The sequence below is a fragment of the Dysgonomonas sp. UBA7710 genome (genome assembly GCF_002482385.1).
GTDB lineage: Bacteria > Bacteroidota > Bacteroidia > Bacteroidales > Dysgonomonadaceae > Dysgonomonas.
In genome coordinates this window covers 1-57,671 of sequence record NZ_DLFW01000042.1, presented here as the reverse complement: position 1 = coordinate 57,671, position 57,671 = coordinate 1, and the positions used below count along the sequence as shown (strand labels likewise).

Sequence of the window (57,671 nt, the reverse complement as noted above, 5' to 3'; positions counted from 1 at the left end):
CTTAGTATAGGTACAAACGAAGATAGGGAATCGAACTTAAGCCTTTGCCATCAGTTTCTGGATAATATATTTACAGATATATCTTATTCCGACACTTCTGTTACCATGCCCTATGGCACTACTTACAGAAACGATTTCCTGAACCAGCTTGCTGTTATCTACACAGACAGGGACAGGGATGAAGTCATCCGCTTATTGAAATCCATAGAAAAGGATATGGGAAGAAACGGAGCCGATAAAAAAAACGGCATCGTAAAAATAGATATCGACCTTGTAATATGGAACAATAATGTATTGAAACCGGAAGATTTTACCAGAAGTTATATTGCAGACCTACTGGCCAGTATGGATAAATAATTATCTCCACAACCGGGCCTTTATTTTCTCCAGTAACTTTTCACTGCCATCATTGAACTTACGCGCAAAATAAGGGTATCGTTGTCCGTATTCATCATTGAACTCGATATGGCTCTCCAGAAAATCAATATGACGTCCTTCTATTGTAGCCGGAGGAACAGCGACTTCCCAATCCGTATAGGTAAGACTTGCGGCTGTATTTTGCAAGAACGGCGAGTTCCCGATAATTGTCTGGAAAAAGGCCTCGTCAGGCACTAATGTATGGAGAAAGAAGTCCGTATATCGCTTATCTTCTCTTACAGTCGTCAAAATATATTGTACACATTCACGGGTGAGGGCAAACCATTGCGTACCGGCATACACCCTGAAAGGTGCTTTCCTTTTTATCTTTAGCTTTTTGAGTAATACTTCCGCCAGAAACTTAGGGTGGTAATACTTCAGGTTACGGCGGTCGTAATCGAAGTAATAATATTCATAACGCTCCAGCGGCTTAAATGGAACCGGAACAGGGGCAATATCTATATATTCCTTTCCTTTTTCCAGTTGTTGATAAAGGAACTCCTTCGATCTTACAGGATAATCTACTCCGCTTATCAATACATAATAATCTGCATCGGGAGAATATTCCATACCTCGTTTCATCAGAGCCAGAGTAGCCTCTACCATACTAAATCCACCCCAGTTGATATCGATACGTTCCGGAATGATTTCCACGTTCTTATGTTGCGGAGCGTATTCCTGCACAACCTTTCTGTCCAGATGGATATAAAAAGTGCAATCCGCGCCATTCAGGGCATTTATCAAACGATCTAAATGCCTGAAATTATTATGAGCTAATATAAGATAGCAGACTTTCACTGAAAATAGTTACGAGTTACTACGCCCTAGGGCAGTTACGAGATACAAGTAAACGAGATACGAGATACAAGTTGTTAACTGCTAACTGTTCACTGCTAACTGTTCACTGTCTTATCTTTTCCTCTTGGTACTGTTAGACTTATTCCTTTCATTCAATTGCTGTTGCTGAATTTTCTGAGCCTCTGCCAGACGAGCCATGAAGCCCGATTTCTTTTTCGGTTTTGCTTTATTAGCTTCCAGCTTGGCCAATACTTTATCCTCGTCTATTATATACCGGAATCCGATTGTCAACAGGATAGTTATCAAAAGCGAAAGGAAATAGTAATATGTAAGTCCCGACGGGTAATCATTCAACATGAAAAGGAAAATCAACGGCATCAGATACATCATCCATTTCATTCCCGGCATTTGTTGCTGTCCGGTATTGGTCATTTCCATATTGAACTTTGTATAAATGATATTGGTCACCGTCATCAGGATACAGAACAAACTGATATGCGTACCGATCAATGGAATATGGTTTTTCCATTCTATGATGGCATCATATGTGGAAAGGTCGGTAGCCCAAAGGAAACTTTGCCCGCGAAGCTCTATCGCATTCGGGAAGAATGAGAATAGTGCAATCAATATCGGCATCTGCAACAACAACGGAATACATCCGCTCATCGGGTTTACCCCCGCCTTATTATAGAGTGCCATTGTCGCCTGCTGTTTCTCCATCGCCTGCTCCTGTTTAGGATATTTGGCCCCGATTTCCTCTACCTGAGGACGTAATACGCGCATTTTGGCCGACGACATAAACGACTTGAATGTGAGTGGAGATATTACCAGTTTTACAATTATAGTCAGCAACAGGATAACAATACCCATCGACATCCCCGTACCTCTCAATAAATTAAAGATAGGAATCACGAAATACTGATTCACCCAGCGAAACAGCGTCCAACCCAGCGGAACAAGTTTATCCAGGTCGAGCTGCTTGTTCACATCGTCTATATGGCTGTCATATCCTTTCAGCAAAGTGAACGACATAGGTCCCAGATAATAGGTGAATCCGGCACTTATAGTTCCGGCATTCATGTCTACTGTTGCCGGAGCATATATTGTAGCCTCGCATGTCTTCAGATATTCACTGTTTTCATCCGTTACCAAAACTTTGGAATCAAGAAGGGCGGTTTCGATTTTCTCATCAGCGATCAGGATAGGTGCAAAAAACTGATTCTTGAAAGCAATCCATTTGGCTGGTTCTTTCACTTCCAGTTGTTCGTTTTTATCGCTGCTTAGTTCCTTCACATCACCTCCTACATACTTGTAGTAAATGTGCGAATAACGCTGTTCGTTCTTCACGCTTTTCTCCTGCCGGCGCATCTTCTGCGCCCAGTACAGCTCTATCACATCCGATTTATTCCTATCCAGCATCGGTTGCAATCCAACCAGATTGACATCATATTTCAGCATATAATCATCATCTGCCAGTTTATAGATAAAATCGACATGTTGGTTTGCTGCATATGAAAAACGCATGATAAGAGAGTTATCTCCTTCGGTTTTAATCGGCGTGAATACCAGGTTATTCGTATGCAGCACCTTATTTTGCTTATTGGTCAGCTGAAGCGAAAATTCGGTATCGTTATTGAACAGATACAAAGAATCTCCATTATACCGGGAGTATTCTTTCAGCTGCGCGCTAACCATCTTTCCTCCTTTGGTAGAGAAAACAACTTTCAGCTTGCTGTTTTCCAGCGTTATCAATTGCTCTGCCTGCTGTGAACCCATCTGTACCGAATCCATTGCCGTAAGAGCAGAATCTGCCTCCTGAACGGGAGCCGCAAAGAAATCATCCACCGGATTCTCTTTCTTCACTTCTGTTGCTGTATCTTTCAGGTTGGCCAGTTCTTTTTCCCGTTCCCTGGTCTGCGCATATTCTATCGAGTCTCTCCGATATTGTTCTTTCTGCTTAGCAAGTTCTTCCGCCGAAGGTCTGCTCAGCAACGTAAATCCAATGATTACGGCAGCGATGAGTACAAACCCGATAATCGTATTCTTATCCATTTATAGTTTTTATAAATTTAATATTTGCGATTTTTCCTTTCAATTTCTATTGGGCGTTTTGTATAACCCGGCATAATCAAAATAAATTTTGCTTCTGCTCCCGCTATTTAAAACGTTCAATCTTATTTTTTCTTATTGTCAATTACTGCTTTTATAAAGCTGATGAATAAAGGATTAGGCGACACTACCGTGCTGTTATATTCAGGATGGAACTGTACACCCAGATACCATTTCTTTCCGGGGATTTCCACGACCTCTACCAGCCCCATGTCCGGATTTGTTCCGGTACACTTCATTCCGTTCTTTTCGAAATCTTCCTTGTAATCACCGTTGAATTCGAAACGATGGCGGTGGCGTTCTTCTACCAGCTTCTTTCCATATGCTTTATACACCTGCGAACCTTTTTCCAATTCACATTTATAGGCTCCCAGACGCATTGTCCCCCCCATATTTGTGATATTCTTTTGTTCTTCCATCAGGTCGATAACCTTAAATGGTGTATGAGGATTCATCTCCGTTGAGTTAGCATCCTCCAGTCCCAGCACATTGCGGGCAAATTCGATAACCATACATTGCATACCCAGACAGATACCGAATGTAGGCACATCATGCTCGCGGGCATATTTCAGTGCCTGTATTTTCCCATCCACACCGCGCTGCCCAAATCCCGGAGCAACAACTATGCCATCCATGGAACCGAGCATCTTTTCCACATTGTCTGCGGTCAATTTGTCAGAGAGTATAAAATGTAAATCGAGCTTGCGATCATTGTATATCGCTGCCTGCAACAACGATTCATTGATAGATTTGTACGCATCCGGCAATTCGACATATTTACCGACCAGTGCAATACGAACCGTCTCTTTGGCATGTTTTTTCTTATCAAGGAAATCGCGCCAAGGCTGCATTACCGGTTTATCCCCGATAGGCATACCCAGTTTACGCAACACGATTTCGTCCATGTTCTGCGCCTGCATATTCAATGGCACTTCATATATTGTAGGCACATCCACCGATTGCACAACGGCATCGACCTCCACATTACAGAACAATGCCACCTTTTTCAGAATGTCTTTATTCAACGGGTGTTCGGTACGGAGAACCAACATATCGGGCTGTACTCCTTCCGACTGCAATTGCTTCACGGAATGCTGGGTAGGCTTCGTTTTCACCTCTTTCGCCGCGGCGATATACGGCACATAAGTAAGATGCACGCACAGGCAGTTTTTACCTAACTCCCAACGTAGCTGACGCACGCTTTCGATGAAAGGCAGCGACTCTATGTCGCCCACTGTGCCTCCGATTTCGGTAATTACAAAATCGTAGTCATATCTTGTGCCCAGCATTTTGATGTTGCGCTTTATTTCATCTGTAATGTGGGGCACGATCTGCACCGTTTTCCCCAGGTAATCACCTTTACGTTCTTTATTTATCACATTCTGATAGATACGTCCTGTGGTGATATTGTTGTCCTTATGTGTAGGCTGATTAAGGAAACGCTCGTAGTGACCGAGGTCCAGGTCTGCTTCGTGACCATCGACAGTCACATAGCACTCGCCATGTTCATATGGATTTAGAGTTCCGGGGTCGATGTTGATGTATGGGTCCAGTTTCTGAATTGTCACTTTATAACCCCTTGCCTGTAGTAGTTTACCTAACGAGGAGGCTATAATACCTTTACCTAAGGAAGATATAACTCCTCCTGTTACAAATATATACTTCGTATTAGCCACGACTTTTCGTTTTATATTTTTTTAGACTCTAAAAAGAAAGCACAAAAGTACAAAAAATATTTAGATACATTGTTTAATTTTTATCTAACAGTAACCATTAAGAATCCTATTCACATAAATTAAATATCTTCATCGGGATATTTTTATTACTTTCGTAGCAGTAAAAATCATGATAGACCAAGGTACAATAGACCGTATAATGGACGCTGCTCAGATCGTTGATGTAGTGTCGCAGTTTGTCACCCTCAAACGAAGGGGGATAAACTATGTGGGCTTATGCCCTTTCCATACAGATAAAACACCATCGTTTTACGTTTCTCCTGCCAAAAATATTTGCAAATGCTTTGCCTGCGGCGAAGGGGGCACGGCTGTTCACTTCATAATGAAGCATGAACAACTTTCATACTACGAAGCATTAAAGTATCTGGCCAGGAAATATAATATAGAGATACAGGAACGCGAATTCACCGATGAGCAGAAACAGGCATACAATGAGCGTGAAAGCCTTTTCATTCTCAATGATTATGCCCGCGACTATTTCGTCAACACTCTCCACAACCATATCGAAGGTAAATCCATCGGATTAAGCTACTTCAAAGAGCGTGGTTTCAGGGAAGACATTATTGAGAAATTCCAGCTTGGATATAGTCTCGAGCAAAGGGACGCATTCACGCAGGATGCCTTGAAGAATGGTTATAAAGAAGACTATCTGGTAAAAACGGGACTCACTATAAAAGGGGAGAATAATAATTACCTCATAGACCGTTTCCGCGGCCGTGTCATGTTCCCCGTACATACATTATCGGGAAAAGTAATCGCTTTTGGTGGACGCATCCTCAAAAAAGCGGAGAATACAGGTAAATATGTCAATTCACCCGAAAGCGAGATATACCATAAAGGGAATGAACTATACGGCATTTTCTTCGCTAAGCAGGCCATAACCAAAGCCGACTGCTGCTATCTGGTAGAAGGTTATACCGATGTTATTTCCATGCATCAGGCAGGAATAGAAAACGTTGTCGCATCTTCGGGGACAGCATTGACAAACGGGCAAATACGGCTGATTCACCGCTTCACGGACAATGTCACTGTTATTTATGACGGTGACGCCGCGGGAATAAAAGCGGCATTACGGGGAATAGACCTGCTTCTCGAAGACGGCATGAATATCAAAGTAATACTGCTGCCTGACGGCGAAGACCCGGACTCCTTTGCCAAGAAACAAAATGCGGAATCGCTGACGAACTATATCAAAGCCAACGAAGTCGATTTCATTCGTTTCAAGACAAAGCTATTACTCGAAGAAGCCGGAAATGACCCTATTAAGCGAGCCGCCCTTATTTCCGATATAGTAAACAGTATTTCCATTATACCCGACAATATTATACGAACGGTCTACATCAAGGATTGCAGCATACTGCTGGATGTAGATGAGCGCATTCTGGTACAGGAAGTGACAAAGAAGCGCCTGGCCTATCTGGAAAAAACAGCCCCGCAAAAAATGGAAGAGGAAATGCGGGCTGTCAACAATGACTTGTCGCAACCGATAATCCACAATAAAACGGTAGTAAAGAAAACACCGATAGACAAATTCGAACTGGCTATACTTTACTACATAGTCCGCTTCGGAATGGAAATAATACTGGAAGGAGGCGAAACAAACCCTGTTACCGGCGATATGCCTACTACTGTAATAGACTGGGTAAAATTCGACCTTCAGCGCGACGGCTTCTGGTTTACCAACCCTCTCTATACACTGATGCTGGAAGAAGCGATAGAACGATCGGTAGATGAGACGTTTATTCCTGCCCGCTATTTTTTGGCACACACTGATGCGCAGGTTAGCAAGATAGCGGCCGAACTGGTTAGCGACAGGTATCAGCTAAGCAAACTGCATATCAAGCAATTCGGAGAAAATGCAAAAAAGGAAGACACACCCCTTGCCGAAGAAAAGCATTTGGGAAAAGATGTTCCACGCATAGTCACAGAGTTGAAGAATGCATACATAACCAAGAAGATAAAGGAGATAAAAGATGAAATGGCTGTCAAACAAAAAGAAGGAAACTGGGACACGGCCATAGAACTGATGCAGCAGATAAAAGAATTGGAAGAAGTAAAAAAAGCACTGGCAAAGGCTCTGGGAGAACGGATCATCCTGAGGTGGTAATTAACCGGATAATAACGCAAGCACTATATCGTTACTATATAAAAAAAACGTAAAAGAATTCCTATGAAAACATCCTTGAGGCTACTGATTATTTCAATTATAATACTGATAAGCGGCAATACAAATGCGCAATTCTTCGTAGAAAAACAAAAGTATGTCACCTTTCAGATAAGGGGAGGAATGAATCTCTCCAATGTTTCGGCATGGAAAAACGAATACGGGTTCAAGAGCGGAAAAGTCAGGTTCGGATATAACTTCGGAGGCATTGCCGATATAACTTTAGGCAACGATGTTTATTTACAGACAGGGCTTAGCTTCACCACCAAAGGGGCTAAAGTAAACAGACTGTCCACTACCATGGGAAATATGGAAGCAAAAATGGAGGCAATGTATATCCAGCTGCCTATCTATTTCACATATAAGTTCAACTTCCCAAACAATACCCATTTCGGCTTTGCCATGGGGCCGTATGTAGCTTACGGAGTAGCAGGAAAGACCACGCTGACTACGCTCGACGGCACTCCCGAAAGTAACAAAGGCAATACTTTTGCCGGTGACGGGCTATGGAACAGACCCGATGTAGGACTAGGGATAGAATTACAAGCAGAGCTATCGAGATTCGTTTTCATTATCGGTTCTGATACGGGCTTTACCCGAATATGGAAAAGAGAGATGTTAAATGATAATCTCAAAGTGAGAAACAATAGTGTTTATCTTTCGCTGGGTGTAAAGATATAATGAAGCTATAAGTAGACAAGACACGAGTAGAGAAGAATCTGACTTTCAACTAACTATTAATTATCTATGAGAATCGTCAGTTGAGTTTTAACGTTGGATTATTTTCTGCTACGCGCAATCAGAGATTGCTTGTGTTCGTTTTGGGCAATGCCAAAATGAACATTCTGACGGAACGAAGTGTAGTCGATAATAATTCAACGTTAAAACTCAACTACTAATTCGCATAAATTATGAGTTATGAGTTTTCAGAAGATTTGGTAACTAGCCGGCAATTACCAGATCTTTCTTTTTTATTATAAACGTGTATTTATCATCGATATACAATACAGGGATAAGTTCATCCTCGCGCCATGTCGAACTCCGCCTGTTCAGATCCCTGTTGAGAAATGCCCTTATATATAGACCGGAACCAGTCTCGTCATTATGAATCAGCACTGTCTTTTTTCTGAATGGTTCATTATAGTCATTTACAATATCATCCGGAGATATATCTTTTATTTCGTTTGCGATATAATATTTATTGTGCCTGTGGCTGTCTTTTACAAATGCGGCATAAGTATATCCGTCTTTTTCCCCGATAGGTTTGGCCAGGCAGATCAGGAAAGAGTCCGGTTTGTTGATTGCTGTTTTTTGTATATGCTTCTTTATCGCTTTTAGCAATATGGTACCTACAACAAAGAGCAACAGGTAAGGGATAATATACCACGATACGAGTTTGTCGAGATTAAATAAGTACAGTATGCCGGCCAATCCGACAAACAGGAGGCATACAGGTGCAACCATCAGTATATTTTTCCACCATGGGGTATTGGTAAGATAGCTTTTTTTGAAACTATAGTCTTTTTCCAGTTTTTCGTAATCGTTCGATTTCATATTGTAAATTCTTTATTTTCAGATAATAATTAATTCTATACAAAAATAGCCCTAAGTATAGTTCTGTCTTGATTTTAATCCTTTTTTTTACCGGGTTGTTATATTAAATTAATTTCCTTTCACAACTCTTATTTGTTGCATGACAAAGTTAAGTAGTAAAAAGAATATAATGTTGTATATTCTCGTTTGTCATTGGCTCCGCTTTGCTCTGCCGAACGTTGTTTCTGAGTAAAACGAAGAATCTCGTTCCTTATTACACAAGAGATTTTTCACTTCGTTCAAAATGACAAAGGCGACAATAATTATTATTATCATTTACTTAATATGCTTTGCCTGATTTTCTGTTGCTTAATGCTAACCAAATTGAGAAAAATAAAAACATCCGGTCTAAAAAGGCGTTATAGTATCAGAAAAGAATTAATTTTACACCCGATTATCAAGAATAATGTATTATCCCTTTAAACAGATATAAGCAGCACAAAGCAATGGATAATAACAATAACCCTACATATAATGCAGATGGACTGACCTATTCCAAGTTTAAGAGACTGGTAAAAGGCCTGACGGCAAACCTTACGGCCGAAGAACTGAAAAAACTTCGCTCGGTGGTAAAGAGGGCCATGTCGGAAAACGTCTATCAAAAGGATGAAAAAATAGGTAGTATAACGGATCTTACTGTAAGTACGAGCATCATACTGATGGAAGAACTGGGTCTGAAGAGCGCGTCCATAATCGCGCTGATTCTTTACCGTCCGGTTGTTCATAAAATAATTACAGATGCCGAAGTAAAAAAACTTTTCGGTCAGGATATCGCCGATATCGTTACCGGGCTGAAAAAGGTAAATGCGCTGGAGATGAGTGAATCGGCGATGGCTTCGGACAATTATATAAAATTGCTGATCTCATTAGCCGAAGATATGCGGGTAATCCTTATCAAGATTGCCAGCCGCCTGCATAAAATAAGATGTGCCGAGAAGTACAGCGAACAGTATCGTTTAAAACTTGCCATAGAAGTTTCGTATCTGTATACTCCTTTGGCTCATAAACTGGGGCTGTATAATATAAAGACCGAACTCGAAGACCTCTATCTGAAATATACCGACCGTGAAGCTTATGATTATATCCTCAGCAAATTGAGTGAGAGTAAGGATGCGCGTGATAAATACATCGCGGAATTTATTCAGCCCATAGATGCCAAACTGAAGGAAACAGGGCTGAAATATGACATAAAAGGACGGGTGAAATCCATTTCGTCCATCAATAATAAGCTGAAGAAGCAGAAGATAGACTTCGAATCTATTTACGACCTCTTTGCTATCCGTATCATCCTTAACTCGGAGATGGAAAAGGAAAAGGCCGAATGCTGGCAGGTTTACTCCATTGTGACGGATATGTACACACCTAATCCGAAACGGCTCAAAGACTGGCTATCCATCCCGAAAAGTAATGGTTACGAATCATTACACACCACAGTTATGGGGCCCGAATCACGCTGGGTAGAGGTGCAGATCCGGACTAAGAGAATGGATGAAATAGCCGAGCGCGGACTTGCTGCCCACTGGAAATATAAGGGAGTGAAAAGCCAGTCGAAGATGGATGACTGGCTGACCAGCCTCAGGGAAATGCTGGAGAATAAGAACCTGGATTCGGGGGAGAAACTTGAGAATTTCAAATTGGATCTTTACGATGAGGAGATTTATGTATTCACGCCCAAAGGCGATTTGCATAAACTGCCATATGGGGCTACCATCCTCGATTTTGCCTTTGCCATCCACTCCCGTATAGGTTCTACCTGTGTATCGGGAAAAGTGAATGGAAAGAATGTATCTATCCGCCATAAGCTCAAGAACGGGGACCAGATAGAAATAGTTACTTCTCCTAACCAGTCGCCGAAACAAGACTGGCTAAACTTTGTCACTACCTCCAAAGCGAAAAATAAGATTCGCCAGAGCCTGAAAGAAGAGGCCAACAAACAGGTGGAAATAGCGAAGGAGATGCTCAAGCGACGTGTTAAAAATCGTAAGATAGAAATCAACGAGTCGATAATGATGCGGATGATAAAGAAGCTCGGCTTTAAGACCATCACCGATTTTTATATAAAGATAGCGGAAGAGAGCCTCGATATAAATTCGGTGATAGACCAATATATAGATCTGGAGAAAAAAGAAACCGAACAGCATGATAAGCATGAAGCGGTCAGCGCGGAGAATTATATTCCTCAGAGTCTGGAAATAGCAAAGGAGACATTAAGCAAAGAGGAACTTATACTCGACAAAAACCTTACAGGTGTGGATTATAAGCTGGCCAAATGTTGTAATCCTATTTACGGGGATGACATATTCGGTTTTGTGTCTTCGCAGGGAATAAAAATACACCGCAAGAACTGTCCGAATGCTCACGATATGTTTTCGCGTTTCGCATACAGGGTTATCCCTGCCCGATGGTCGGGAAAATCGGGTTCTACTTATACGGTTACACTTCGCGTGATAGGAAACGATGACATCGGTATTATTAATAACCTGACATCCATAATTTCCAAGGAATCGGGCATCAGCATGCGCTCTATCAGTATAGATTCCAACGATGGACTCTTTCATGGAAGTATATCCGTAATGCTGAATAATACGGATATGCTGAATGGCCTGATAAAGAAACTCAAAACAGTGAAAGGGGTAAAAGAAGTGAGCCGGTTGAGTTGAGGTTTTTGGAAGAGAATGATATACACATTGTAGGGGCGAATCGAAATTCGTCCCTACTTTTTTGAAAGAACTTTATCTATATTATTTAGCTGATGGCTCTTTGACGTATTGATTAAAGCAGTTACGAGTTACTGTGCCCTTCGGGCAGTTACGAGTTACGAGTTACAAGTAAACAAGAAACGAGATACAAGTTGTTAACTGATAACAGATAACTGTTGACTGATATTTCTGTTACCTTTGTTACCTTTTTTAAATAAAGTTACAAGTTGCTCGCATTTTATTTTGTTTCACGCAAAGACGCAAAGGCGCAAAGTTTTTATATCTTACCAGTTGTTGACTGATGACTGTAAAGTCTCTTGTGCGATAGCTTCGGCTAACGGCTAATAGCTATCAGCTAAAAGCTGAAATAGATGTTACCTTTGTTACCTTTTAACAGTCACAGGCTATTTACTGCTCTCAGTTCACTGTCCCGGCAGTAAATCTTTATACAGGTAAGCATTTTTATCCACATGGAAGATATATTTTCCGTCTTCTACGGCTTTTTTCGCATTTTCGTCAGATACATCATAGCCCATTATTTCGGAGATGATGAATATACTGTTCGAACTGTTTATCAGTGAAGTGTCAGGGTCTACATACCGCCTCACAATGGAATCGACAGGGACAGGACTATTGTTGATAGTCACCAGCGGTGTATCGAACAGGTTGTGGTCCATTACCAATACTCCATGCCCTCCGCCTTCTACCAGTTCGGCATGGTCGGAGAAATAATAAAGGACAGACGAGTTGTTTCGCTTCATTATCTGATAGATAGAACGCAGCAGCCTGTCGGTATGATGGATTGAACGGTCATACTCCCTGGTCTTGGTCTTGCTGCCGGGAAGTGCTCTTTCATCCGCATCATCGTAACGTTCGCCATAGGGTACATGGCTGCCGTTGAGATGAATAACGAAGAACTGTTTTTTATCCGGCCTATATGTTTCTTTCAGGTGGTCGAGTAGGGTAAAATCTTCCCTTATAATGGCTTTCTCGTACATCGACTGAGATGCGTTTGCCGACACGAAGCCGATGTAACTGTCACTTTCGCCCAGCTTATCCTGGTTGGAGAGCCATATAGTCTCGTATCCCGCCTTATTGGCCATGTCGATGATATTGAAATTCTCGAAGAATGGCTTTATATCGTTTGGTGTGGAGAACGAAAGGATAATACGCAGGGCGTCACGGGTAATGGACGCGGGCGAATATGCATTGTAGTAATCCAGAACTTTGGGTTGAGCTAAAGCGAGACTATCGAAAAAAGGACTGGTCTTTTCTTTGTAGCCATAAAGCGAATAGTGTGACCGGGAGGCGCTTTCTCCTATGATGAAGAATATCTTTTCCGGGCTATCTTTACTTTCGTCGAAAGTGATTCCGGCAGGCATCCGCTTCTCCAGTTTCAGGAACTGTTTCATCTGGTATCTCTCGTGCTGGTAGGCGATGAACGTGGAGATGTCGATGTAAACAAGCGGAAAGTTGGCTGCGATAACGGCATTGGTCCCGATTACCGGAAATGTCTCTATAAAATTCTCCCATTTCAGGGATTTTACTTTCCAGTAACAGATAGCGGGCATTATTATAATCCAGTAACCGAGTAACAGGATGACGGATATCTTTCGTGGAAATTTGCTTTCTTTCAGTTCCCGCTGCGACATCAGTATAAGGAAAGTGCTTGCAGCCAGACATCCCAAAGCGGCGAATATGGCTTCAGACATTACGCCGAATGCTTCCGAGGCATTTGTCTCCAGTATGGACGCCATTGTACCTATCGACATCTGGTTTGAATAGACAAAGGCGAAATAGGCATCAAATGAGACGATGACGGACAGTATAAGTGACAGCCACAGGGTATATCTGGTCTTAGCCAGAATATTCAGAACAAGTATGAGCGATAATGCATTGATTAAAGCGGGCTTGCTGACTATGTATAGCGCCAGAACGGATATTGTACAGAAGTATGCAAGGCAAAGGATGGTAAACTTGTATTTGTAAAGAAAGTTGCCCGCCTGTTTTATATAATCAATGGATTTCGACATTCTTATCTTGAAAGAGTTGTGTTATAATTAATTAAGCCACGAAGATACAAATTTTCTTTGTTAATTATTTAATGTCTCTTTCAATGCTTTAACGGCTGCCTTTATATCTTTGCTTTCTTTCAGCAAAGTAATGAACTTGCTGCCGATGATCGCCCCACTGGCATTTGCCTGTGCCGCATCCAATGTCGCTTTGTTAGAAATACCGAATCCGATAAGGCGCGGATTACGCAGGTTCATGGAATTGATACGTCGGAAATAATCCTGTTTCTTTTCGTCAAAACTCTTTTGAGCGCCTGTTGTCGCAGCGGATGATACCATGTAGATAAAACTGTCGGTATGTTCGTCTATCAGGCGGATACGTTCTTCCGAAGTTTCAGGTGTGATAAGCATCACTATCTTGATATCGTATTTATCGGCAATGGGTTTAAATTCATTGATATAATCATTGAAAGGGAGATCGGGAATAATAGCCCCGTCTATACCGGTTTCCTTACATTGTTTACAGAAGTTTTCAAATCCGTATTGCATAATGGGGTTCAGGTAGCCCATCATAATAAGGGGGATATCCACCTCTTTGCGGATATCTTTCAACTGGCTGAACAGGACTTTGAGCGTCATGCCATTCTTTAATGCTATCGTTCCGCTATCCTGAATCGTAGGGCCATCGGCCATCGGGTCGGAGAACGGGATGCCGATTTCGATAAGGTCGATTCCGTTGGCTTCCAGTTCGCGGATAACATCGCGGGTGTCGTTCAGATTGGGAAATCCTGCTGTAAAGTATATGGATAATATATCTTTCTGTTTCTTTTCGAATAGTTGTTTGATCCTGTTCATTGTTCTAATGCTTTTATAAATTGCTGTAATCGTGTTATATCTTTCAGTCCCGGCTCTGTTTCGAATTTGCTGTTGAGGTCGATTCCGTAGAACTTCGGGTGTTGTATCTTCTTTATGCTTTCAGCGTCATCGGAAGAAATACCTCCACTGAGGAAGAAATTGCGTTTGCCTGTATATGCATCCAGTATCTGCCAGTCGAATTTTAATCCCGAGCCTCCATGTTGAGGCGTCTTTGTATCGAAGAGGAAATAACTGCACGCATCTTCATATGCTTTTGTCTGGCCGAAGTCGGAGATGTCCGAAACATTGAAAGCCTTAATGACGGGTATCGTTTTATCCAGTTCTTTACAGAAAGCGGCAGATTCGGAGCCATGTAGCTGTACGAGGCCGAGATTGTACTTATTCACCTTCTCCATGATAAAATCAATGTCTGCGTTGACGAATACACCTACACGCTGGATATAAGACGGCAATATATTTACATCGTCAAATGTCAGCCCATCGGCAAACCGTGGCGATTTATCATAGAATATCATTCCCATATAACTGACCGGAAGTTTGGACAAATCCCTTATATTACCGGGATACTTCATCCCACAGACTTTTATCTTCATGCCAGTTGCTTTATAAAGTCTTCGAGAGCCTTGCCCGGATTGCCGGTTTTCATAAAGTTTTCACCCATGAGAAATCCTTTATATCCTGCCTGCCGGAGCTCAATTACTGTCTGGGGTTGTGAAATACCGCTTTCCGATATTTTTACAAACTCACCGGGGATTTTATCTGCCAGATCGAATGATATTTGCACATCAGTGGCGAATGTGCCGAGGTTACGATTATTTACACCTACTACATCTACTTTGTCATTGATATGGCCTAACTCTTGCTCGCTGTGTATTTCGAGTAATACATCGAGTCCTAACTCCTTAGCTTTTGCCGCCAGTTGTTTCGTTTCCTGTACAGTCAATGCCGAAGCAATGAGAAGTATCGCGCTGGCTTCTGCCAGTCTTGCCTGATAAAGCTGATATTCGTCAATCATAAAATCTTTTCTCAACAGAGGAGTTTGGGTTAACTCTCTTGCTTGTACCAGATCGGTGAGATTACCTCCGAAGAAGTCCATGTCGGTGAGTACTGATATGGCACTGGCTCCGTTTTTTGAGTAAAGTGGAATAACATCGGAGATTTCAGCATCCTTAAATATCCAGTCACGCGATGGGGAGCGGCGTTTGAATTCGGCTATGATCCCGGTCGGTGAATCTGCCAATGCAGCTTTGAACGAGTTTATGCGGATATCTGTAATCTTTTTCTCCATTTCACTGATAGAAACCAGCGATTTTTGTCTGGCAACCTCTATCTTTTTGTTGGCGATTATCTTATCTAATATGTTGCTCATTTTATATCTGTTTTGCGGAGTTCAATCTTATCATATTTAAGAATCTTAATAGTAGAAGCTAATACAACTATACATATTCCGAACAAGCCTATCAAGGCATAAGAATACCGTAGATTGGTTACACTGGCGATGTATCCTATCAGCGGAGGCCCCATCAGAAATCCGAGGAAGCTGACACTGGATACGATTGTCAGAGCAATACTTGTCGGTATCTTAGTTCTTTGTCCGGCAATGCTGTATATAGTAGGGACGATTCCGGCAGTTCCGAAACCGATAATCATAAACGCAATAATAGTAGTTATAAAGTGAGGAAAAGCTACTGCGGTGAATAAACCCACAGATATAAGGATTCCTCCTGTTTGTATAACCCTTTTCCTTCCCCACTTCTGGGTTGCTTTATCTATCAGGAAACGACCCGATGCCATGGTTATCATATACGCGGCCAGTCCTATTGGCGCCAGATGATTCGGTGTACCTACCACATCGATGAGGTAGAGCCCGCTCCAGTCAGACATGGCCCCTTCTGCAGCCATCCCGCAAAATGCGACTATGCCTAGCAGGAAAAGGAATGTTTCGGGTTTATTTTTCTTTTTATCCGCTGCCTGCGCCGGGTCTTTTTCTTTCTTCAGGTCTGCCTGCAAGAACGGTCTGTTGATGAGTAGTGTAATAAAGACAAGTAGTCCGATAATGGCAAAATGATAGATAGGCAATAGTTTTAACGAGGCCATCAGCAACCCGACACTGGCTCCGGTGAGTCCGGCAAAACTCCATCCTCCGTGAAAGGATGCCATAATGGGCTTGTTGTAAGTCGTTTCGAGTGTTACAGCCTGCGTATTGACGGATATATTGCAGAAGTTCCCGAAGAATCCGAAAATAATCAGGCTGATAATCAGTGCATATTCACTGGCTGATAACCCGATGAACAGCAGGGCTACTACATATCCTACGAGCGCGACAGGCAATATTTTCTTGCTTCCGACTTTTGAAATAAGGAGGCCCGAAATCGTCATACCGCATATTTGCCCTATTGGTATCATCAGGAGAATTGTACCCCATGCTGCATCTCCCAGTCCTAATGTTGTTTTAATATCGGGGATGCGGCTGGCCCAACTCGAGAAGCATAATCCTGTACAAAAATACAGGCAGAAGATTGCTATCCGTATACGTCCTTTTGATATTGTTTGTTTATTTTCTTCCATTATTTACGAGCGATAAGCTCTATTTTGTTCAACCATTTTTCCCGCTGTTCGGGAGTCGATGTTTTTATTGTTGCCAGATAAGTAGTCCGGATATTTTTTATACCGCAAAATGCGCCGATATCTTTCCTGATCATCTTTCCTCCAATGTCTTTTACAATCCATTTGTAATAGAAGACAGGAGCGTCCATTGTACTGATTATTTCGGAAGTTTTTCCTGTAAACAGCTTTTTGGGAAACGGAGATTTTTCCTGATATTCGAATGTAAATCCCGGGAGGAAAATACGTTCTATAAACCCTTTCAATAGCGCAGGAGGTGACGCCCACCATGTAGGGTAAATCCAGACAATATGTTCTGCCCATTTTAGCTTTTCCCATGCTTCCAGCAAATCAGGCTCTAGCTCTGTCCGTTTACGGTAACCATACATCAGTATAGGGTTAAAGATCATATCCGTAAGGATAATTTCTTTTACTTCATTACCTTCCTCTAAAGCACCCTTTTTGTAGCTTTGGTGCAATCCGAAACAGAAACTTTCCTTGTCGGGATGGCCGTTAATTATCAGTACTTTTTTCATCTTAATAATATGACTGCTTTATTTCTTTATATAAAGAATCGAACTCGGCTAATTCCTCATTGATAAACGCATTTATCATAGCCCTGTACACTTTCTCTATGACCACAGGGCTTAGTCCGGATTCTTCAGCCAGGATTCTCACCCTGGATATTACGGAGCTTACCCTGTCAGATGCAACAACATCCTGTGCCGATTGTTTGAACCGGGCGGCTTGTGATACAAATTTACTACGTTTTGCAATCAATTCGACCAGTTCCGCATCTATTTTATCAATGTTCATCCTCACTTCGTCAAGAGAGCAATGCAGGGCTTCATTTTGTGATTTCATACCAAAACTGTTATGTATTTAACGTCAGGAACTTCAAAAACGTTTCCTTCGTTTTTCCGCTCTCTAACGATTCGCGTGCCTCAGCAATTGCATCCTCGAAAGAAAGTTGCGGATTTATAGTTTGTATTGCTGTTGCCGCATTCGCTATAACGGCATTTATCTGAGCTTTGGTTGCCGTGTTACTGATAACATTGTCGAAAATCGTTGAAGCATCTTCGGGAGTATTACCTCCATCCAGTTCCAGTTCCAGGCAACGGTCAAATCCGACCTGTTCGGGAGTATAGATTTTCTCTTCGAATTTATTGATTATCTTGAAATCCCCCGTTAGTGAGATCTCATCATATCCGTCTAAACCATGTACGATAGAATAATCGACATCGGTCTGTTGATACATGTAGGAATACAACCGCGCCATTTTCAGGTTGAAAACGCCTAATACTGTTCTTTTGGGCTTTATGGGGTTTACGACAGGTCCCAGCATGTTGAAGAATGTCCGTACTCCCAGTGCTTTGCGAACGGGCGCAACCACTTTCAGGGCATTGTTGAACAATGGGGCATGCATATAAGCGATATTGGTTTTATCAAGCGACTCTTCCAGCTTACTGACATCGGCAGTGAATTTAACTCCATGCTGTTCCATCACATTCGATGCGCCACTGACAGAGGTAGCTCCGTAGTTACCGTGTTTGGCTACTTTATATCCTGCTCCGGCTGTAACAAAACAGGCAAGAGTGGATATATTAAAGGTATTTTTGTTGTCGCCGCCCGTACCTACAATGTCTATCGGATTATATGCGGCCAGTGCATCTACATTTGCCCGCAAATCCAGCAGTGCATCGGAAAATCCGAGGAATTCGTCTACACTGATGCTCCGCATAAGGAATACGCTGATAAACGCGGCAATCTGGGATTCATTGTAGTTGCCTGCTGCCATATTAGTCAGTATTTCCTTTGCCTCGGTGCGGTTGAGGTACTGATGTTCAAAAAGCCTGTTGAGTATCTGTTTCATTTTGCTAGCTTTTAGCTTTTAGCTTTTGGCCGTTAGCTTCTTATTATAAGCTAACGGCTATCGGCTAATAGCTTATTTTATACTAATTTTTCCAACATATCCGTTGTTTTGGCAATTTCCTCGTCGCTCAACTCATGGTTAGATAATTCGCCATCGAAATAACGGTCATAAGAAGCCATATCAATAAGCCCATGACCTGACAGATTGAACAGGATTGTTTTTTGCCGGCCTTCTTCTTTTGCTTTCAAGGCTTCCTGAATGGCGGTATAAATGGCATGCGAGGACTCAGGGGCCGGAATTATACCTTCTGATTTCGCGAATAATATGGCGGCCTCGAATGTATCGAGTTGCTTCACATCCACAGCCTCTATGTATCCGTCTTTTTTCAATTGGCTGACGATAGTTCCTGCTCCATGATAGCGAAGTCCTCCGGCATGAATATTAGCGGGTGCAAAATTATGGCCTAAAGTGTACATCGGTAAAAGAGGGGTATATCCGACTTCATCACCAAAGTCGTACTCAAATTTACCACGGGTTAATTTCGGGCATGACGCCGGTTCCGCCGCCACAAGACGAATATCTTTTCCTCCGGTCAGTTTATGACGCAAGAAAGGAAAAGTAATTCCGGAGAAGTTCGATCCGCCTCCAAAACAGCCGATTACTACATCCGGATATTCTCCCGCCATTTCCATTTGCTTTTCTGCCTCCAGACCGATGATGGTCTGGTGAAGCGATACATGATTCAATACACTGCCTAAGGTATATCTGCAGTTCGGAGTATTTAAAGCCAATTCCACCGCTTCGGAGATAGCTGTTCCAAGGCTTCCCTGATAATTAGGGTTTTCTGTAATAATCTTACGTCCCGCTTTGGTACTCATGCTTGGCGATGCTATAACCTCCGCGCCATATGTCTGCATGATCGAACGACGGTAAGGTTTTTGGTGATAGCTTATCTTTACCATATAAACAGCCAGATCCAGACCAAAGTGATTTGCCGCATATGATAAGGCGGCACCCCATTGCCCTGCGCCGGTTTCGGTGGTAATATTGGTTATCCCCTGCTCTTTACAGTAATATGCCTGTGCTATTGCCGAGTTCAGTTTGTGTGAACCTACAGGGCTGACACTTTCATTCTTAAAATAGATATGCGCAGGTGTATCCAAAGCCTTTTCCAATCCATAGGCGCGTACTAAGGGAGTTGGACGATAATTTTTATATAATTCCCTTATTGGTTCCGGGATTTCTATCCAGCGGTCGGTATCGTTTAATTCCTGCCTGGCAAGTTCTGTCGCGAATATTGGTTCTAAGTCACTTACTTCTAACGGTTTTTTTGTCCCCGGGTGAAGAGGTGGAAGCGGCTTGTTTTTCATATCCGCTACAATATTATACCAACTCCTTGGAATGTCATTTTCGCTTAAAAGGATTTTCTTGTTCATGATTTTGTTAGTTAACGAGTTGACGAGTAAACAAGTAGACAAGTTTAAACTCATATCTTGTATCTTGTATCTTGTTTACTTGTATCTATAAATTAGTTATTTAAAAAATTTCTTACTATCGTTTCACCGGTTGGTGTCAGTACCGATTCGGGGTGGAATTGGACTCCATGTATATCATATTCTTTATGACGGAGCGCCATTATCTGTCCGTTATCGTCTACCGCGGTAACTTCGATGCTTTCCGGTAAATCATTATTATCCACTATCCATGAATGATAACGCCCCACTTCCAGGGTTTTATCTAACCCGTTGAACAGGTAATCGGGCCTTATAACTTCTATTCTGGTGGCCACACCATGATACACATCTTCCAGATTAGTCAGTTTCGCACCAAAGGCTTCTCCTATTGCCTGATGTCCCAGACATACTCCCAGAATCGGTTTTTTACCTGCATATTCTTTAATCAGAGGCAGAAGCAATCCGGCTTCGGACGGGATACCCGGCCCCGGAGAAAGGATTATCTTGTCATACTTTGCAATATCTTCCAAAGCAATTTTATCGTTTCTGTGTACATCCACATCAGTAAATCCCAGTTCTTTAACCAAATGAACGAGATTGTATGTGAATGAGTCGTAATTGTCGAAGATGAGGATTGGGCCCCTCCTAGCCTCCCCTAAGGGGAGGGATTGATCAGATGGCTTCATAATATATATTTTTTTTATTTTTCTGTGCTTGCTTTGAATTCCCCCTTCGGGGGATTTAAGGGACCTAATTTCTTAGTTCTACTGCTGCTTTTACAGCTTTTGCTAATGCTCCCAGTTTATTTTTTACTTCCATAACTTCTGTTTCAGGATTCGATTTGGAAACGATTCCCCCGCCTGCCTGATAATAAAGCGTATTGTTCCGGCTGAGGAAAGTACGGATAGTGATGGCCTGATTGAGATCGCCGTTGAATCCGATATATCCGATACAGCCACCATAGACTCCGCGCATTTGCTTTTCTATGTCGCGTATCAGTTGCATGGCTCTTACCTTAGGCGCACCGGATAGTGTTCCTGCGGGAAAAGTGTCTGCAAAAACAGAAATGTTATTCCTGCTCTCGTCTACTATACCGCTTACACGCGAAACCAGATGGATGACATGCGAGTAGAACTGCACATTCTTATAGAAATCCACTTTCACATCGTGGCAATTGCGGCTGAGGTCGTTGCGGGCAAGATCGACAAGCATGACGTGTTCGGCATTTTCCTTTTCGTCTTTGAGTAAATTCTCGGACAGGATGCGGTCTTTCTCATCGTCTCCCGTACGGAAATAAGTACCGGCAATAGGGTCTATATAGGCTTTGCCTTTTGTGATTTTGCAGTGGGTTTCGGGTGAAGAGCCGAAGATGCGGAAAGAACCGAAATCGAAGTAAAATAAATATGGGGAAGGATTGATGGAACGCAAGGAACGGTATACTTTGAAATCGTCACCCGCAAACTTCTGCGTAAAGCACCGTGAAAGGACAATCTGAAACACATCCCCCCGTTTGCAATGGGCAATTCCTTTTCGTATCATTCCCTGATGCTCTTCGTCAGTAATCATCGATTGCTCGCTGCCGATAGCTTCAAAGTTGTAGGACGCGATGTTGTTGTTCATCACAATAGCTTCCAGTTCCTGCATTTTTTCTTCTGTGCCGTCGACTATATTCTCTACTATGGTCAGCTCATTTTTCAGATGATTGATGACGAGGATAAAGCGGTACAGGATATAATAGAACTCCGGAATATCGGCATTGTTCAGTTTTTTATTAACCGGGTCTACCGCTTCGAAGTAACGGATAGCATCGTATGAAGTGTATCCGAAGAATCCGTTTATATTTGTCTTGTTTTCGCCCTGTACATCGAACTGTCCTATAAAATCATGGAACTTATCTGTTAGTTTCTCGCCCTCTGACAATATTTCCTGTTTGGCTGTATTATCAGGGTAGGTATATGTTATTTCATTATTATCTACCTTGAAACGGGCTATCGGACTTATCCCGATAAATGAATAACTGTTTTCTCCTCCGTGATAATCGGAGCTTTCAAGGAGTGCCGATTCTGGGTATACATCTCTTACCTTCAGGTAAATACTTACAGGTGTTTGTAGATCAGCCAGGAGATTTTTGGTTTTGACTTGTATGTTGTATTCCATGTCTTTATTTTTTATAATTTATATACGTCTCCATATCTTTATCTCCGCGCCCTGATAAGCATAGGACAACTATATCATCGGCGTTGAATGTCATTTTATCCAATGCTCCCAAAGCATGTGCTGATTCTATTGCGGGAATGATGCCTTCCAGTTTTGTCAGTTCGAAGGCTGCCTGCATAGCTTCGTCGTCTGTTACGGCTAATACTTCCGAGCGTCCAGTCTGAGCCAAATGGGCATGTATAGGGCCGATGCCCGGATAATCGAGTCCGGCGGAAATGGAATAGGGTTCTTCGATTTGTCCATCTTCCGACTGCATTATCAGAGTTTTACATCCATGTATAATACCTAGCTTTCCTAAATGAATGGTCGCGGCAGACTCACCCGAATCGATACCTTTACCGGCAGCCTCGGCAAGGACGATTTTCACATCCGGTTCATCTATGAAATGGTAGATTGTTCCTGCAGCATTACTTCCCCCGCCAACGCATGCCATTACATAATCGGGCGTTTCGCGGCCTTCCTTTTCAAGCAGTTGCTTGCGGATTTCTTCACTGATAACCGATTGCAGGCGTGCAACCATATCGGGATAAGGATGAGGTCCTATGGTAGAACCGATCACGTAGTATGTGTCTGAGGGGTTGGAGCACCAGTCGCGTATGGCTTCATTTGTTGCGTCTTTGAGAGTCATATTGCCGCTGGTAACGGGAACTACCTTCGCTCCCAGCATCTCCATTTTCTGCACGTTCAGTTTTTGGCGTTCTACATCCGTAGCTCCCATATATACAATGCATTCGAGATTCATCAGTGCACATACTGTAGCAGTAGCCACTCCGTGTTGTCCCGCTCCGGTTTCTGCAATGATGCGGGTTTTGCCCATTCGTTTGGCAATCAGTATTTGTCCTATCGCATTGTTTATTTTATGGGAACCTGTGTGATTAAGATCTTCACGTTTCAGGTATATTTTACAGCCATGTTTTTGGGAGAGTCTTTCTGCCAGAAAAAGAGGGGAGGGACGGCCTGCATAGTCTCTTAACAAATCATTGTATTCTTTCCGGAATGATGGGTCATTAATTACTTCCAGATAAGAGTTTTTTAATGTTTCCACATTGTCATAGAGGATCTCAGGAATGTAAGCACCTCCGAATTCTCCATAAAAGCCGTTTGGGTCAACTGTAAATTTTTCCATTTTATATTGTTTTTATTTTTCTATCATAAAAAAAAGCCTATCGTGAGTACGACAGGCTTTGTATCTTTATAAACTTTCATTTTAATACATACCAAATTGGCTCACGACTTTTTGAGTTGAGAGTGCCACCACCAATATGCATTTGCTGATTGAAAATTCATTCTATCTTCTTTTTATTTTTGCAAAGATATAAAAAAAAAGAAACGAACAAATAATGATTTATATTTTTTATCTTAGCATAATGTTTAATTATAAAAAAATATATCAACCATGCGAAATCTTTCTATTATTCTCTTAACCCTGTTTTCATTAGCACTGACAGCACAAAACAAGACTCTAAAATATAATGACAAAGGCGTTTTCAAAATATTACAATTTACGGACATTCATTATCAAAAAAATAATCCGGCTTCTGCCGTCGCGATTGAGTTGATAAATGAAGTTTTGGATGCCGAGAAGCCGGATTTAGTCGTCTTTACAGGAGATATTATTTATGCCAAACCTGTGATAGCAGGACTTGATGATGTTTTTACTCCTGTTATAGAAAGAAAGATACCGTGGGCATATATTTTTGGTAATCATGATGATGAACATGGAATGTCCCGGGCGGAACTGATGGATTATGCCGTAAGTAAACCTTTCTGTCTGGCCCAAGCCGGAGACAAATCATTGAAGGGTATAGGTAATTATATACTGGAAGTAAAGTCCTCGAATGAAAGTAAGAATAGTGCAATCCTCTATTTCTTCGATTCAGGAGCATATACTCCTATAAAAGGTCTGGGGACTTATGATTGGTTTGCCCCTAATCAGATAGAATGGTATAGTAATCAAAGTGCCGCATATACAAAAGAAAACGGGGGAGTTCCTTATCCTGCACTGTCTTTTTTCCATATTCCGCTGGCTGAATATCCTCAAATGAAGGCTGAAAAATACGATCAGTTAATCGGGAGTAAAGATGAGAAAGAATGCAATGGAAAGCTGAATACCGGAATGTTTGCAGCTATGCGCCAGGCAGGGGATGTGATGGGTACATTCGTAGGGCATGACCATGATAACGATTACATAGGCAATTACTATGATATATATCTTGCTTACGGCCGTTTCTCGGGAGGAAATACGGAATACAATAATCTTGGAAAGAATGGCTGCCGGGTGATAGAGCTAAAGGAAGGCAAGCGGGAATTCTCTACTTATATCCGTCTGTTGGGTGGAGAAATATTGTATCCGGTAGAGTATCCGGCAACCTTTGCTACAAAGAAATAACAGCTACGCTTATAATAACTTAAATGTATAGCCCTGTTCTTTCAGCCATTCGATGCTGCGGGGCAGGGCATATTTCATATTCTTTTCGGCTTTCAATGAATCGTGGAAAACTATTATAGAGCCGTCGCGGGTATATTTCTTTACATTTTCCAATACCCTTTCAGGCGTCATCAGTTTACTGTAATCGCGTGTTACCACATCCCACATAACGATTTTGTAGTATCTGCGCAATGTGAAGAACTGCGGTATCCTCATATGTCCGTGAGGCGGGCGGAACAGATCTGATTCAATATATTCCGATGCCAGCTTCGTATTTTCCAGATATCTCTTCGAGAACGTTCTGATCCCCTGTATATGGTTAAAGGTATGGTTGCCTACACGGTGGCCACGGTCGAGCACCATTTTGTAAATGTCGGGGTGTTTCCTTACATTATCCCCAACACAGAAAAAAGTGGCCTTGATGTTATACTTATCCAACAGGTCGAGCACCCACGGCGTGATTTCGGGTATCGGCCCGTCATCGAACGTGAGATATATTGTCTTTTCACCTTCAACAGTTTTTTTCCAAAATGCCCCGGGGAAGAGCATACGGTATATAAATGGTGGTTGTTCTATAAACATGATAAACGTTCAGATAAAAGGATTTTCGTAAAGCTCCCGAAAATCCTTTTATCTATCTTGTTTTATTTGCTATAATATTTTTGTAAAAGCTCAGGTTTGTATTTCTGCATCATTCCTCCGATACGCTCTATCTTAGTTTCTGCATCTTTGCGAATGGCAGTATCACTTTCGGCCATATACAAACCTCTCATCGAAATGCGCATCAGATAGTCGAGCGGGTGGCTCCTGTCACTGAAGCTGACCCTGTTGCTCATAAACAGTTCGGCATTTGCCATCACTTTTTCCAGATATGCTTCATATCTGGCCTTATCGTAACGTTGGTATGTATCCAATATCTGGATTTCTGTATTTACCAGATCCCTGATCTCGGATGTGCAATTAATCATAAGACTCTGCTTCATGCTGGCATACCATTGCAAGCTGCCATCGACCCGGTACAGGATTTCATCAATTACTTTCTGTGCTTTTTCCGGCTGCCCGAGTTCATAATAAGCATCTGCAAATGAGACCGATTCTCCCCCACGAGGAACTGTATTAGCCGGGATAGCTTCCATACATCTGTCCAATGCCTGCAATGCCTTGTCGTTCTTTCCTTCCATCAACAGGGCTGTAACCAGACGGTCAAACATCAGACGGAATGTGCGGCACATCCTCAGGTTGTTTTCATCCAGATATACTTTCGGATTCTCGATGCCTCCCCATTTGTATTTGTTTACCATATTGTCAAACATCACTTCGGTATTTACTCCTGTGCTGTCTACAATACCCGGAGTGATGCGTGAGGTGATACCTTCCAGCATCGATTGAGTGGTTAACCTTAATGGTGGCTCCCCAATGGTAATGGCATAATAGATAGGACGCTTCCAGTCATCTTTGTTGATATTGTACAGCATGTCTATAATCATCATTTCCTGACGATATATGCCACCCTTATTATCGCCAAGATTGAAGATAAATTCAGGCTTTGGTCTTGTACCCAATGCACTCCAGTCTACTTTCGATTCATCAATTGACATTTTGAAAATGCTGGAAGGGATTATGATTCCATTCTCAACATACGGATTGCGTGGAGCATAGTTATCCTTTGTTTTCAGGATATTCAGCACCTCACTTACTTCCATCGTATCTTTGAAGGCCTGAGTGTCGTAATAATCCGTGTAATTGATTCTTCCGGCCCACGCTGAAGACTCTTTCGTATTCTGCAGATCACGGGCCAACAGGCGCTCTATATCACGTTTGGTGAATACATATGCCGATTGTCCTTTGTCTCCGTGGTAGCGGTCTTCTTCCCATTCTATCGGCAGAGGAGGAGAATCGTATGCCTGACGGCGCATCTGGTCTACATACCAGTCTGTTTGCAGGTAACTGAGGTTACATACGCGCACATCGGTGCGGAATCCTTCTACTTCCTGGGCATACCATAGCGGGAATGTATCGTTGTCGCCCATAGAGAACAGAATACTGTTCGGCTCACAACCACGCAGGTAATTCATCCCGAAGTCGCGCATTGTGTATCTGTCCGAACGGTCATGGTCGTCCCAATTCTGTCCCGCCATTTGTATAGGAACCAATACGGTAACTACAGTCGCTATGGCGGCGGCAGGAGTTTCCGGTAATACTTTTTTCAGTAAGCGCCAGATAAATGCAACCCCAAACCCTATCCAGATACAGAACGCATAGAACGAGCCTGCATAGGCATAGTCACGCTCCCGCGGTTCGAACGGTTGCTGGTTGAGGTATATGATAATGGCGATACCGGTCATAAAGAACAGCATGAATGTAACCAGAAATTGCTGCTCGCCTTTTTTCCCTCTTGTCAATTGGAACGCTATACCCAGAATCCCGAGTATAAGAGGCAACATATAGTATTTGTTATGTCCTTTGTTTTCTGCTATATCGGGAGGCAGATTGCCTTGAGGGCCACGCCCGAGTAATTCATCCACAAAACTGATCCCTGTAATCCAGTTGCCGTTACTAGGTCCTCCAGTTGCCTGAACGTCATTCTGGCGTCCTGAGAAGTTCCACATGAAATAGCGGAAGTACATAAAATCCAACTGATAATCAAAGAAGAATTTCAAATTCTCGAACATTGTCGGAGGTACGGAAGTATCTTTTATGTCCGCCCATATCTGATAACCGAGCAGATGCCTGTCTTCGGTAGAATACATGCGGGGCAATAACATTGTATTGGTATAACCATAAGTAGGGATAGTACCTGTTACCACATACTCGTCCTTTTGGTCAGGTGATTTTTTTACAACCTTATCAAAACTTTGTTTTTCACTCACCGGTGGTTCGAGGCGGCCATTGGCATCTCTTTTTTCGGAAGAAGCATATGTCTTGCCATAGAATAACGGCCTGTCGCCATATTGTTCACGGTTGAGATAACTGGCCAGAGTAAATACATTTTCCGGAGAGTTCTGGTCCATCGGTGTATTGGCAATGGAGCGGATAGGAATAAGTGCAAACGACGAGTATCCTATCAAGATCACCATCAGGCAAAGTATGGTTGTATTCAAAAATCTGAAATTGACTTTCTTGTAAAGAACAAAGAATGCTATAAGTCCGCCAAGCAATACTATCCATAACAAAATACTGTCACCGATAAAAGTAACACCACTCAGAGCCATGCAAATCACAAATGCGACTTTAGCTCTGCCCAGGCTGCCTTTAGCCGAAAGGGTTTCATAAAGTCCCCATATAATGGATATTACTATCAATAGTATATATGTAAGAGCACCTGTGTTGTAAGAGAATCCGAATCCGTTTACAAATAGTTTTTCAAACCAGCCGCCGACTTTGGTAAAGCCCGGAATGATACCATACATCAGTATTACAACCAGAAACAGGGAACCGGCCAAGGCTATCAGTGTACCTTTAAGATTTACATTTTTCGATTTCTTAAAGTAATATACCAGTACAATGGCAGGGATACACAGCAGGTTGAGCAAATGGACTCCGATAGACAATCCCATGGCATAAGCTATAATTACCAGCCATTTGTCGGAGCCTTCCTTGTCCGCTCTGTTTTCCCACTTCAGTATCAACCAGAAAACCAGCGCGGTAAACATGGATGAATAGGCGTAAACTTCTCCTTCCACAGCCGAAAACCAGAATGTATCGGTAAATGTATATGTCAGAGCCCCGATAAGGCCGCAACCTATAATTGCGATAAGCTGACCAAGGGTCATTTCCTGTTCGGTATCTGTATATATTAGTTTTTTGGCAAGATGGGTTATTGTCCAGAAAAGGAACAGGATAGTTGCTGCGCTTAACAACGCCGACATACTGTTTACCATCATTGCCACTTGAGAAGTATCGGAAGCAAACAATGTAAAAAATTTACCTGTAAGCATAAAGAACGGTGCACCCGGAGGATGCCCCACCTCTAATTTAAAGGCAGACGTGATAAACTCGCCACAGTCCCAGAAACTGGCTGTAGGTTCGATGGTCATTAAATAAACAATAGCGGCCACAGCAAAACTGAACCAACCAAAGACATTGTTTATCAGGTTATATCTCTTCATAGTTGAAACTGGTATATGATAATAATCGTTTATTAAACGGTTGTTTTTTATACATTTGGGTGCAAAGATAGTTAAAACACTGAAAGTATTGATTAGGTGTGCTTTGTTTTTGTTTGCCAAATTAAAAAACTTCTTAAAAACCGGGATTACAGACGATCACTATCTGAGGCTTACATCTTTCTTTGTTTTATGATTATTTGTTTAAAATATTAACTATAAAACAAAGAGCCATCTGGTAAAAATGGCTCTTTATATTCATCATTCCGCTAATACTTTTTCTTCTTCCAGTCCTTCATGCTCCGATATAATTTTTCGCCAGGTATCAGGAATAGGCATCGATGCCTGTGTATGTGCGTCGTATGTTACAAAAACGGATTTGCATCTGCATTTGATTTCTCCGTTCTTTACATTCCTTATTTGCTGGAGGAATATCCCGCTTTTATCTCCCAGTTTGGTAACTTTCGAGTCTACAACTATATTTTCTCTATAGTATACAGGGGAAAGGAAATCGACTTCGATATGTGCGACCACAATCAGGCCGTCTGTCCAGCTGATATCGGATTTACCTTTAACTGTCTCGAAATATGTAGTCTTGCCGAGGTCGAAATAACTGAAATATACATTGTTATTGATATGCCCTAAAGCATCTATGTCACTAAAGCGGATTTGAATAGGAAGCGTTTCTTTAAACGTTTCGGGTTTTATTTCTTTCATTTTAATTTATCTGAATATGATATCATTTACTACATGCATACCCGCATGTTCATTCAATTTAGTAATAAGCCTGTCTTTTGCCATCAATAATTCGGAACGGAGAACGGATGAACTCAAAGACACATAAAGAACACCGTTTCGCAGGTAAATGTTTGTCGTATATGAATTAATCATCTTGCCAAGCAATTGCGGCCAGCCTGTAACAGCCCTGCTTTCGGCCAGTTTACGCCTTATGAATGGATTCTCTTCAAAGTATTGTCTCAGTACTTCTCCTATGCTTTCGGTATTCCGTTTTCTCATAGCGCAATATTCTTTTGGATTACTTCGCCTTTTTCTACTTCATACAGATGGTAGTTGCTGTTTGTGCGGGAGAGTATCTCATCCAGATGCTCACGGTTGGTGTCGGTTACGAATATCTGCCCGAAATCCTTATCCAGTACCAGTTTGATGATCTGCTCCACCCGGGATGAATCCAGCTTATCGAAAATATCATCCAGCAATAGTATAGGAGTAGTCTCAGTGGCTTTGTGCAGGAAGTCGAACTGGGCCAGCTTCAATGCCACAACATACGTTTTGTTCTGTCCCTGCGAACCTACACGCTTAATGGAGTAACCATCCATCTGCATGTCCAGATCGTCCTTGTGTATGCCGGCAGTGGTGTAGCCTAAGATTTTGTCCCTCTGTCTTCTCGATTTAAGCAATTCCGGAAAATCGGGATTTTCGAAGTGTGATTCGTATTTCAACTCCACCTTCTCGTTCGAAGAACAGATAAAATCGTAAAACTTCTGGAATGTAGGAATAAATTTGTCGATAAAATCCTTCCTCTTCCTATAAATAACCTTTCCCTCATTGGCCAGTTGCTCATCCCAAAGGTCGAGAAGAGTACCGTCAATCGGGGCATCCACTTTCAGCAATGCATTCCTCTGTTGCAGAGCCTTGTTGTATCGGATAAGCGAGTGCAGATATTCTTTATCGAATTGCGAAAGGAATAAATCCATAAACTTGCGTCGCTCGTCGCTACCTCCGTTTATCAGTTCCGTGTCGGATGGCGAAACCATTACCAACGGCAATAATCCGATATGGTCCGACAAGCGTTCGTATTCTTTCTTGTTCCGTTTGAATTGCTTTTTTTGCTTCCTGCGCAGACTGCAAAAGAATTCGTCCTGTTTATCCCCGATTTCGTACCAACCTTGTATGACCGCAAATTCAGCATCATGCAGAATGTTTTGGGAGTCGATAGGGTTGTTGTGACTTTTGCTGAACGACAGATAGTAGATTGCATCCAGCAGATTCGTTTTTCCCATACCGTTACTTCCCAGAAAACAATTTATCTTGGGCGACAGAGTAAGTTCGGCTTGCTCTATATTCTTATAGTTGAGTATGGATAAACGCTCTAATATCATGCATGAAAAAAAATAATGGTTTTGCAAAAGTACAATTTTTTGCCGGAGGAGACAGCTTTTAAAGATAAGTAATTAGGGCAAACGCACGAAAATTACTCTTTTTAAAAAAGTTTATCTATATAATAAGCTATTAGCCTTTAGCTGTTAGTTCTTTGATGTATTGATTAGCTCCTCCAACCTCCCCTTGGGGCAGGGCTGTTAAGTTCTCCACTTTGTTCTTTTATTTTCGGCTGTCATTGGCTCCGCTTCGCTCTGCCGAACGTTGTTTCTGAGTGGAACGAAGGATCTCTTTCGATTAAGGAGATGTTTGCCTCGCCTTCGCTTCGGCGATTTTCAATTCACTCCGTTCAACATGACAAAGAGGATATAAGAATTCAGAACTTAACAGCCCTGCCCCAAGGGGAGGTTACAGAGAGGATAAAAAGTAATAGGTAGAAAAAGTGTTACCTTTGTTACCTTTTTTTAAGTTACGAGTTACTTCACCCTTCGGGCAGTTATGAGTTACGGATTGGCTGACGCCCTGTTTTGTTTCACGCAGAGACGCAAAGGCGCAAAGATTTTACTTCTTACCAGTTGTTTACTGATGACTGATAACTGTTGACTGAAACGTTGCCAATTTCCGTTTGCTCTAAATTCGTAGCTATATATTCGCATATCTCTTTATTTTTTTATTCTTTTGTGATTTTATAGAATATTCACCGACTAATAAGGTAGAGTAATTTAAGCAAAATTAATATCGATCAGAATGATGTATCTTGAAACGCAGGATATCGTAAAACAGTACGGGAACTACACCGCTCTTAACGGGGTAAGTGTACAGGTTCCCAAAGGCTGTATTTATGGGTTGCTGGGACCGAATGGCGCCGGCAAATCGTCTCTTATCCGCATAATAAACAGAATAACGGCTCCCGATCAGGGAAAAGTCCTTATCAATGGCAGGGAATCTGTTGCCGATGACATTTTCAACATAGGCTACCTCCCCGAAGAAAGAGGCCTGTATAAGAAGATGAAAGTGGGTGAGCATATTGTTTTCCTTGCGCGCCTGAGAGGTCTGTCTGTTGACGATGCGCACGAGAAAACGCAGTATTGGCTTCGCAAATTCGATATTCTGTCGTGGGAAAACAAAAAAGTGGAAGAATTATCGAAAGGGATGCAACAGAAAATACAGTTCATTGCCACAGTAATACATGAACCTGATTTGTATATTCTTGACGAGCCTTTCAGCGGATTCGACCCGGTAAACGCAGAGTTGCTTAAAAATGAACTTCTCGAACTGAAAGCAAAAGGCAAAACAATTATCCTGTCCACCCACAATATGGAATCGGTAGAAGCGCTTTGCGACGAAATTTCCCTGATTAATAAATCGAAGGTTGTTTTGCAGGGGAATGTGAAAGAAATACGAGCGCAGTACAGGAAGCATATTTTCAGGCTTAACGTATCGGGCGATAGCTTCGGAATGGAATCCGCTCATTTTACCGTATTGTCACAGTCTGCGGATAAGGATTCGGTCGAAGTACACATCCAGCGAAATGACGAAGCGTCCAACTCCGATCTGTTACAGGAAGTTGCCCGGAAATATGAGATTATTTCTTTTGAGGAAGAATTACCTTCCATGAATGATATTTTTATTCAAGCAGTAAGCAATAGATGAAGTTTAACAATATATTATCAAATCTAACCTACGATTGTTGTTTTACAACAAAAGTAATAAATAGGTCTGCGACCTTGTCAAAACCAGCCGAATGAAAGCATTGAAATTAATTATAGCAAGAGAATTCTCTTCCAGGGTAAAGACAAAGGCTTTTATCCTGACCACATTATTGACTCCCTTCCTTTTTGCCGCTGTAGTTGCATTGCCTACTATACTGATGATGGTAAGCGATAATGATGACATAAAGAAGGTCTATGTAATAGACAACACAGGATTGTATTCCAACTTGTTCGAATCGTCTAAAAACTATGAATTTGTACAGGTGTCTGCTACTGACACTACTGCGACCGGTAAAGAAAAGGGGACAGCCCTGTTGCAGATAAACGGGGATCTGAATCAGAATCCCAATGCGGTTACATTCTTCTCGGAAAAACAACAGCCTCCCCGCGAGTTGACCGCATATATAAATGATGTATTGACCGAAGCGGTAAGGAATAAAAAAATTGACGATTTTACCTCAGAGAGTAATCTTGAGCCGAAGGTAGTGACCGATTTGCAGCAAATACTGAAATCTAAAGATAAAATCCGCATATCTACCATCCGGTGGGATGAGACAGGGAAGGAGACGGAAACACTGGGGGAAATAGCGACCATTGCCGGAACGGCGCTCACCTTCTGTATGTTTTTCTTTATCATGATGTACGGCTCTATGGTGATGCAGAGTGTGGTAGAGGAAAAGAGCAACCGTATTATAGAAGTTATTATTTCTTCCGTCAGGCCTTTCGATCTGATGATGGGCAAAATAATAGGAGTAGGTCTTGTCGGGCTTCTTCAGCTGGTTGTATGGCTTGTTATCGGGGGAGGGGTGATGATAGCCCTTAAAATGTTTTTTGGTGTTGATATGGATATGAGTACCTCTGTGGATGCACAACAGGCAATGGCCTTAATGAAAAGCAGCAATATTGAGATGACTTCTTTCCTTAACGGCTTTTTCAGTATCAACTGGGTGCAGGTTGCAATATGCCTCGTCCTTTATTTTACCGGGGGGTATCTTCTGTTTGCATCCTTGTTTGCCATGTTCGGTTCGGGAGCGAATGATTCGCAGGAGGCCCAGCAACTTATCATGCCTGTTATGATTATACTGATGGTAGCATTTTATACAGGCTTCGCGGCCGCCCGCAATCCGGAAGGGGCTATGGCATTCTGGTGCTCATTGATCCCGTTCACCTCACCTGTGGTGATGATGGTCCGCGCTCCCTTCGAGATACCTTTGTGGGAACTGGTGTTGTCTGTTGCGTTATTGTTTGCGACATCTGTCCTGATGGTAAAACTGGCGGCTAAAATATACCGCGTGGGAATACTGATGTATGGAAAGAAGGTTTCTTTTATGGAAATGCTGAAATGGCTGAAATATAAATAATACGAATACATAACTAAAATCCCTATCTTTGTACTCAAATAAGGTCACAGACCGATCTGTTACTTATAATACAAACTATATGAAAATTCTTTTGATAGGCGAATATAGCCGTGCTCATCTGACTTTGGCAGAAGGTTTACGTTCATTAGGACATGAGGTTTTAACGGCTTCGGATGGCGACGGGTTTAAAAACTATCCGCGCGATGTGGACCTGAGCCGGAAGAGTTCGGGGATTACAGACACTTTTACCAGCCTGATGTCTGTACTTAGCAAATTCAGGAAGTTTAAAGGATATGATATAGTACAGCTTATAAACCCCTGCTTCACTACCCAGAATGTACGGGTCAATAATTATCTGTATAAGAAACTGAAAAAGAACAACAAGAAAGTCTTTATGGGTGCTTTCGGCGATGACTCGTATTGGGTAAGCGCCTGCCTGGGAAACAAGATATTCGACTATTCCGAATTTTTTGTCGATGGCAAAGCGATCAATGTCGATTTCAATCAACGGTTTATAGATAAATGGATAGGTACGCCGCTCGAAGTATTTAACCGCGGGCTGGCAAAGGATGTGGACGGGATTACAGCCTGCCTGTATGAATATTACAAAGCATATGAACCTTTCTTCCCCGATAAGCTGAGATACATTCCCTTGCCGATGAACATTGCGGAAATAGAATTTCAGCCGATACCCGAAGAGCCTGAAAAAGTAAACTTCTTTATCGGGATCAACAAAGTCCGTGAGAAGTTTAAAGGTACCGATGTGATGGAGAAGGCACTGGCCAGAATCAAAGACAAGTACCCGGATAAAGTAATCGTTACGCGGGTCGAATCTGTCAGCTATGATGTATATCAGCAACTGATGTCGCAGGCACATGTTGTGCTCGACCAGTTATATTCGCACACCCCGGCGATGAACGCATTATTGGCAATGGCTCAGGGAAAAGTTGTTGTAGGCGGAGGAGAGCCATATATTTATGACTTATACGGTGACACATCCAATCAACCGATTGTAAACGTACATCCGCACGAAGACGATGTGTTCGATAAGCTGGAATGGCTGGTTTTGAACAAAAAAGATATTCCGGAAATATCGAAAAAAAGCCGTCAATTTGTTGAAACAAATCATGACTATGTGACAGTGGCAAAGAAATATCTGGATTTCTGGAGGTTATAAAATTGCATCAGAGTACCGTCCACTTAGCAGATGCCTGATACATCAAATAAGATTTTTTTTAACATTTTCGTTCAAAAACTTGTTTAATATTCTTTTTGAATGTATTTTTACGGAATATTCGTTAGATATAAAGACAAAAATGTCATATTTTTCACAAAATACAACACACTATACACCATCTTTTCTCCCTGAAAATTTGGCTGTTAGCTATATCTTGTTAGAGAGAGAGAGAGAGAGACACACACACACACACAGACAAGTGTAAGTACTAATCCCAATTTTTTCCCAAATATCCAACTTTGCGAATCCTTTAAGATTTGCCGGGTATTTTCATATCTATACTTTACACATATAATACACGCACGCATAATGTGTGCATATACGCACATATTAACTATTCCGGCCACAAAAAACAAAAAAAGCATATCTAAAAATTCAATGTCTTCAAAGAGACCTGCACTTTGTCGTTTATTGTCTTCGATAAATTTATCTCCGTTTTTTTATCTATTGCTTGTGAAAGTAGTAAATAAATACTTTGGAGCATTGAATTTTTCCCGCATCATACAACTTTCCGGTAATAAGATATTAATGACATATATACTTAACTAAACTAAAAAAGTTATGAAAACAAAACTATCGATTTTATTTCTGTGTTTCCTGCTAATTCTATCAGGAAATGCAAACCTATCTGCCCAGGTGACAATAGGAGCAGGATCTCCTCCCGAGAAAGGGGCATTACTGGATCTTAAAGAAAGAGATGCCACAAGTCCGGCACAGGATGTTACCAGTCTCGAAAATTCTACAAAAGGAGTCCTGCATCCAAAGGTTTTCCTTCGCGACGCGGCAAAACTGACACCTTTATATGGTGGCTCCGACAATGGCTCCGGAGTATGGTCCGACGAATCTACAGCCGAAGAGAAGCTGAAAGCGACGGGGATGGTCGTTTATAACGTCAACCCTGAGGCAATCAATATGGATGAAGGCTTATATATGTGGCAGATTGATGAATGGGTGAAGCTGAATCAGGACGGAGCTGCAATTATAGAGCCTGTTAACTGTTCCGCTATCCGGATAAACGGTTCCTATATAGAGGGAACACCCGTTAACGATAACAACTATCTGGAAATAGACCTGAATGTAACAAAAAAAGGTTCTTTCGTTATTTCAGTCCTGTCCGGTAACGGCTATAGCTTTTATTACACAGGGGTCGCTTTAGAAACAGGGACGTTAACAGTTAAAGTTCCGGCACAGGGAACACCTGCTTTAGTAGGAGAAAATACATTAACATTCAGCGGGATAAGTTTGGTTCCGGGTTGTGAGCCTAAGATAACGGTACAGGAAATGGTTGCCGCTTATACAATAGTGTGCTCATCGACTGTGGTACAAGGGCAATATGTCAAGAATCGGGCTTTGGATGCATCTAATACTATAAGAATAAATATCAATGTGTCCGCACCGGGTTCATATACGATTTATACGGAAACAGTAAACGGCATCAGCTTTAGGGCTTCGGGGTCGTTTGCCAGTACAGGGACACAAACTATAACATTGCTGGGTACCGGAACCCCTACCATAAACGAGGACTTTCAGGTTGTAATAAAGGCAAATACATCGCTGGGTTCTGCGGAATGTTCCGCCTTAATCCCCATTACATTGCCCACGATGACTTTTGCCGTCATCGGAAATACCGGTTATTATTCGTGGGCTGGGGCCGGAAGAAGTACAGCTCTTACTAACGGATCAAGTTTCGGGCCTAATGGTATAATAAGAATGGTGGCTCCTCTCACCAGACTATGGCAAACCAATACTGCAGCTACTGCGATAAATAATCTGGACAATGGTGTTAATAATGGAAGGCAACCGGATATAGTATTCTATAACGGATATGGTAGTCCATCTACTGCTGCCATATCGGCAGCTTTGGCCAGATACATCAATAAAGGAGGTTGTGTAATATATTATACAGATGATAGTAATGCATCGAGTACAAACATTGTTATAAATGGAATATTTGGGACAGGCTATTCAGCCAAGGCTATAGGTACCGGAAGCCCTAGTAATGCAGATGACCAGCTTTACCAGGTTAATAATAATTTGAACGATCCTATAATTAACGGTCCGTTTGGCAACGCGGCAGGCTATTACTGGGGTGAGGATAATGCCCATGCGAATACTATTATTTTAGAACAGCTTCCGCCCAATTCGGTACAGGTATGTTCCGCTTCCAATCAGAACCATACAAGTTTATCCCCTACGTCATCTGTGGTATGGTATAGTAAGTCTACAAACTTCTTCTTTTTTGGGGATACGACAGGGGCTGAAACCGTAACATCAGGTAACGGTAGCTCCAATGGATGGCCTAACCTTTATACTACAGCCGGAATACCCATACCAAAGCGATACGGATTCGCTAACTCAGCAAATTGGCAGTGGTGTTATAATTCCATATTGGAAATGAATGCTGCGGCGTACTTTATCAGGCAAGCGGCGGTTAGCGGAATCAATCCTTATTGATTTAGTGTAAGCTGAATATAAATCAGGCTGGATTTACTCCCGGCAGTATCCCCTTTGGCGCAAGCCTGCCAGGATAAATCCTATGAATACAAAAAGCGGACAATTCAAAGAATTGCCCGCTTTACTTTTATGATATGTCAGATTGGATTGATTACATCATTCCACCCATTCCACCGCCCATTGGAGGCATTGGAGCAGGGTTTTCTTCTTTCTTATCTGCTATGATACATTCTGTAGTAAGGAACATACCTGCAATAGAAGCTGCGTTTTCAAGAGCGACACGAGCCACTTTGGCAGGGTCGATTACTCCGGCCGCATTCAGGTTCTCATATTTATCAGTACGGGCATTGTAACCGTAATCTCCTTTACCTTCACGTATTTTCTGAACTACGACAGCACCTTCTTTTCCACTGTTAGCTACAATCTGGCGAAGAGGTTCCTCGATAGCGCGTTTTACGATTTCGATACCTGTAGTTTCATCTTCATTTTCGCCTTTCATGTTTTCAAGAGCGTCGATAGCACGGATGTAAGCTACACCACCTCCCGGTACCGTACCTTCTTCGATAGCGGCACGGGTTGCAGAAAGAGCATCGTCAACACGGTCTTTCTTTTCCTTCATTTCCACTTCAGAAGCAGCGCCAACATAAAGAACAGCTACACCACCCGCCAATTTAGCAAGACGTTCCTGTAATTTTTCCTTATCGTAATCTGATGTTGTTTTCTCCATCTGTGAACGGATCTGGCCTACACGTGCAGCGATAGCTTCTTTTGCGCCTGCTCCGTTTACAATGGTCGTATTGTCTTTGTTGATAGTTACTTTGTCAGCAGTACCAAGCATATCGAGGGTAGCGGCTTCCAGAGAAAGTCCTCTTTCTTCTGTAATCACTGTACCTCCTGTAAGGATAGCGATATCTTCCAGCATTTCCTTGCGGCGGTCGCCGAAGCCCGGAGCTTTAACGGCAGCGATTTTCAAGCCTGCGCGAAGACGGTTTACTACCAATGTAGTCAAAGCCTCCGAATCTATATCTTCAGCAATGATAAGCAGTGAACGGCCCGATTTAAGAGCAGCTTCAAGTATTGGAAGGATATCTTTCAATACGGAAATCTTCTTATCGTGAATCAGGATATACGGGTTTTCAAGGTCAGCTTCCATTTTCTCTGTATCTGTTACAAAGTAAGGAGAAATATAACCTCTGTCGAATTGCATACCTTCTACTACGTCAACGTAAGTTTCAGTACCTTTTGCTTCTTCAACTGTGATAACGCCTTCTTTTTTCACTTTGCCCATAGCTTCAGCAATCAGTTTACCGATAGTTTCATCGCCGTTTGCAGAAATTTTAGCTACGTTTTCTATTTTTTGCAGGTCATCACCTACTGTTACCGATTGCGCTTTGATGTTCTCAACAACTTTAACCACGGCTTTGTCGATACCACGTTTCAGATCCATTGGATTTGCTCCTGCAGTAACGTTTTTAAGACCTACGCTAACGATTGATTGTGCCAATACTGTAGCAGTAGTTGTTCCGTCACCGGCATCATCGTTTGTTTTAGAAGCTACTTCTTTTACAAGTTGTGCTCCCATGTTCTGGAATGGCTCTTCCAGCTCTATTTCTTTAGCTACAGTTACACCGTCCTTTGTGATGTGAGGTGCGCCGAATTTCTTATCCAGAATGACATTGCGGCCTTTAGGTCCAAGTGTTACTTTTACAGCATTAGCCAATGCATCAACACCTTTTTTGAGCTCGTCGCGAGCATCTATATTAAATTTGATTTCTTTTGCCATGACTTTGTTATATTATTAAATTGTTCGTATTAAATAATTGCAAGAATATCAGACTGACGCATGATTAGGTAAACTTCGCCTTCCAGTTCTATTTCTGTTCCGGCATATTTACCATAAAGTACATTGTCTTTTGGTTTTACCACCATATCTTCGTCCTTAGTCCCGTTTCCTACGGCAATTACTTCGCCTTTAAGCGGTTTTTCTTTTGCAGTATCAGGAATAATGATACCTCCCACACTTTTTTCTTCTGCAGCGGCCGGTTTTACAAGCACTCTGTCTGCTAATGGTTTAATACTCATGATTCTTTAAGATTTTAAATTGTTATATATTAAATTTTAAATATTTTCTGTTTATGGATAAGCGAAATGCGTGCCAAAGTATATTTCTGTCAAAAAAGCAGGATAAGGAATGTGTGAAAACTGACAAGTAGTCATTTGCTGTTAGTCATCATGAATTAGCAGTTAATATAAATACGGCTCTTTCAACTTACTACTTGTTAAAAAGTAACAAAGGTAACATATGTCAGTGAACAGTTAGCAGTAAACAACTTGTATCTCGTGTCTTGTCTACTTGTAACTATTCCCAAAAAGGTAACAAAGGTAACAATGAAATCAGTTAGCAGTCATCAGTCAACAATTTGTATCTCGTATCCCGTTTACTTGTAACTATTTTCAAAAAGGTAACAAAGGTTACAGCTTTTACGCATTTTAATTATTGAATCCTTAAACATTAAATTTTTAAATCCTAAATCCAACACTTCAAAGAACAATAAGCCAACAGCTATTAGCCGTTAGCTACACATATAGATAAAGTAATTTGTTATTATTCAGTCTCCGGATTCAGTTTCTTTCTATCCAGATTTTTCACTACCCGTCCATATATAACAAGTGCGATGGCAGAAACCATACCGATTCCGACAAAGACATACCATATATAATGCGCGTTTACTGTAGCTGCGGCATATTCTACCTGCGATGCAAATGCCTTAGGGTCCGGACAGTACTTTTCCAATAAGAAGCCTGACAGTCCGAATGCAAAGAGGTATGAAAAGAATGAGTGTAAGTGACTAAATCCTAAATAAAGGCCTTCTTCCCCTTTGGGCGACTGTAATGAGAAATATTCCAAAAAGCGAGGTGATATAAAACACTCTGCCAATGCCTGCATGGCAATACCCACTATCATCATAAAGGCAACAGGGTGCAATCCCATTACATAATCAGTCCCGATCTGGTTGCCAAACGACATTACCAATGCCGAGAACGGTATAATCAGCATCCCTATAGTCATTGAAGTGAGAGCCGTACGCCTTTTCATAAATGAGGTGACAAAGTTGACACATACAAATACCACCAACGGATTCACATTGGCATACCAACCCGGGGAAGCTCCTTCGCCGATCATACGGATCACATACTTAGGCATAGTCGCATACATCTGGCTCTGAATCATCCAGAAACCACTAATAATGAGTATCAATGCTATCAGACGTCCGTTCTGACAAACTTTCCACAGGGCTTTTCCTATCTCGGCAAAACTTTTCCCTTTACCTTCGGTTTTTACCGATTTATAGAAAAAGAAAACCGCGATCAAAGCTAAAAGAGTCATTGACGCGGAAAAGAAATTGAGGTATACAAGCCCTTCATCACCCATGCTTCTGCGTAGCGGGTCAACAACAGTTTTACCCGTAAATGCCCCGATATTTACCATCATATAAAAGATAGCATATCCACGTGCACGGTTTTCCGATGTAGTCTCACGCGCTACCGTCCCCGATATTACAGCTTTTATAAATGCTCCGCCTATAACGATAAGCACCAGAATGGGAGCGATACTCCAACGTAAATAACTTGTTTCAAGGCCGGTAAAAGTGGCTGTCATCCCATAACTTACCAGTCCTGCACTCTCCAGCAGAGTAGGCAAAAGGCCCAAGCCTCCATAACCAACTGTCAACAAGGCAAATGCTAATATAATGGATGAACGGAAGCCTATTTTATCTGCATATGCTCCGGCAAAAGTGGGAAGGAAGTATAGCATTGCTGAAAATATACCCGAAATGATACCGGCTTCGATATCAGAGAAACCCCAAACATTGGATAAATAAAGGGTAATTACAATAAATACGGCATAATACGCCAGCCGTTCGAGCAGTTCGACGGAATTGGCAACCCAAAAGGCCCTTGAAAATTTAGTCATTAGATTTGATAGAATTGTTAAAATTTAAACGAATAGTCACAAAAATAAGAAAATAATCCTGTTTACAAAGGTTATAAAGTTTACAGAATATGTTAATTAGACCTTTTTAACTCAATACAGAAGGTCGTACCTACACCGATCTCCGAAGACTTCACATAGATTTTTCCCCTGTGATACGATTCTATGATACGTTTTGCCAGAGACAACCCCAGCCCCCACCCTCTTTTCTTTGTGGTAAATCCCGGGCTGAAAATGGTTTTGAACTTTGATTTCGGAATACCTTTTCCCGTATCCCGTATATCCAGACTTATTATTTTACCTTTATCGGACAATGTGTAAATGATCTCACCCTGACCTTCCATAGCATCCACCGCGTTCTTTGTCAGATTCTCTATCACCCAGCTTAATAAAGGCCCGCTTACATTTGCATAAAGAGGAGTAGCAGACAGATGAAGTTCAAAAATAACTTTTTTCGAGATTCTCTTTTCGAGATAGGTTATAGATTGAGTTATAATCTCATTTATATCCTTTCGTTCCAAAGATGGCGCAGAGCCTATTTTCGAGAACCTGTCCGTTATCATTTGCAGGCGGTTTACATCTTTTTCCATATCCAGCAAGATGGATCGATCGGCATTTTTTAGTTTCAGATACTCCAGCCACGCCAGCAATGATGATATCGGCGTTCCCAACTGATGCGCCGTTTCTTTCGACAAGCCTACCCAAAGGCGGTCCTGTTCCATTCTCATCGTGGTAAATAATGCAAAAAAGGCTGTTATCATAAATATGATAAGCACGCTTACCTGAACATACGGATATAATTGTAACCGCTTTAGTGTATAAGAATCGTCGTAATATACATATTGGTCAAAATCCTCAACTTCGATAACAATAGGTTTATGCCTCTTTTCAAAAGTCCGGGCCTGCTGTTTCAGAAACTCCTGCTCATCGGTCCCGGGAAGTTCTATATTTGTGGAAGTATAGTAGTTGTCTTTCTTATCGTATAAAATAACGGGAATAGTCGTATTGCTTTTCAGAATCTGAATAACCAGATTCATATTCAGATTTTCATTATTGCTAGCCATTTCTTTGGTGGCCTCAGCCCAGATTTCAATCTTATTACGTTCTTCTTTCGACAGGTCTTTTACCAGGTAATGAGAGACAATAAGCGATCCGAAAGCTATTATTATAGCCACTATAATAAGGATGTACCGCAATAAGAGCTTATTGTTCTCAAATATTTTCATGCAATAAAGATAATTGTTTTATTCCTTAACGCATTTTCGAAGTAAAAAATATTGATTATCAGATTTTCTTCAGTTCCTGATACAACCGTTGTATGGGTAATCCCATAATATTGAAATAAGACCCCGATATATATTCCACGGCGATATAACCGATCCATTCCTGCACACCATATGCCCCGGCTTTATCCAAGGGTTTATATTTCGTCACATAATATTCTATTTCATCTTCATCAAGCCTTGCAAATCTCACTTCGGATGAAACGCCGAATGCTCTCTGTTTCTCTTTTGTAGTTATGCAAACGCCTGTTACCACCGAATGCGTCTTACCCGAAAGATCGCGGAGCATTTGTTTGGCATCCTCATCATCGAGTGGTTTGCCATATACCTTTCCACCGAGGAGAACGATTGTATCGGCTGTGATAAGAAGCGTATTATCATCCATACAGGCCCTGTATGCGTTTGCTTTTTCCCTTGCGATGTAGATAGCGATATCTTCTCCGCGCAGATTACCGGGATATGATTCGTCTATATCGGGTAATGTTTTTATCTCGTAAGCAATATCCAACCCCGAAAGAAGCTCCTTTCTGCGGGGAGAATTGGAAGCGAGTATGATTTTATATGTTGATAAGTCAAGCATTCAGAATAATTTTTTTTGCCGGCTTTCCAGTTCCAGTAGTTTCCTTTTCACGTCAAGGCCATAGGCATATCCACCCAGCTTCCCGCCTTCATTCACTACACGGTGGCAAGGAACAATTATGGCTATATTGTTTTTTCCATTGGCGGAGCCGACAGCCCGGCACCCTTTCGGAGAGCCTATGTTTATTGCTTCTTCTTTGTAGGAAACGGTTTCTCCGTAAGGAATAGTATTCAGGTAGTCCCAGGCTTTTTGCTGAAAAGAAGTTCCTTCCTGAGCCAAAGGTAAGTCGAAGGTTTTCCGCTCACCGGCAAAGTATTCTTTCAGCTGCTTTATGGCCTCATCGAGAACCGGAACCAAAGCATCGTCTGTTTGTGCCATCTCAGAGACAATTCTCAGGGCAGAAATAAAGCCGTTAGTCTCTTCTATTTCTATTACTCCGACGGGAGATTGTAAAAAAGCCTTCATTTTTTTTCTTCGGTTTATCTTCGTATTTCGACCAACTCCAGTTTATCATCTGGCGCAGGCGTTTAAGGAAACGCTTTGAGGGTTTGTCTCTCAGATATGATTCTATGTGGCGTTTTTTCTTTTCTTCCAGGATTTCATCCACATTGATAAGTATGCCCGTTTCCTCCACATTGCCAAAAGTATCGTTTACGGCCGTACCGAACACTTTCATCTGGGGCGAAAGGCTCATATAAGCATTTACCAGCGGCGGAATATTAAGCCCTAACCTGCGGACAGATGTATTTAAGATTTTATAATCAGCCTTAAATGTATCTTCATCGAACAAACGTATAAGCTTCTTTTCATCTGTTTCTATCCGAAGCGCCTGCTTTGGCCAAACCAACCTATCAGGATCGGGGAAATACTTACCCAGAAAATAAAGGATCATATCACGGGCCTGAGTATTATAGGTATCGTACATGGTCACTTTCCCGAAAAAATATTTCATGGACGGGTCAGCCACAGACAATGCTCCTAATCCGTCCCAAAGATTATCGAGGGCGAATATACCTTTCGAACCTGCAAGAGTGGACTGATATTCCAATGTGACGAACGAACGCCCCAGTTCGAACGTATAAGGCAGGTATTCTTTTATAAACTTCCTTGAGAAATGAAACAGGTGGGAGGTCGCCAGAACCGGCTCGCCATTATCATCGAAACAAATATCCGGCCCGCAGATAAAACGGTATCCTCCTATTATTTCTTCCGCGTCGGGATTCCAGACTATTAGTTGCTTGTACGGATTGTCCATTGTATCATACTCGTCAATATCGGCAGACAATCCCGTTCCTCCTCCGTAATAACGGAATGCGATCTCACGCAGACGGCCTATTTCCAGCATCACATTAGGCGAATTGTGATGTGTGATTATATAAATCTCATTATTCGCCTTATTGGTATGCCTCAGAAGTTTATCCTTCGTCAATTCGGCTTTTAAGAGACTTTTATCTATTGGTGAGATGATTTTTTCCATCTAATATTATCTGTTTGATTTCGCTAAATTATATACTTTATCTTTTACATATCCGGCCCATTGAGAAGCATTCTTCGAATTATTGAACGTTGAATACGGAATTGGCTCGCCAAATGTAATAGAAAAACTTGTACCTTTATTCTTAAACATTTCGTCGGGCAAAAGTATCAATTCCACATTGAACTTTAACCCTAACCGCTTTCTTATATTTGCAAATCTATAAAAGAAATTTGAATTTTTCCCATCAAAGTAGACAGGAACAACATCTCTCCTGGATTCAACAGCTTTCAGTATAAAATTCTTTTGCCACGGCAAATCGTATATCCTTCCTTTCTCCCTGCGGGAACAAAGGCCTGCCGGAAAAGTGACAATCTGATTATCGGAATCATAAGCTTCATTCAAAGTAAGAGTTGCCTGCTTCGACTGCCTGCCATATTTATTAACGGGAAGAAAAATGGGTTGCAGATTCCTGATGAAATACAATACATCGTTTACCACATACTTTATCTTCTTATCGTACTTTTCACCGATAACTGCCGAGAGGCAAATACCATCGAGTCCTCCGAGCGGATGATTGGATGCAAATATAAAACGGCCGTCTTTCGGGATATTCTCCAGCCCGTTTACCTCCAGTGTAAGATTGAAATAGCCGACCACTGCCTGCATAAAATCGACACCTTCCTTATCCGCATATATCCTGAGTATCTCATTTAACTCAGCGATATGGATCTTTCGTTTCAGATAATTTATAATAAAGCGTGGTATTTTATTATAAATTTTCGGAGCTTTTTCTTCCAGTACTTTATCTAAATCCAGTATAAGTGGTTCTTGAGCCATTTCTGAAAAATCATATGAACCACAAAATTAATTGATTTTGAGTTATTATTACTTCAAAAAATCAATTAAAACACATCCTTCATAACTATTTAATTGATTTTACCTATTATATTTGTGTTCTTATTACAAAATATATAATAATAGAGTAATGAAAAACAGAATATTATTTCCTATCCTCAGCATCGCATTACTAGGTATATTCACCCTGACAAGTATCGATGTATCGGCGAAAGCTAAAGATGAACCGAAAGGAAAATCGCCTATCGTAACATTATCCGCATCAAATTATGAGAGTGAAACAGCCAAGGGCCTCGTCTTTGTAGACTTCTGGGCAGCGTGGTGCGGTCCTTGCCGCCGCATGGCGCCAATCTTGGATGAAATCGCTACGGAATACAAGGATTCTGTTAAGATAGGTAAAGTAAATGTAGATAATTACAAGAAGTTCTCGATAGACAAGGGTATACAGGCACTGCCTACTATAGTTGTTTACAAAGATGGAAAAGAAGTTGACCGTATTATGGGATTGGTATCGAAAGATAAACTGGTGGAAGTAATAAAGGAATATTCAGCAAAGAAAGCTAACTGATCCAGTCGAAACGCAGGTAAGGGATCACAGCCTTCGCTATTTCAGTTACAAGAGGATAGGTATGGGATTTCTCACGCACATCCTCTTTTATTATTCGCTTATGCTGGTCAAATTCGGCAACAAGGTTCAATACAATACTGAATACCACAATCCATTTGGCTGCACAGAACACGGCTCCTGCCAACCTGTTCAATATAGTCATTTTCAGTGCATCCACGAAAGATTCCAATAGTTTCCCGGCAAAGAACAATGCAACCAATATCGCTATAAATGCCACAATATAGGAAAGCGGACCTATAATATGAGGCGAACCATCGATCAGATTAATAAGCCGGGGAGCAATGTATTCCGAGAGTTTCCCGGCAAAGACAGCCCCCAATATAATCCCTGCAAGAGAAGCGATTTGCATCACTAATCCCGAAAAGAATCCCTTTATCAGTGTTACTAATATGAGAATTATAACGACCAGATCGAACCAGTTCACCTCCATAACTATTATCCTATAAACAACAAAAGTAAGAATTAATACTAATTCTTACTTTATTTGCCTGAGCAAAATATCTTTTTACAAGCTAAGATCGCAGACCTGTTTATTACTTTCGCATCTGCAACAGCAATAGTAAGTTGCGTCCGGAATGCAGCATTAAATGCACTCCTTTACTTTATTACTTGCTGTATTCGTCTGAAACTGAAAGTTTAGCTCTACCTTTGGCTCTACGGGCTGCAAGCACTCTACGTCCGTTTGCTGTAGCCATTCTTGAGCGAAAACCATGTTTGTTTTTTCTCTTTCTGTTTGATGGTTGAAAAGTTCTTTTCATCGCTATATATATTTTCTGTTATTATTTCTTATTCAGTTTCGGGTTGCAAAAATAGGATGTTTATTTAATATAAGCAAGAATATTAACGTTTTATTTTCTCGAAAGTTATAAAACTATATGCATATTTATGTTTCTCATCCATGGGATTATCTTCCCTTGATACTTCCACCCATAACTCCCGGTCAATCCGGGGAAAGAAAGTGTCGGCATCTCCGAACCGGTGATGAATGCGGGTCAGATATAATTTGTCCGCTACATCAATAACTTCCTTATATACAGAGCCGCCACCGATAAAGAAAATTTCAGGCTCGTCTTTACACAATGCAACAGCTTCTTCGACAGAAGAACACATCTCACATCTGTCAAAATGCAATTCCTTATTCCTGGTAATTACAATATTCCGCCTGTTGGGAAGAGCCCCTTTAGGCAACGACTCAAATGTTTTCCGCCCCATTATTACAGGGTGACCATCTGTTATTTTTTTGAAATATTTCAGATCGTTAGGCAGATGACAAAGGAGGTTATTATCCTTACCTATTGCATTCTCTTCGTCCGTTGCTACTATAATCGATTTTATTGTCATATTTTATTTTTTCTTCTTAAATCCGACAGGGATCTTTAATACATCCGAGTCGTACATATTAATATATAAGATAACTTCTTTTTCCAGGCCTTTATGCATCACACTATATTTATCCAAAAAGCCACCATCATCAAAAAGTCCGTTTTTCGTCTTAAATCCACAGCAACTTCCAATCCTGCGGTAAGTTATCGGCTCTCCGTCCGGGCCCATAAGAGCATTCAAAAACCGTCTTTCATTTAATGGGCCGGAACCGCCGGCAGCCCCCACCATTATCGGATTTTCCTCTGTATATCCATAAGTGATATCATCACTATAAACCTCCACCACAAAAGTTTCATTATTCAAGAGCTTTTGCTCTACATTGGGGCTGCCATAAGTGCCCCAGCCTTTCTTTGCCGGTTGTTTCGACGAGCCACATGCCGTCAGGAGAATTAACATCGGAACAATAAAAAATTTTGCTTTCATAATGTTGTTCTTTAGATTCAGGTAATTTGCTTTTCTTAATAAGAGGCAAATTAGTAAATAAATCCACAACAAACTACGAAATTTTATTTCTCCTTCGGTTTTAACCCCATTTTTTCAGCTTTTGCAACCAGATATTCATAAGCGGCAGCGTATTCGTTCGGTATAACACCGTCCAGAATAGCATCTTTGACTGATGATTTCAACCGGCCTACTTCCACACCCGGGGCAAGTCCGAATATCTCCATAATTTCCTCGCCCCCGATCGGCGGCTGAAAATTACGCACATGGTCTTTCTCCTCTATATCCTTCAATTTATGGCGTACCAGTTCAAAGTTTCGTAAATAACGGCGTACTTTCTCCGGATTTTTAGAAGTTATATCAGCTTCACACAAAGTCATCAGATCTTCGATATCATCTCCGGCCTCAAATAATAAACGGCGTACAGCCGAATCGGTTATATCCTCATCCACAAGCACTTGTGGGCGCATATGCAACGTCACCATCTTCTGCACATACTTCATTTTCTCATTCAGGGGAAGTTTCATCCTGCGGAATATTCCGGGAATCATCTTTTCTCCTATAAAATTATGATTGTGGAAAGTCCATCCCAGTTTTTTATCAAAACGCTTGGTTGCAGGCTTGGCTATATCATGCAGGATAGCAGACCAGCGCAACCACAGGTCATTGGTTTTCTTCGAGATATTATCCAACACTACCAATGTGTGATAAAAATTATCCTTATGTCCTACCCCCTCTTTAGTTTCAGCCCCTTTGAGAGCGACTAATTCCGGAAATATAATAGCCAACAGGCCTGTCTGGTCGAGTTGAAGAAATCCGACAGACGGTCTGGGAGACAATACGATCTTATTTAATTCATCTATAATACGTTCACCTGATATTATACCAATGCGGTCTTTATTACGCGTGATGGCATCGAATGTTCCCGGCTCGATATCAAAACCCAGCTGTGAAGAAAAACGGATCGCCCTCATCATCCGCAACGGATCGTCACTGAATGTAATATCCGGATCGAGTGGAGTACGGATAATCAGGTCTTCCATATCCTTTAGCCCGTTAAACGGATCAAGCAATTCCCCGAACCTGCCTTTATTAAGGCAAACAGCCAATGCATTTATTGTAAAATCGCGGCGATTCTGGTCATCCTCCAGTGTCCCGTTTTCTACAATAGGCTTACGGGAATCCCGTTGGTAAGATTCGCGGCGTGCCCCTACAAATTCTATTTCCGTATCCTTGTATTTAACCTGCGCCGTCCCGAAGTTTTTGAATACAGAGAGATGAGCTTTTTTGCCCAACGTCCTGGCCACCGCTTCTGCCAGTTCGATACCTTTACCTACCGTAACAATATCAATATCCTTTGACGGACGATGCAAAAAAATATCGCGTACATATCCTCCGATAGCATAACACTCCAGTTGCATATCATCTGCAACCTGAGAAATTATTTCAAATATTTTCCCGGAGAACTTCTTTTTCAACTCACGTTGTATTTCCTTATTATTGTGGCTTATCATTTCAATTTTACAGCATTACTCTCTTTGGCCAACAGTACAATCTATTCAAGTAATAAATCTGACAATCGCTCTGATTTCGAGAGGTTAGAAAGTGCAAAGATAATAATTTCTACTTATCAATTATCATAAGACAATCCTGTCTCGATAAGAATTATCCGGCATGAATAATGCATCTCCGGATGATAAAATTTATTTAATTAAAAACATCTTTTTCTTTTTCCTGTTAAAAGTATATGCAGGAAGATATTTTTATCTATTTTTAATATCGAAAAGTTAAATTATTTGAGAATAATTCTGTTAAAATCGAAATAATTTGTAATTTGCTACAGAATTACAGAAGATTACCCGGAATACTTTCTCTCTAAAACAGAGCAACATCCTATGCAAAAGATTTTAAGAAATACAATGGCGTTTCTCTTTGTTGTCTTGTTTGCTTGCGGGGCAAAAGATGACGGGGCCAAACTGCGCTTAGATTCAGCCCGCCGTTTCTATGCCAACAAAGAATATTCACTAGCCAAACAGGAAATAGACAGTATAAAAATCCTATACCCAAAAGCGTTCGACCAGATCCGCTCCGGCCTGGCTTTTCTCGACACTATAAGAAGAGCTGAAAACGAACAGATAATTACCGAATGCGATTCCCTTATCGCCCTGCATGAGCCTACATTGGAGGCAAAGAAAAAACTTTTTTCGTTTCAGCGCAACAAAGAATATCAGGAAACAGGGGCATTTATCCCTAAAGAAAGCCTTACCGGTGGTGTTATTACCGGCACAATGCTACGTTCAGGAGTAGGAGAAGACGGTGTATTATATATCGAGAGCGTTTTTGTCGGATCAAAGCAAAAGCACAACAGGATAAAAGTATCAGCAAAAGACGGCTCTTTCGCTCAATCGTTAGTTGTGAACGACGATGGACTGAACTACAGGTTTTCCAATATGGGGAAAGAATATGAGATTATCCGTTTTGCAGGGACCAGCGAAAATGGCATCGCAGGATTTATATTCACAAATTCAAACAATCCCTTAACTGTCACACTGGAGGGGCAGGGGAAATATACATACACCTTATCGCAAACTACGAAATCCGCAATTTCAAAATCTTTTGAGTTATCAACAATGATGCTACAACTGGATAGCTTAAAAACGGCCAAAGAAAAGGCAGAGTATCATATTTACTACCTTGATAACAAAAAAGACAAAGCCTCTACGGACAATGTCATCAAATGAAAAAAACTTATGGAAAAAGAGCAGCCGCCTTTTCAAACCCTGAATCAAGGGCCGGATATATTCATACCGAATATATCAGTTGATTGCATTATACTGGGTTTTGATTCTGGTAGTCTTAAAGTATTATTATGCAAATTTAAAGTCAGTGAAAAATGGATGCTTCCGGGAGGTTTCATAGCAAAAGACGAAGATCCGGACGAATCTGCCCTGCGAGTATTAAAAGACCGTACCGGACTCGAAAATGTATATCTTAAACAATTCTATTTCTTTGGTAAAAAAGATCGTATAGGCACCGGGGAAAATGCCGATATGCTTAAACGGCTCAATATCCATGAAGAGAAAAGCCAATGGTATCTCGACCGCTTTATTAGCCTGGGGTACTATTCCCTTATTAAATATAACGATGCACAAGTGTTCGCCAACGAAGATTATGAAGAAGCGGGATGGTTTGATATCAATGAAATACCACCACTATATGCAGACCATAAAGAAATCATAAACACAGCGATTTCAACTATCCGCAAGCAAATCGGATTTATACCGATGGGCTATGAATTACTGCCTGAAAGGTTCACTATGCCCGAACTTAGGTGTATATACGAAGCCATCCTGGGACGGGAAATAGACAGACGTAATTTTCAGCGCAAGATGCTGTCGATCGGTTATATCCAGCCTTTGAATGAAACCAGAAAAGCGGGAGCTCATAAATCTCCAAACCTATACTCGTTTATAAAAGAAAAGTACGAAGAGGCTGAAAAATACGGAATACAGGTGATGAGCAATAATTTATGAGGAAACGGAAGAAACAAAAGAGAATAAAAAAGCGCGGAAGTATTAACTTCCGCGCTTTTTATATATTGAGGTAATCTTTGCGTCTCTTATTTTGCTCCTCCGGCTTTCATCAGATTTGCTTCTTCAATATATTTATCAGCTTCCATCGCAACCGGTGAATTCATATATTGATTTTTAATCGTAGTAAACGTTTCAACTACTTTGTCGTAGTTACCTTGGTTGCGATATATAAGACCCGCTTTCTTATATAAGATCGGGCTTTGTGACGGATTGTCAACACCTTTAGCCGCCTTCACATAATAAGAAACAGCATCGTTTTCTTTTCCGGTATTGCTAAGACAGTCCCCGATAGTTCCATTCACTAACTGGGACAACACTTTATCACCTCCACTAAATCCTTTCAAATAATCCAATGCCTTGTCATACTGGCCAAGGTTGGCATAACAGATACCGGCATATAATTTAGCAAGATTTCCGGCATTGGTAGAACCATAGTCACTGATGATAGATTCAAAACCTACATATCCGTTTGCATCTCCATAGATAGCAAGGGAATCCTGCCCGTTTCTGTAGTATTGCTCACCTTTGAACAAAGCAACTTGTGCCTCTGTGTTCTTTGGCCCGAGATAGAAATGCCGGAATGCCAGATAACCACTGACAACTACAACTACAATACCGATTCCGATCAATATCTGTTTTTGATATTTTTCGATAAAGTTTTCAGATCTATGAACGGCACTGTCGATTTTTTCCCAGTCCTTCTCTTCCCGTATTTCCGCTTGTTTCTTTTTAGAAGACATTGTATTATTAGTTATATATTTTAATATTCAGAATTAGCAGCGACAAAAATAGCTGTTTTATCCTTATAAATAAAATCCTGACTGTATTTTTTTTACTCAGTATAGAATTTTACGAGTTGCAGGATAGCCCTTTGACATACAGGACAGAAGTCTTTGCATGTATTTGTCTTCATCCGGCAATCGATAGCCGGGCGATATATACCTTTTGCCGAGTAGCCCGCACCCTCGAATACCCCTATACTGTATTTATCTGCGAGATTAACATTTGTGGGCACCGGAGTCTGAGATACAAGCATATCCTGCCACTTTACCGTAAAGTCAACCAAGGTGGTAATATTCGGCTCCCATGGCTCTACAGAATGAAGATATGTATTATCCAGCACATCACTGTCATAAAAATATTCATCAGCCAACCCCGCAAAGCTATGCCCGAATTCATGGACTACAACAGGTTTAAAGGCAGCATGGCCGGTGGTAGTCAGCGTATATGCATTAAATATCCCCCCGCCTCCATATACATCTGTATTTGCTAATATAATAATATGTGCATATGGGATTCCGGCAATAGCATCGTGTATGTCTTTTACATGAGAAGTAGTCAGATACCGGTCGGAATAAAAAGTATCGAAATGGGAACTGAAAGCTGTCCTGCTCCATTTGCTCTCACGGGGGACACTGACCCCTGAATCCTCTGAAATTGTTTCCACCGCATAAAAATTAAACTTATCTTTCAGTTTGTTGAACGGGCTATGATTCAATATCTGTTCACAGGCGATCTGCGCATGTTCCCTGAACTTTGCCATCTCGGAAGCTGTATATCCTTCAGCCAGAATAACAACATTCACACATTTATTAACCGAATCGCCCTGATGTACGGCTGTATATGCCGGAATATTCTTCAGTCCCTTTTTCTTTATCAGAATATCATCCGGATTTACATCGTGCCTGATCGCAGTCCTGTATACACCAAACTTATCTCTCAGCTTTATCTCCACTGCTATCTTCCCTTTAGGATAAGGTATAAGGAATGAATTCTCGAAACTTTTTCTTACCTCCTTAGCTTCAGGGGTAGTCTGCCATTCTGAAAATAAGGTGCTGAAAGCATCGGTATAGATACATGTTCCGGTTTTTACATCTGTCACCCATATTTGTCCGTTACCTTTACGAAGAAGCTGTGACAGGTTATGCCTGCGCCCTGCCCAATGAGGCAACTGATTCAACTGGTCGAGAGCCACAACCTGAGATTCATCATTTCCGGAAAAAATATAATCGATACGCAAAGCTTTATCGACAAAATAATCTTCAAATTTCTGAGCAGATGATTCTTCAATAGAAAAGAAAAGGGTGACGGCAAGTAAAAAATATTTCATAGAAAGATTCGTTTAATAAAAAACAAAGATAGAAAATATATACATAAATATCCGGACCACGGGCAATAGATTAATAGTGGATATTAAGTCTGAATACAAAAATTTATACTTTTTTTGTTTTTTCGTATTCTGCTTTCATGTTTAATTGATTAGCTTTGCATCCGAATATATAAGCATGAGGTTTTGTAGATGAGAAAAATTCGCATCTTAGCATACATTTTTCTATGTATATTGTTCTCTGTGCCTTTTTGGGGTGCACAATATGCCTATACTAAGCATCGTGCTATAAACTCAATATATAGCAACGATACCCTGCCCCGTGTGAATGGTGATTCCCTCCCGAAGAATGATTCCCTGAAACTCCGGAACGACTCTTTACTGCAAGACTCTACCGCTCAGAAAAAAAATGCGCTGGATGCCGTAGTAGACTATACGGCCAATGACTCCGTTGTACTCATGTCCAACAATTGGGGTTATTTATACGGCTCTGCAGAAGTAAAATATACCGAGATAACACTGAAAGGCGAGAAATTATCCATGAATATGGACAGTAGTTTGGTATATGCCACATACGGTCTGGATTCCGTAGGAAAAGAATTCGGCTATCCTGTTTTTTCCGATGGTGGCACGGACTATGAGTCGAAAGACATGAAGTATAACTTCAAGACAAAAAAAGGATATATCACCAATGTTGTTACCACTCAGGGAGAGGGTTATGTAATAGCAGGAAGAGCGAAGAAGCAGGAAGACAACTCATTCTTTATGCTCGACGGTAAATACACAACCTGCGACGATCACGAACACCCGCATTTCTATCTGGCTCTGACAAAAGCGAAAGTCAAGCCTAAAAAGAATGTAGTTACGGGTCCTGCCTATCTCGTTATCGAAGGATTACCTCTGCCTTTGGGACTTCCTTTCGGGTTCTTCCCTTTTTCCGATAAATATTCATCGGGAGTTATCATGCCGTCGTACGGAGACGAGATGGACAGAGGATTCAATCTGCATGACGGAGGATATTACTTTGCCATTAATGACAATATAGACCTTGCCCTCACAGGGGACATTTATACAAAAGGTTCATGGGCGCTCAAAGCCCGTTCATCATACCGTAAGCGTTATAAATATTCCGGCTCGTTCGACTTCAATTACCTGTATAACAAATACGGAGAAAAAGATGTAGACCAGTCTATAAGCAAAGACCTTGCCATCAACTGGACACACTCGCAAGACCCGAAGGCGAATATGTTCCGGACGCTCTCTGCAAGTGTAAACTTTGCGACAAGTTCATACAATAACAATAGCCTCGACAACAGATATACCCGGCAAGGTACAAGCAACACAAAAGGTTCGAGTATCAACCTGACCCAGAAAATACCAAATTCGGCATGGAGCATATCAGCCTCTATGAATGTGGCCCAGCGTAGCCAGGACTCGTCCATCTCCATGACTTTACCGAACCTGACTGTAACTATGAGCCGTGTAGCACCATTCAAAAGGAAAGAGGCAGCAGGAGCAGAACGCTGGTACGAGAAAATTCAATTAAGCTATACAGGAGACTTCAGAAACAGTATCGATACGAAAGAAAACCTGTTATTGAAATCCAACTTACAAAAAGACTGGAAAAATGCGATGAAGCATACCATTCCGGTTTCTGCGACATTCAGCGCTTTCAATTATCTGAACATCACCCCATCTATAAATTATACAGAGCGTTGGTATACCAGTAAGATACAAAAACAATGGAATCCGGAAACAAATACACACATGAGTATGAAAGGCGATACCACATATTCATTCAAACGTGTATATGATTTTAATGCCGCATTGAGTTTCCAAACTAAATTATATGGCGAATATATACCTGTCTTTTCCAAAACGACACGAATCCGGCATGTATTCACTCCCAGTATCAGCCTAAGCTATGCCCCCGACTTCAGTGATCCTATGTTTGGATTCTATGAGAGATATAAATATATCGATTCGAAAGGGCAACAAATGGAATATGTATATTCTCCTTATTCACAGGGGATGTTTGGCACAGCTCCGATGGGTGCTTCGGGTATGGTTTCATTCAATTTTGAGAATAACCTGGAAATGAAAGTCGCATCCGAAAAAGATTCGACCGGATACAAGAAGATAAGCCTGATTGACAATCTCAGTGTCAATTTCAGCAACAATATGATGGCCGATTCCCTCAAATGGAGTGACATCGCTGTAAATGCACGTTTCAAATTCAGCAAATCATTTGTAGTAAATATAGGAGCCGCTTTCGACCCATATATGTACGGATTGGACCAATATGGCAGTCCGACAAAGGTAGACAAGCTGCGTATCAGCCATGGTAAAGGTATCGGACGACTGAAAAGTACGGGATATTCCATATCTCCATCCATCAATCAGGATACATTCAAAAAACTTTTTGGTAAAGATGTAGACAAGGAAGGAAGCAAAAAGGAAGGCGGACAACCGGATACCGACAATCCTGAAGGTGAAGCCGGAGAACAGAAAAAGGGCAGCCTGCTGGAAAAAAAGAAAGACGATAACCAGTATGATGAAGACGGCTATGTGAAAAATGATATTAAATGGAATCTATCTTTCAACTTCTCCATGAACTATAATTATGGGGATTTTGATTATGACAAGATGGAATACAAAGGCCGTCTAACCAAGAATTTCGGACTAAGCGGAAGCATACAACCTACAAAAAACTGGAATTTCAATTTCAACACCAGTTATGACTTTGATGCAAAAAAAATCGCATATATGAGTTGTAACCTGACCCGCAACCTGCATTGCTGGTCAATCACCGCCAGCTTTAACCCTGTCGGAGCCTATAAATCATATTATGTGTCATTGCGGGCAAGCTCGTCATTATTGCAGGATTTGAAATATGAACAAAGAGGCCGTTCATCCAGTTACGATCCTAACTGGGATTAAATCGGAACATAACCTGTCAACTATTTGTTTTGGCAGGATGTTTAGTACAAAAACCTTAACTTATGCGAATCGGTATAAAAAGCCAAGTATTGCTTTTTAGTTATAAACCAGATAATTATACAAGACTACGATAAAAAATAAAAATCTTTTTTAAATTTAACAAATAATTTATATTTTTATCCCCGTAACCGGTCGTATCATGGCGTTGAGAATCCGGTTAGATTTTATCGAATTAATTAAGAGACATAATGATATTATCCTTTGCCAAAAATCTGCAAAATTTTTAACTGAAAAGGATGATAACAAATGTTCCACGTCTTTTGTTATACAGGAGGCGTGGGACTGTTTGCTTATCTTTTCAGTTGGGCTTTGCAGAGCCTTTGGCAAGGATAAGTTATAACAGTTCCCATGCCTCTTCTTTT

At 41.4% G+C, this 57,671-nt stretch carries 50 protein-coding genes (1 of these 50 running past the window's edge); 13 read left to right on the top strand and 37 right to left on the bottom strand.

All coding sequences use genetic code 11. From position 1 onward, the window contains the following. Positions 1 to 357 carry the 3' portion of a 2-amino-4-hydroxy-6-hydroxymethyldihydropteridine diphosphokinase gene (locus B3317_RS13540; RefSeq protein ID WP_291112486.1) on the top strand. 15 nt of this gene lie to the left of the window's left edge, so 357 of the gene's 372 nt are visible here — the last part of the coding sequence; its start codon lies beyond the left edge, outside the window; the stop codon is at positions 355 to 357. Here B3317_RS13540 and B3317_RS13535 read toward each other — a convergent pair whose 3' ends face one another. From B3317_RS13535 to B3317_RS13525, 3 genes are all read right to left on the bottom strand, one after another. Further along, entirely contained in the window at positions 358 to 1,215 is an 858-nt protein-coding gene (locus tag B3317_RS13535; RefSeq protein ID WP_291112484.1) for a beta-1,6-N-acetylglucosaminyltransferase, read from the bottom strand. Positions 1,216 to 1,326: 111 nt separating this feature from the next. Continuing rightward, positions 1,327 to 3,267, bottom strand: a complete 1,941-nt coding sequence (gene yidC, locus B3317_RS13530) for a membrane protein insertase YidC (protein WP_291112482.1) — start codon at positions 3,265 to 3,267, stop codon at positions 1,327 to 1,329. Positions 3,268 to 3,389: 122 nt separating this feature from the next. Beyond that, complete coding sequence (locus B3317_RS13525; RefSeq protein ID WP_006801149.1) at positions 3,390 to 5,000, bottom strand: CTP synthase; 1,611 nt, start codon at positions 4,998 to 5,000, stop codon at positions 3,390 to 3,392. Between the two features lie 169 nt (positions 5,001 to 5,169). Here B3317_RS13525 and dnaG point away from each other — a divergent pair, with 169 nt between their 5' ends. Together dnaG and B3317_RS13515 are read left to right on the top strand one after the other, a co-directional pair. Further along, positions 5,170 to 7,167 (top strand): DNA primase, encoded by a 1,998-nt coding sequence (gene dnaG, locus B3317_RS13520; protein ID WP_291112480.1) that lies wholly within the window; start codon positions 5,170 to 5,172, stop codon positions 7,165 to 7,167. A gap of 63 nt (positions 7,168 to 7,230) precedes the next feature. Further along, positions 7,231 to 7,905 carry a porin family protein gene (locus B3317_RS13515; protein ID WP_291112478.1) on the top strand — a complete coding sequence of 225 codons (675 nt, stop codon included), beginning with the start codon at positions 7,231 to 7,233 and terminating at the stop codon, positions 7,903 to 7,905. Between the two features lie 261 nt (positions 7,906 to 8,166). On the opposite strand, the gene B3317_RS13510 is transcribed toward B3317_RS13515, so the two are convergent. Beyond that, positions 8,167 to 8,778, bottom strand: a complete 612-nt coding sequence (locus B3317_RS13510; RefSeq protein ID WP_291112476.1) for a hypothetical protein — start codon at positions 8,776 to 8,778, stop codon at positions 8,167 to 8,169. Between the two features lie 485 nt (positions 8,779 to 9,263). On the opposite strand from B3317_RS13510, the gene B3317_RS13505 reads away from it, so the two are divergent. Further along, positions 9,264 to 11,477 carry a RelA/SpoT family protein gene (locus B3317_RS13505; RefSeq protein WP_291112474.1) on the top strand — a complete coding sequence of 738 codons (2,214 nt, stop codon included), beginning with the start codon at positions 9,264 to 9,266 and terminating at the stop codon, positions 11,475 to 11,477. Between the two features lie 461 nt (positions 11,478 to 11,938). Here B3317_RS13505 and B3317_RS13500 read toward each other — a convergent pair whose 3' ends face one another. From B3317_RS13500 to trpB, 12 genes are all read right to left on the bottom strand, one after another. Next, positions 11,939 to 13,549 (bottom strand): sulfatase-like hydrolase/transferase, encoded by a 1,611-nt coding sequence (locus B3317_RS13500; RefSeq protein ID WP_291112472.1) that lies wholly within the window; start codon positions 13,547 to 13,549, stop codon positions 11,939 to 11,941. Between the two features lie 60 nt (positions 13,550 to 13,609). Then, positions 13,610 to 14,383 (bottom strand): tryptophan synthase subunit alpha, encoded by a 774-nt coding sequence (gene trpA, locus B3317_RS13495; RefSeq protein WP_291112470.1) that lies wholly within the window; start codon positions 14,381 to 14,383, stop codon positions 13,610 to 13,612. Further along, positions 14,380 to 14,997, bottom strand: coding sequence for a phosphoribosylanthranilate isomerase (locus B3317_RS13490; RefSeq protein WP_291112468.1), 618 nt, complete (start codon positions 14,995 to 14,997; stop codon positions 14,380 to 14,382). Before B3317_RS13490 ends, trpA begins: the two co-directional genes overlap by 4 nt. Beyond that, on the bottom strand, positions 14,994 to 15,773 hold the full coding sequence (gene trpC, locus B3317_RS13485; RefSeq protein ID WP_291112466.1) for an indole-3-glycerol phosphate synthase TrpC: 780 nt from the start codon (positions 15,771 to 15,773) through the stop codon (positions 14,994 to 14,996). The genes B3317_RS13490 and trpC overlap by 4 nt, the downstream gene beginning before the upstream one ends. Next, on the bottom strand, positions 15,770 to 16,972 hold the full coding sequence (locus B3317_RS13480; RefSeq protein ID WP_291112464.1) for an MFS transporter: 1,203 nt from the start codon (positions 16,970 to 16,972) through the stop codon (positions 15,770 to 15,772). The genes trpC and B3317_RS13480 overlap by 4 nt, the downstream gene beginning before the upstream one ends. Then, positions 16,972 to 17,544 carry an NAD(P)H-dependent oxidoreductase gene (locus B3317_RS13475; protein ID WP_291112462.1) on the bottom strand — a complete coding sequence of 191 codons (573 nt, stop codon included), beginning with the start codon at positions 17,542 to 17,544 and terminating at the stop codon, positions 16,972 to 16,974. Before B3317_RS13475 ends, B3317_RS13480 begins: the two co-directional genes overlap by 1 nt. Position 17,545: 1 nt before the next feature. Beyond that, positions 17,546 to 17,872, bottom strand: coding sequence for a chorismate mutase (locus B3317_RS13470; RefSeq protein WP_291112461.1), 327 nt, complete (start codon positions 17,870 to 17,872; stop codon positions 17,546 to 17,548). Positions 17,873 to 17,882: 10 nt separating this feature from the next. After that, positions 17,883 to 18,881, bottom strand: coding sequence for an anthranilate phosphoribosyltransferase (gene trpD / locus B3317_RS13465; protein ID WP_291112460.1), 999 nt, complete (start codon positions 18,879 to 18,881; stop codon positions 17,883 to 17,885). A gap of 77 nt (positions 18,882 to 18,958) precedes the next feature. Beyond that, positions 18,959 to 20,320, bottom strand: coding sequence for a TrpB-like pyridoxal phosphate-dependent enzyme (locus tag B3317_RS13460; protein ID WP_291112507.1), 1,362 nt, complete (start codon positions 20,318 to 20,320; stop codon positions 18,959 to 18,961). 89 nt (positions 20,321 to 20,409) lie between these two features. After that, a complete protein-coding gene (locus B3317_RS13455; protein ID WP_291112459.1) occupies positions 20,410 to 21,021 on the bottom strand; it encodes an anthranilate synthase component II in 612 nt (203 codons plus the stop codon). Between the two features lie 64 nt (positions 21,022 to 21,085). Further along, positions 21,086 to 22,492 (bottom strand): anthranilate synthase component I family protein, encoded by a 1,407-nt coding sequence (locus B3317_RS13450; protein WP_291112457.1) that lies wholly within the window; start codon positions 22,490 to 22,492, stop codon positions 21,086 to 21,088. A gap of 4 nt (positions 22,493 to 22,496) precedes the next feature. Continuing rightward, positions 22,497 to 23,678, bottom strand: coding sequence for a tryptophan synthase subunit beta (gene trpB / locus B3317_RS13445; RefSeq protein WP_291112455.1), 1,182 nt, complete (start codon positions 23,676 to 23,678; stop codon positions 22,497 to 22,499). 270 nt (positions 23,679 to 23,948) lie between these two features. On the opposite strand from trpB, the gene B3317_RS13440 reads away from it, so the two are divergent. Continuing rightward, positions 23,949 to 24,941, top strand: a complete 993-nt coding sequence (locus B3317_RS13440; RefSeq protein WP_291112453.1) for a metallophosphoesterase family protein — start codon at positions 23,949 to 23,951, stop codon at positions 24,939 to 24,941. A 9-nt stretch (positions 24,942 to 24,950) separates the two neighbouring features. Here B3317_RS13440 and B3317_RS13435 read toward each other — a convergent pair whose 3' ends face one another. From B3317_RS13435 to B3317_RS13410, 6 genes are all read right to left on the bottom strand, one after another. Next, a complete protein-coding gene (locus tag B3317_RS13435; RefSeq protein WP_291112451.1) occupies positions 24,951 to 25,562 on the bottom strand; it encodes a polysaccharide deacetylase family protein in 612 nt (203 codons plus the stop codon). 62 nt (positions 25,563 to 25,624) lie between these two features. Then, the gene (locus tag B3317_RS13430; RefSeq protein ID WP_291112449.1) at positions 25,625 to 29,089 is read right to left on the bottom strand and encodes a protein O-mannosyl-transferase family; all 3,465 of its coding nucleotides are present in this window, start codon (positions 29,087 to 29,089) and stop codon (positions 25,625 to 25,627) included. Positions 29,090 to 29,347: 258 nt separating this feature from the next. Next, complete coding sequence (locus B3317_RS13425; protein ID WP_291112447.1) at positions 29,348 to 29,803, bottom strand: acyl-CoA thioesterase; 456 nt, start codon at positions 29,801 to 29,803, stop codon at positions 29,348 to 29,350. 6 nt (positions 29,804 to 29,809) lie between these two features. Further along, positions 29,810 to 30,103: a DUF721 domain-containing protein gene (locus B3317_RS13420; RefSeq protein ID WP_291112445.1), complete on the bottom strand. Its 294-nt coding sequence runs from the start codon at positions 30,101 to 30,103 to the stop codon at positions 29,810 to 29,812. Next, positions 30,100 to 31,206 carry a DNA replication/repair protein RecF gene (recF, locus tag B3317_RS13415; protein WP_291112443.1) on the bottom strand — a complete coding sequence of 369 codons (1,107 nt, stop codon included), beginning with the start codon at positions 31,204 to 31,206 and terminating at the stop codon, positions 30,100 to 30,102. Before recF ends, B3317_RS13420 begins: the two co-directional genes overlap by 4 nt. Before the next feature lie 501 nt (positions 31,207 to 31,707). Beyond that, complete coding sequence (locus tag B3317_RS13410; RefSeq protein WP_291112441.1) at positions 31,708 to 31,860, bottom strand: hypothetical protein; 153 nt, start codon at positions 31,858 to 31,860, stop codon at positions 31,708 to 31,710. A 91-nt stretch (positions 31,861 to 31,951) separates the two neighbouring features. Between B3317_RS13410 and B3317_RS13405 the strand changes: the two genes are divergently transcribed. The 4 genes from B3317_RS13405 (at position 31,952) to B3317_RS13390 (ending at position 37,968) form a co-directional block, all read left to right on the top strand. Next, entirely contained in the window at positions 31,952 to 32,857 is a 906-nt protein-coding gene (locus tag B3317_RS13405; RefSeq protein WP_291112439.1) for an ABC transporter ATP-binding protein, read from the top strand. A 91-nt stretch (positions 32,858 to 32,948) separates the two neighbouring features. After that, positions 32,949 to 34,277: an ABC transporter permease gene (locus tag B3317_RS13400; protein WP_291112438.1), complete on the top strand. Its 1,329-nt coding sequence runs from the start codon at positions 32,949 to 32,951 to the stop codon at positions 34,275 to 34,277. 79 nt (positions 34,278 to 34,356) lie between these two features. Continuing rightward, positions 34,357 to 35,454, top strand: coding sequence for a glycosyltransferase (locus B3317_RS13395; protein WP_291112436.1), 1,098 nt, complete (start codon positions 34,357 to 34,359; stop codon positions 35,452 to 35,454). Positions 35,455 to 36,075: 621 nt separating this feature from the next. After that, positions 36,076 to 37,968: a hypothetical protein gene (locus B3317_RS13390; protein WP_291112434.1), complete on the top strand. Its 1,893-nt coding sequence runs from the start codon at positions 36,076 to 36,078 to the stop codon at positions 37,966 to 37,968. A 151-nt stretch (positions 37,969 to 38,119) separates the two neighbouring features. Here B3317_RS13390 and groL read toward each other — a convergent pair whose 3' ends face one another. The 8 genes from groL to B3317_RS13350 form a co-directional block, all read right to left on the bottom strand. Next, positions 38,120 to 39,751 (bottom strand): chaperonin GroEL, encoded by a 1,632-nt coding sequence (groL, locus tag B3317_RS13385; RefSeq protein WP_291112432.1) that lies wholly within the window; start codon positions 39,749 to 39,751, stop codon positions 38,120 to 38,122. A 29-nt stretch (positions 39,752 to 39,780) separates the two neighbouring features. Next, a complete protein-coding gene (locus B3317_RS13380; protein ID WP_291112430.1) occupies positions 39,781 to 40,050 on the bottom strand; it encodes a co-chaperone GroES in 270 nt (89 codons plus the stop codon). A gap of 523 nt (positions 40,051 to 40,573) precedes the next feature. Beyond that, positions 40,574 to 41,944 (bottom strand): MFS transporter, encoded by a 1,371-nt coding sequence (locus B3317_RS13375; protein WP_291112428.1) that lies wholly within the window; start codon positions 41,942 to 41,944, stop codon positions 40,574 to 40,576. Between the two features lie 92 nt (positions 41,945 to 42,036). After that, positions 42,037 to 43,188, bottom strand: coding sequence for a sensor histidine kinase (locus tag B3317_RS13370; RefSeq protein WP_291112426.1), 1,152 nt, complete (start codon positions 43,186 to 43,188; stop codon positions 42,037 to 42,039). 58 nt (positions 43,189 to 43,246) lie between these two features. Next, the gene (locus tag B3317_RS13365; protein ID WP_291112424.1) at positions 43,247 to 43,825 is read right to left on the bottom strand and encodes a Maf-like protein; all 579 of its coding nucleotides are present in this window, start codon (positions 43,823 to 43,825) and stop codon (positions 43,247 to 43,249) included. After that, positions 43,826 to 44,290 (bottom strand): methylated-DNA--[protein]-cysteine S-methyltransferase, encoded by a 465-nt coding sequence (locus tag B3317_RS13360; protein WP_291112422.1) that lies wholly within the window; start codon positions 44,288 to 44,290, stop codon positions 43,826 to 43,828. Next, positions 44,238 to 45,302 carry a GNAT family N-acetyltransferase gene (locus tag B3317_RS13355; RefSeq protein ID WP_291112420.1) on the bottom strand — a complete coding sequence of 355 codons (1,065 nt, stop codon included), beginning with the start codon at positions 45,300 to 45,302 and terminating at the stop codon, positions 44,238 to 44,240. The genes B3317_RS13360 and B3317_RS13355 overlap by 53 nt, the downstream gene beginning before the upstream one ends. 6 nt (positions 45,303 to 45,308) lie before the next feature. Next, on the bottom strand, positions 45,309 to 46,139 hold the full coding sequence (locus B3317_RS13350) for a 1-acyl-sn-glycerol-3-phosphate acyltransferase (protein WP_291112417.1): 831 nt from the start codon (positions 46,137 to 46,139) through the stop codon (positions 45,309 to 45,311). Between the two features lie 148 nt (positions 46,140 to 46,287). Here B3317_RS13350 and trxA point away from each other — a divergent pair, with 148 nt between their 5' ends. Then, entirely contained in the window at positions 46,288 to 46,725 is a 438-nt protein-coding gene (trxA, locus tag B3317_RS13345; protein WP_291112414.1) for a thioredoxin, read from the top strand. On the opposite strand, the gene B3317_RS13340 is transcribed toward trxA, so the two are convergent. The 5 genes from B3317_RS13340 to B3317_RS13320 all read right to left on the bottom strand — a co-directional run bounded on the left by B3317_RS13340 (position 46,718) and on the right by B3317_RS13320 (position 50,123). Beyond that, positions 46,718 to 47,215, bottom strand: coding sequence for a CvpA family protein (locus B3317_RS13340; RefSeq protein ID WP_291112412.1), 498 nt, complete (start codon positions 47,213 to 47,215; stop codon positions 46,718 to 46,720). The two genes, trxA and B3317_RS13340, sit on opposite strands and share 8 nt — an antisense overlap. Positions 47,216 to 47,390: 175 nt before the next feature. Further along, entirely contained in the window at positions 47,391 to 47,543 is a 153-nt protein-coding gene (gene rpmH, locus B3317_RS13335; RefSeq protein WP_081852563.1) for a 50S ribosomal protein L34, read from the bottom strand. Between the two features lie 82 nt (positions 47,544 to 47,625). After that, complete coding sequence (locus B3317_RS13330; protein WP_291112408.1) at positions 47,626 to 48,126, bottom strand: dihydrofolate reductase; 501 nt, start codon at positions 48,124 to 48,126, stop codon at positions 47,626 to 47,628. A 3-nt stretch (positions 48,127 to 48,129) separates the two neighbouring features. Continuing rightward, a complete protein-coding gene (locus B3317_RS13325) occupies positions 48,130 to 48,591 on the bottom strand; it encodes a hypothetical protein (protein WP_291112406.1) in 462 nt (153 codons plus the stop codon). A gap of 83 nt (positions 48,592 to 48,674) precedes the next feature. Then, a complete protein-coding gene (locus B3317_RS13320; RefSeq protein ID WP_291112404.1) occupies positions 48,675 to 50,123 on the bottom strand; it encodes a CCA tRNA nucleotidyltransferase in 1,449 nt (482 codons plus the stop codon). Positions 50,124 to 50,504: 381 nt separating this feature from the next. Here B3317_RS13320 and B3317_RS13315 point away from each other — a divergent pair, with 381 nt between their 5' ends. Further along, on the top strand, positions 50,505 to 51,350 hold the full coding sequence (locus B3317_RS13315) for a hypothetical protein (protein WP_291112402.1): 846 nt from the start codon (positions 50,505 to 50,507) through the stop codon (positions 51,348 to 51,350). A 9-nt stretch (positions 51,351 to 51,359) separates the two neighbouring features. Beyond that, on the top strand, positions 51,360 to 52,142 hold the full coding sequence (locus B3317_RS13310) for an NUDIX hydrolase (protein WP_291112399.1): 783 nt from the start codon (positions 51,360 to 51,362) through the stop codon (positions 52,140 to 52,142). A gap of 86 nt (positions 52,143 to 52,228) precedes the next feature. Here the strand turns inward: B3317_RS13310 and B3317_RS13305 are convergent, their stop codons facing one another. Beyond that, positions 52,229 to 52,942, bottom strand: a complete 714-nt coding sequence (locus tag B3317_RS13305; protein ID WP_291112397.1) for a tetratricopeptide repeat protein — start codon at positions 52,940 to 52,942, stop codon at positions 52,229 to 52,231. Between the two features lie 92 nt (positions 52,943 to 53,034). Further along, the gene (locus tag B3317_RS13300) at positions 53,035 to 54,312 is read right to left on the bottom strand and encodes a M64 family metallopeptidase (protein WP_291112395.1); all 1,278 of its coding nucleotides are present in this window, start codon (positions 54,310 to 54,312) and stop codon (positions 53,035 to 53,037) included. Between the two features lie 189 nt (positions 54,313 to 54,501). On the opposite strand from B3317_RS13300, the gene B3317_RS13295 reads away from it, so the two are divergent. Beyond that, on the top strand, positions 54,502 to 57,249 hold the full coding sequence (locus B3317_RS13295; protein WP_291112393.1) for a putative LPS assembly protein LptD: 2,748 nt from the start codon (positions 54,502 to 54,504) through the stop codon (positions 57,247 to 57,249). The last annotated feature ends 422 nt before the right edge of the window (positions 57,250 to 57,671 follow it).

What these genes read in the sequence shown, in the direction of transcription:
- yidC (WP_291112482.1), bottom strand. Translation starts at nt 3,267, where the DNA reads ATGGATAAGAATACGATTATCGGGTTTGTACTCATCGCTGCCGTAATC.
- dnaG (WP_291112480.1), top strand. Translation starts at nt 5,170, where the DNA reads ATGATAGACCAAGGTACAATAGACCGTATAATGGACGCTGCTCAGATC.
- B3317_RS13515 (WP_291112478.1), top strand. Translation starts at nt 7,231, where the DNA reads ATGAAAACATCCTTGAGGCTACTGATTATTTCAATTATAATACTGATA.
- B3317_RS13510 (WP_291112476.1), bottom strand. Translation starts at nt 8,778, where the DNA reads ATGAAATCGAACGATTACGAAAAACTGGAAAAAGACTATAGTTTCAAA.
- B3317_RS13505 (WP_291112474.1), top strand. Translation starts at nt 9,264, where the DNA reads ATGGATAATAACAATAACCCTACATATAATGCAGATGGACTGACCTAT.
- B3317_RS13500 (WP_291112472.1), bottom strand. Translation starts at nt 13,549, where the DNA reads ATGTCGAAATCCATTGATTATATAAAACAGGCGGGCAACTTTCTTTAC.
- trpA (WP_291112470.1), bottom strand. Translation starts at nt 14,383, where the DNA reads ATGAACAGGATCAAACAACTATTCGAAAAGAAACAGAAAGATATATTA.
- B3317_RS13490 (WP_291112468.1), bottom strand. Translation starts at nt 14,997, where the DNA reads ATGAAGATAAAAGTCTGTGGGATGAAGTATCCCGGTAATATAAGGGAT.
- trpC (WP_291112466.1), bottom strand. Translation starts at nt 15,773, where the DNA reads ATGAGCAACATATTAGATAAGATAATCGCCAACAAAAAGATAGAGGTT.
- B3317_RS13480 (WP_291112464.1), bottom strand. Translation starts at nt 16,972, where the DNA reads ATGGAAGAAAATAAACAAACAATATCAAAAGGACGTATACGGATAGCA.
- B3317_RS13475 (WP_291112462.1), bottom strand. Translation starts at nt 17,544, where the DNA reads ATGAAAAAAGTACTGATAATTAACGGCCATCCCGACAAGGAAAGTTTC.
- B3317_RS13470 (WP_291112461.1), bottom strand. Translation starts at nt 17,872, where the DNA reads ATGAAATCACAAAATGAAGCCCTGCATTGCTCTCTTGACGAAGTGAGG.
- trpD (WP_291112460.1), bottom strand. Translation starts at nt 18,881, where the DNA reads ATGAAACAGATACTCAACAGGCTTTTTGAACATCAGTACCTCAACCGC.
- B3317_RS13455 (WP_291112459.1), bottom strand. Translation starts at nt 21,021, where the DNA reads ATGAAGCCATCTGATCAATCCCTCCCCTTAGGGGAGGCTAGGAGGGGC.
- B3317_RS13450 (WP_291112457.1), bottom strand. Translation starts at nt 22,492, where the DNA reads ATGGAATACAACATACAAGTCAAAACCAAAAATCTCCTGGCTGATCTA.
- trpB (WP_291112455.1), bottom strand. Translation starts at nt 23,678, where the DNA reads ATGGAAAAATTTACAGTTGACCCAAACGGCTTTTATGGAGAATTCGGA.
- B3317_RS13440 (WP_291112453.1), top strand. Translation starts at nt 23,949, where the DNA reads ATGCGAAATCTTTCTATTATTCTCTTAACCCTGTTTTCATTAGCACTG.
- B3317_RS13435 (WP_291112451.1), bottom strand. Translation starts at nt 25,562, where the DNA reads ATGTTTATAGAACAACCACCATTTATATACCGTATGCTCTTCCCCGGG.
- B3317_RS13430 (WP_291112449.1), bottom strand. Translation starts at nt 29,089, where the DNA reads ATGAAGAGATATAACCTGATAAACAATGTCTTTGGTTGGTTCAGTTTT.
- B3317_RS13425 (WP_291112447.1), bottom strand. Translation starts at nt 29,803, where the DNA reads ATGAAAGAAATAAAACCCGAAACGTTTAAAGAAACGCTTCCTATTCAA.
- B3317_RS13420 (WP_291112445.1), bottom strand. Translation starts at nt 30,103, where the DNA reads ATGAGAAAACGGAATACCGAAAGCATAGGAGAAGTACTGAGACAATAC.
- recF (WP_291112443.1), bottom strand. Translation starts at nt 31,206, where the DNA reads ATGATATTAGAGCGTTTATCCATACTCAACTATAAGAATATAGAGCAA.
- B3317_RS13410 (WP_291112441.1), bottom strand. Translation starts at nt 31,860, where the DNA reads ATGCGAATATATAGCTACGAATTTAGAGCAAACGGAAATTGGCAACGT.
- B3317_RS13405 (WP_291112439.1), top strand. Translation starts at nt 31,952, where the DNA reads ATGATGTATCTTGAAACGCAGGATATCGTAAAACAGTACGGGAACTAC.
- B3317_RS13400 (WP_291112438.1), top strand. Translation starts at nt 32,949, where the DNA reads ATGAAAGCATTGAAATTAATTATAGCAAGAGAATTCTCTTCCAGGGTA.
- B3317_RS13395 (WP_291112436.1), top strand. Translation starts at nt 34,357, where the DNA reads ATGAAAATTCTTTTGATAGGCGAATATAGCCGTGCTCATCTGACTTTG.
- B3317_RS13390 (WP_291112434.1), top strand. Translation starts at nt 36,076, where the DNA reads ATGAAAACAAAACTATCGATTTTATTTCTGTGTTTCCTGCTAATTCTA.
- groL (WP_291112432.1), bottom strand. Translation starts at nt 39,751, where the DNA reads ATGGCAAAAGAAATCAAATTTAATATAGATGCTCGCGACGAGCTCAAA.
- B3317_RS13380 (WP_291112430.1), bottom strand. Translation starts at nt 40,050, where the DNA reads ATGAGTATTAAACCATTAGCAGACAGAGTGCTTGTAAAACCGGCCGCT.
- B3317_RS13375 (WP_291112428.1), bottom strand. Translation starts at nt 41,944, where the DNA reads ATGACTAAATTTTCAAGGGCCTTTTGGGTTGCCAATTCCGTCGAACTG.
- B3317_RS13370 (WP_291112426.1), bottom strand. Translation starts at nt 43,188, where the DNA reads ATGAAAATATTTGAGAACAATAAGCTCTTATTGCGGTACATCCTTATT.
- B3317_RS13365 (WP_291112424.1), bottom strand. Translation starts at nt 43,825, where the DNA reads ATGCTTGACTTATCAACATATAAAATCATACTCGCTTCCAATTCTCCC.
- B3317_RS13360 (WP_291112422.1), bottom strand. Translation starts at nt 44,290, where the DNA reads ATGAAGGCTTTTTTACAATCTCCCGTCGGAGTAATAGAAATAGAAGAG.
- B3317_RS13355 (WP_291112420.1), bottom strand. Translation starts at nt 45,302, where the DNA reads ATGGAAAAAATCATCTCACCAATAGATAAAAGTCTCTTAAAAGCCGAA.
- B3317_RS13350 (WP_291112417.1), bottom strand. Translation starts at nt 46,139, where the DNA reads ATGGCTCAAGAACCACTTATACTGGATTTAGATAAAGTACTGGAAGAA.
- trxA (WP_291112414.1), top strand. Translation starts at nt 46,288, where the DNA reads ATGAAAAACAGAATATTATTTCCTATCCTCAGCATCGCATTACTAGGT.
- B3317_RS13340 (WP_291112412.1), bottom strand. Translation starts at nt 47,215, where the DNA reads ATGGAGGTGAACTGGTTCGATCTGGTCGTTATAATTCTCATATTAGTA.
- rpmH (WP_081852563.1), bottom strand. Translation starts at nt 47,543, where the DNA reads ATGAAAAGAACTTTTCAACCATCAAACAGAAAGAGAAAAAACAAACAT.
- B3317_RS13330 (WP_291112408.1), bottom strand. Translation starts at nt 48,126, where the DNA reads ATGACAATAAAATCGATTATAGTAGCAACGGACGAAGAGAATGCAATA.
- B3317_RS13325 (WP_291112406.1), bottom strand. Translation starts at nt 48,591, where the DNA reads ATGAAAGCAAAATTTTTTATTGTTCCGATGTTAATTCTCCTGACGGCA.
- B3317_RS13320 (WP_291112404.1), bottom strand. Translation starts at nt 50,123, where the DNA reads ATGATAAGCCACAATAATAAGGAAATACAACGTGAGTTGAAAAAGAAG.
- B3317_RS13315 (WP_291112402.1), top strand. Translation starts at nt 50,505, where the DNA reads ATGCAAAAGATTTTAAGAAATACAATGGCGTTTCTCTTTGTTGTCTTG.
- B3317_RS13310 (WP_291112399.1), top strand. Translation starts at nt 51,360, where the DNA reads ATGGAAAAAGAGCAGCCGCCTTTTCAAACCCTGAATCAAGGGCCGGAT.
- B3317_RS13305 (WP_291112397.1), bottom strand. Translation starts at nt 52,942, where the DNA reads ATGTCTTCTAAAAAGAAACAAGCGGAAATACGGGAAGAGAAGGACTGG.
- B3317_RS13300 (WP_291112395.1), bottom strand. Translation starts at nt 54,312, where the DNA reads ATGAAATATTTTTTACTTGCCGTCACCCTTTTCTTTTCTATTGAAGAA.
- B3317_RS13295 (WP_291112393.1), top strand. Translation starts at nt 54,502, where the DNA reads ATGAGAAAAATTCGCATCTTAGCATACATTTTTCTATGTATATTGTTC.